Genomic DNA, 47765 nt, shown 5'->3' with positions numbered 1-47765 from the left:
CCTCGGGGCGGCGCTTCTCGCTTAGGGTGAAGCATGGACATGCGGGTAGCCGCGTACGCGATCATCGTCGATCCCGATGACCGGGTGCTCCTCGCCCACTGGATCGAGGGGCGCCGCGCCGCCTGGACGCTGCCCGGCGGCGGACTCGAGAGCGGCGAGAACCCCGAAGACGCCGCGCGCCGCGAAGTCCACGAAGAGACGGGCTATCACGTCGCGCTCGATGGGCTGCTCGGCATCCATTCGCGGGTCATCCCCGCGCGCCGGAGGCTGAGCACCTCGTCGTCGCCGCTGCACACGCTGCGCATCGTCTATCGCGCGCACATCATCGGCGGAGAGCTGCGCAACGAGGTCGGCGGCTCCACGGATCGCGCTGAGTGGTTCCCGCTCGCGGACGTGCCATCGCTGCAACACGTCAAGCTGGTCGACATCGGCCTCGAGATGGCCGGTGTCCTCTGACGGGATGCCGCTACCCGGCCTCGCTCGAGATGTCGGCGATCGTCGCGTCGAACGCGGCGATGAGGGCGTCTGCGTCGACGAACAGGCTGTAGCCGTGGGCGCCGGCACCCATCGCGATTCGGCGGCCGACGATGCTCTCGTCGGCGAAGACGGGCCAGTCGCCCTGGGCGCCGATGGGCACGATGGTGCCGCGCTCGTAGCCCGTCGCTGCGAGTGCGACGTCAGGGTCGGGGAGCGCGAGCTTGTTGACGCCCACGACCGCCCGCAGCTTCGGCCACGAGATCGACCGATCGCCCGGCACGAGGGCGTAGAGGAACTCCGGCGTGTTCCCCGAGCCTGTCGCGGCTTCTGAGCCGGTCGCGCTCCCTGAGCCGGTCGCGTTCCCTGAGCGTGTCGCGTTCCCTGAGCCTGTCGAAGGGCGCTTGACGACGAGCGTCTTGACGATGTCGGCCGGCTTCACACCGAGCAGCGCCGCCGCCTCGGGCAGGCTCTTCGCGGCGGGCCGCTCGCGCAGCTCGATCTCGAGCCCGCGAGCGGATGCCGCCTCTCGAACCCGCGCGAGCGGATCGGTCACGCGTCGGGCGCGCGCAGCGGGTCGTCGGCCACCCACAGTTCGTCGTCGGCGCGCAGCGTCTGCCACGCGGCGTACAGCACGCCTGCCGCCGCGGCGACACCCAGGATGATGGCGATGACGCCGCCGGCGCCCATGCCCTTCTTCTTCGGCTCGAGGGCGCTCACGCCCGCCGAGAGGCGACGCGACACCTTCTTCGCGTACTTGTCGGCCTTCTTCGAGTACTTGCCCGAGTCGGGAAGCGCGAATCCGCGGCCGGCCGCGAGGCGAGCGCGCGTTTCGTTGGCGGCATCCCATGCGGACAGCGCCGAACCCACGACCGCACCCGCGGCGGGGACGACATTGTGCTCGAGCACGTTCTTGGACAGCTTGACGCCGCGGTCGACGTAGGGCGCCGCGTACTTCTCATATCCGGCCTGCACCTGCGGTGCGACCTGCTCACGGCCGAAGTGTCCCAACTGTCGTCCGGCCTCGCGAGCGACGTCGGACGCCTGCCCGACGAGCACCTGCTGCGACTCCCACAGGGCGTTTGCCTGCGACTGAAGCTTTCGTAGTTCCTTCTTGCGCTTGCGGCTGAGGCTCACGGGGATCCTCCCTCTCGACGGGGTCGGTGGTTTCTCCATCTTGCCAGACGGTACCCGGGCAGGGAGAAAGGGCTTGTCAAGTTGTCTGCGAGAATGTACGACATGCCCCAGCACTCCGCCGTTGCCACGATCCACACCAACCACGGCGACATCGTCGTCAACCTGTTCGGCGACCACGCGCCGCGCACGGTCAAGAACTTCGTCGGTCTCGCCGACGGAACCGGTTCGTGGACCGACCCGGCGACGGGCAAGCCCGGTGAGGGGCCGCTGTACAACGGCGTCATCTTCCACCGCATCATCCCGAACTTCATGATCCAGGGCGGCGACCCGCTCGGACAGGGTGTGGGTGGCCCTGGCTACAACTTCGACGACGAGATCAACGGCGAGCTGAACTTCAACGAGCCCTACATCCTCGCGATGGCCAACGCCGGCCTTCGCCGCAACGCCATCACGGGCAAGCCCGAGGGCACCAACGGATCGCAGTTCTTCATCACGACCGACCCGACGCCGTGGCTGCAGGGCAAGCACACGATCTTCGGCGAGGTCGCCGACGCCGACTCGCGCGCGGTCGTCGACGCGATCGCCGCTGTGCCGACGGGTGCGGGCGACCGTCCCGTCGAGCCCGTGGTCATCGAGTCGATCGACATCCAGGCCGTCTGACGCCGCGCACCTCCACCCCGTGACCTCGGCGGACTTCGCGAGCAACCGCGACAACTTCTGCTACCGGCATCCTGACCGGCAGAGCTTCGTGCTCTGCCAGCGATGCCTGCGCACGATCTGTCCCGAGTGCCAGACGCCCGCCGCCGTAGGCGTGGTCTGCCCCGAGTGCATGAAGGCGCAGCAGTCCGCCCAGACGACCGCGCAGCGCAAGGCCGAACGACGCTGGACCCGGTCACGACCGGTCGTCGTCAGCGACACGCGGCCGCTCGCGACCTACGCGATCATCGGGATCACCGCGATCGCGTACATCGTGTCGCTCATCCCCGGGTTCGGTCGCACGGTCGAGAACTTTTTGCTGTTCTGGGCCCCGACGCTGTACCCCCCGCTCACGGGAACGTTCGAGCCGTGGCGCATCCTGACCGTCGCGCTCGTGCACTCGGGCTTCTGGCACATCGGGCTCAATATGCTGGCGCTGTGGCTCATCGGCCGCAGCCTCGAGCCGCTTCTCGGCAGGGGACGGTTCGTCGCCCTCTACCTGTTGAGCACGGCAGGAGGATCGGTCGCCGTCACGCTGCTGTCGTTCGGCACGCCCGTCGTCGGGGCGTCGGGTGCGATCTTCGGCCTGTTCGGGGCGCTGATCGTGATCGGCCGGCATATCGGGCTCAATATCGCCGGGATCGCGGTGATCCTCGGCGTGAACCTCGCGATCGGGTTCATCCCCGGATTCAACGTGTCGTGGCAGGCGCACGTGGGTGGCCTCGTGGTCGGACTGCTCGTGGGGTTCATCTTCACGCGTACTCGAGCGCAGCGGCAGCAGAAGACGCAGCTCTTGCTGCTCGGCGCCGTCGGCGCGGGGCTCGTGCTGCTGCTGGTCGTACCGGTCTTCACGGTGCTGCCGCCGTACATCGGCCTCTGATCCGAGGAACTACACCGGTGTGATTCATCCCCACCTGTGGATGAACCTGTGGATAACTTCCCCGCGGCGCGCAAAAACCACCGGCGCGCGCACATCGCGGGCGCCGGTGGCGGAGAGTGTGAGACGGGCGGCTAGCGCCAGCGCGTCGTCATGAGGAAGCCGAGGAACGCGATGCCGAAGCCGATCACGAGGTTCCAGCCCTGGATACCCGGAATCGGGTACTGCATGCCGCTGAGGTAGAAGACGAGCACCCAGACGAGTCCCGCGAGCATCAGCCCGATCATGATCGGCTTGAACCACACGGGGTTGGGGGCCGCTTCGCCCTCTGCGCGTTCGATCAACGCGTCGTCATCTTTGCCGGATCGTGCCATGTCCGCCAGTCTAGCTGCCAGGCTCGCTTCAGCATGTTCTCACTACACTTCGAGTGTGCAGCAAGCCACACTGACGACATCGGGAGCGCCCCCGACCCGTCGCTCCGCGCGACCGCGCCGACGCGTGTCGGTCGCCGGGGTCATCGGGGAACTGCTCATCACCGCCGGTGTCATCACCCTGCTCTACGTCGTGTGGCAGCTGTGGGTGGGCGACATGATCTACGGCGCGCAGCGCAACGCGACCGGCAACGAGACGATCACGCGGTGGGCGCAGGAGTATGTGCCGCCGGCGGACTGGCCCGATGAGGAGCCGATCGCCGAGACGTTCGAGCCGATCATCCTGCCCGAACCGGCCGACACCGAGGTCTTCGGCGTCATGCGGGTGCCCCGCTTCGGAGCGGACTACGCCGTCGAGATGGCCGGCGGCGTAACGCGCCCCGGCACACTCGACCCGATCGGCATCGGGCACTACCCTGGGTCGCCCATGCCCGGCGAGGTCGGCAACTTCGCCCTGGCCGGTCACCGCACGACGTGGGGCAAGCCCTTCAACCAGGTTGCCGAGCTGCGTATCGACGACCCCATCGTCGTCGAGACCGCCGACGGCTGGTACACGTACCGCTTCCGCACCCTCCAGTACGTCCGCCCGGATGAGGTCGATGTGCTGCTGCCCGTGCCGCAGGAGCTCGACGTCGAAGCGACGACGAGCTACATCACGCTGACGAGCTGCAGCCCCATGTTCTCGATGGCCGAACGTATCGTGGCGTACGGCGTCTTCGATTCGTTCACGCCCCGCGACGCGGGAGCACCCTCCGCCCTGAACGAAGGAGCCTGATGTACGCCGCACTGTGGCGGGCCCTCCCCGGACCCTGGTGGGTGCGCCTGCTCATCCTTCTCGTCGCCGTTGCCGCGATCCTCTACGGCCTGGCGTTCTACGCCTTCCCGTGGATCAGCCAGTTCGTCAACCCGCAAGAGGTCACCGTCCAGTGACGCCGGTGCTCGTCGTGGACAATCACGACAGCTTCGTCCACACCCTCGTCGGCTATCTGCACGAGCTCGGCGCGTCCACCGAGCTGATCGAGGCCGACGAGATCCGGGATGCCGCGGGCACGGTGTCCGCCTTCGCGGGCGTGCTCGTCTCACCCGGCCCGGGCACACCGGCCGCCGCCGGGGCGTCGATCGCCGTCGTGCGGGCGGCGGCACGCCGCGGCATCCCTCTTCTGGGCGTCTGTCTCGGGCACCAGGCGATCGGCGAGGCCTTCGGCGCGCGTGTCGCCGAGGCGCCCGAGCTGATGCACGGCACGACGTCGCTCGTGCACCACGACGGCTCGGCGCTGTACGCCGGTCTGGCCGATCCGTTCGTCGCGACGCGCTACCACTCGCTCGCGATCGTCCCCGAGACGCTGCCCCGCGACCTCGTCGTCACGAGCCGCACCGATTCGGGCGTCATCATGGGCGTCGCGCATCGGACGGCACCGGTGCAGGGCGTGCAGTTCCACCCCGAGAGCGTGCTGACCGAGGGCGGCCACCGGCTCCTGGGCAATTGGCTCGCACAGGTCGGATACGCGGATGCCGCGGCTCGCGGCGCGACGCTGCACCCGCGTCGCTGAGGGCCAGCCGTTCACGATCCCGAGCAGTACACCAGCGTCACGGCGGAGCGCACGGGAACGTCACCGGGCGCGAGTGACTGCGATCGGACGGTGGGCGGCGAGTCGGCGGGACACGTCGTGTCCTCCTGCGACCCGACCTCGAGACCGAGGTCGGCGAGCTGACGGCTCGCGGCATCCACGGTGTATCCCGTCACGTCGATGAGCGTCACGCGCCCCGACGCGACGACGAGGTTGACCGCCGTGCCCTTGGGGATTTCGGTCTCGGCGCTTCGGTCGGCCGACATCACGATCCCGGCCGACAGGGTCGGGTCGTTGCGCTGGGTCACGGTGCCGAGCGTGAGGCCGGCCGCGTCGAGGGCCGCGACGGCGGCGTCTTGCCCGAGCCCTTCGAGCACGGGAACGGTCGACATCTCCTGGCCCGACGAGACGTAGACACGGATCTCCTGCTCGGGCGACACCGACTCGCCCGCTTGCGGATCGGTGCGGATCACGATGCCCTCGGCGACGTCGGGGTTCGGCTCATCGACGCGGAACGAGATGAGGTCCTCATCGCCCAGGTCGCGCGCCGCGCGCTCGTAGGTCACGCCCGTGACATCGGGCACGATGCGCGCGATCGACGGCACATCTCCGCCGTCGGGCTTGATCGTGAGCACCCAGAAGAGCACCGCCGCGAGCAGCACGGCGATGAGGGCGACGCCCGACCAGATCCACGCGACCGGCGGCCCCGCCTGCGTGCGCTTCATCGTCGTGTCCGTGCTCAGCTGCCGCAGCGACCGGGCCGTCTCCGCGGCCTGCCGCGGGTTGGGCCCGTACAGCTCGCTCGTGAGTGCGTTCATCTGGCGCTTCGTGGGGGCGTTTCCGTCGACGGTCGCGTCGAGGGCCTCGCGGAAGCCCGCGGCGTCCTGGTAGCGCTGGAAGGGATCCTTCGCGAGGGCGCGCAGCGCGACGGCGTCGAGCGCGCGCGGCACCGTCTCGTTGAACTCCGACGGCGGAACGGGCGCTTCACTGACGTGCTGGTAGGCGACGGCGACGGGGGATTCGCCGCGGAACGGCGGACGACCCGCGAGCAGCTCGTACAGCACGACGCCGGCCGAGTACAGATCGGCGCGCGCGTCGACGGGCTCGCCCTTCGCCTGCTCGGGGGAGAAGTAGGCAGCCGTTCCGAGGATCGCGGTCGTCTCGGCGACCGTCGATGAGCCGTCGGACACGGCGCGGGCGATGCCGAAGTCCATGACCTTGACCTGCCCGGCATCGGTCACCATGACGTTGCCCGGCTTGATGTCGCGGTGCACGACACCCGCGCGGTGGGAGTACTCGAGCGCTTCGAGGATGCCGTCCATGTAGCGCACGGTGTCGGTCTCGGGCACGGGTCCGCGCGCGATGATGTCTTTCAGCAGGGCGCCTTTGACCAGCTCCATGACGATGAACGGAACGGGCCGGACCGAGCCGTCGGGCTGGGTCTCGGAGTCTTCGCCCGCGTCGAAGACCCGCACGATCGCGGGATGCGCCATGCGCGACGCCGCCTGCGCCTCGAGGCGGAAGCGGGTGCGGAAGGCGTTGTCGTTCGCGAGATCGCGCGCGAGAACTTTGATCGCGACCTCGCGGCCGAGCGTCAGATCGTATCCGCGGTAGACGCTCGCCATGCCGCCGCGCCCGATGAGCTCGTCGATACGGTAGCGTCCCGACAGCACACGCGGCTCAGCAGACACTTGACTCCCTGATTCGGACCTTCAGCCAGAATAGTCGAGCCGGTGCCCTCACTCCTGCTCTTCGTCGGTGGGATCGGGGTCCGGTACGGGCGGCGCCTGGATCGCGGCACTCACTTCTTGCGAGGCGCCGGTCGTGCGCTCACCGGCGGTTCCGCCCGTGCACGTGACGGTGTAGGTCACGAGCAGGGTCGAGCCGGCGGCACCGGTCACCTGCAGGTCGGCGGAACGCTCGTTGGCGCCGAACCACGCGCTGGACTGGCCCGAGGCGGGGAACACTCCCTGCGTCGCGGTGAACTGGTATCCGCTCACGTTGCCCGTGCCCGAGGGGCAGCTGTAGCCGTCCCATCCGATCTGCACCGTGCTGCCCGCTTCGGCCGTTCCCGAGATCCGCGCCGCGGCCGGCGTGCCCATGGGCACCTGACCGGCGTAGCGGGTGAGCGTGATGACCCGGTCGAACGGGACGTTGCCCATGGGGTCGACCTGGTAGACCAGGCCGACGCTCGCTTCGTCGGGCGCGGAGTCGCCGTCGACGCAGCTCACGCCGAAGCCGAGGTCGTCGAGGATCGCCGTCGCCGCTTCGCAGGTCTGGCCCGTGAGGTCAGCCGCAACGACGTTCGCCGACGTCGGCTCGGGGGTCGGCGTGTTCGCCGGAGTCGAGCGCGTCGGCGAGGGCGACGAACTCGTCGGCTCGGGTGCAGGCTCCTGATTCGCGACGAGACCCCAGATCGTGGCGCCGAGCACGAGCACGAGCAGCGCGATGAGCGCGACGAGCGGCCACGTCCACGGGCTGCGCTTGCGCTTCTCGGTGTCTTCGCCCTCGACGGCGTCTTCTTCTGTCGGAGCGGCCAGCAACCGCGTCTCGGCCGAAGTGTCGGTGCCGAGCAGCTGCGTCATGTCGTCGCCGACCGAGGTGCCCGCCGCGATCGCCGGCACGGCCGCGGCCGCGGCGACGACATCACCGCGGCGCAGGGCGGTCGCGGCACGCGCGACGGCGGCCGACGACGCCGGGCGGTCTTCGGGCTTCTTCGCGATCATCGCCATGACGAGGTTCTGCACCGGCACGGCGACGGTCGGCGGCAGCGGGGGCGGCTGCTCGTTGATCTGGGCCATCGCTATCGCGACCTGCGACTCGCCCGTGAAGGGGCGCTTGCCGGCGAGGCATTCGTAGGCGACGATGCCGAGCGAGTACGTGTCGGTCGCGGGGGACGCCGGGTGGCCCGACGCCTGCTCGGGCGAGAGGTACTGCACGGTCCCCATGACCTGGCCGGTCGCCGTCAGCGGCACCTGGTCGGCGATGCGCGCGATGCCGAAGTCGGTGATCTTGACGCGGCCGTCGGGCGTGATGAGCAGGTTGCCGGGCTTGATGTCGCGGTGCACGAGGCCGGCGGCGTGCGCTGCCTGCAGCGCGGCCGAGGTCTGCGCGACGATGTCGAGCGTCTTGTCGGTCGAGAGCGAGCCGTCGCGCTCGATGATCGTCGAGAGCGCCTCGCCGGGCACGAGCTCCATGACGAGGAACGCACTGCCGTTCTCTTCGCCGTAGTCGAAGACGCTCGCGATGCCCTCGTGGTTCACGAGGGCCGCGTGGCGGGCCTCAGCGCGGAAGCGCTCGAGGAAGCCCGGATCCCCCATGTACTCGTCTTTGAGGATCTTGATGGCGACGGTTCGTCCGATGACGTGGTCCGTCGCTTCCCAGACCTCGCCCATGCCGCCGATCGCGATCCGCGAATCGAGCTCGTAACGGCCACCGAACGTCACACCCTGTGTCGGTCTCATCTGCCCAGCACCGCCTCCATGACCTTCTTCGCAATGGGAGCCGCGATCGCGTTCCCGCTGCCCGACTGTCCTTGACCGCCGCCGTCTTCGACGACGACCGCAACGGCCACCCGCGGATCGTCCGCGGGCGCGAAGCCCGTGAACCACAGCGTGTAGGGCCTTGCCCCGTTCTCTGCCGTCCCGGTCTTCCCGGCCACCTCGACCCCGTCTATTCTTGCACCGCTCGCGACACCCTCACTGACATTGGCCACCATCAGCGCGACCATGTCCGCCGCGATGTCCTCGTCGAGAGCGCGTCCGAACTCGGTGTTCTCGAATTCCTGCTGCACCGACAGGTCGGGTCCGATGATCCGATCCACCATGCGCGGGTTCATGACGATCCCCTCGTTGGCGATGCCCGCCGACACCATCGCCATCTGCAGCGGCGTCGCCGTGACGCGGCCCTGTCCGAAGCCCGTGAGCGCCGTCTGCGCGGCGTCGAGGATGCGCGGGTCGTCCTCGTTGGGCGGGTACGACGAGGGGGTCGAGACGAGCGGCATCGCGAACGACGAGTTGAATCCGTACTTCTCAGCTTCGGCGCGCATCGCCTCGTTGCCGAGCTCGACGGCGAGCTCGGCGAACGGGATGTTGCAGCTCAGCCGCAGCGCGTCGGCGATCGTGACCGTCTCGCCGGGACCGCACGTGCCGCCCGAGGCGTTGCGCACGGTGGCGGTGGACTGCGGCAGCTGATAGATCGCGGGGTTCGGCAGCGTCGATTCGGGCGTGTAGTCGCCCGATGCGAAGGCCGCCGAGGCGGTGACGAGCTTGAAGGTGGATGCCGGTGCGTTCAAGTCGCCCGCGATCGCGCGGTTCGACAGCGGCTTGCCCGGATCGGCGACGAGCTCCGCATACACGTCGTCGACCTCGCCGGCGTTGTGCGAGGCCAGCAGGTTCGTGTCGTAGCTGGGGCTCGTGACCATCGCGAGGATGCGGCCGGTCGAGGGCTCGATCGCGATGATCCCGCCCTGCAGGTCGCCGAGCGCTTCGTACGCGGCCGCTTGGACGGCGGCATCCATCGACAGCGCGACGTCGGAGCCGCGGGGCGGCTGTCCCGAGATGATGCGATCCAGGCGCGAGAGGAACTGCGAACCGGCCGTGCCGCTGAGCTCCTGGTTCATTGCGGCCTCGATGCCCGTCGACGAGCCGAGCACGGGGTTGATGTAGCCGGTGACGGGCGCCCACATGGCGGCATCCGTGTAGACGCGCTGCCAGCTGTACAGGTCGCCCGAGGGCACCGATCGGGCGATCGCCGATCCGCTCGCGATGATGGCGCCGCGCTGCACTTCGTACGAGTCGTACAGCGCACGGCGGTTCGCGGCGTTCTCGGCGAGCTCGTCGGCCTGGACGATCTGGATCCAGCTCGTCGAGGCGAACAGCCCCACGAACATGAGCAGCATCAGGATGCTGAGCCGGCGCAGTTCTTTCGTCACAGGTCGCACCCCCTCGGTACACGACGCCCACTGGTGCCTGAGGAGGTCGCGAAGCGACCGTATCGACGGGTCGTCACCCGATCACCACCCTCGGCCGGGAGCGCACGGAGTCCGAGATGCGCAGCAGCAGGGCGACGATGATCCAGTTCGCGATGAGCGAGGACCCGCCCGCCGCGAGGAAGGGCGTCGTGAGGCCCGTGAGCGGAATGAGACGGGTCACGCCGCCGACCATGATGAACACCTGCAGCGCGATCGTGAAGGACAGCCCCGTCGCGAGCAGCTTGCCGAAGTCGTCTTGACCGGCGAGCCCGATGCGGATTCCGCGACTGGTGAAGACCATGTAGAGGCACAGGATCGCGAACACCCCCACGAGACCGAGTTCTTCGCCGAGCGCCGGCAGGATGTAGTCGCTCTCGGCGACGGGCGTGAGGTACGGCCGTCCCTGGCCGAGTCCCGTGCCGACGAGCCCGCCCTGCGCGAGTCCGAAGATGCCCGTGACCAGCTGGAAGCTCGAGTTGTCCATGAGGTCGGGGTTGAAGGCATCCAACCAGATCGTGAAGCGCGTGCCGACGTACGGCAGCAGGCGGGATGCCACGAACGCGCCCGCCGCCGCCAGCACGACGCCGATGATGACCCAGCTCGTCTTGCCGGTTGCGACGTAGAGCATCGCGACGAACATGCCGAAGATGAGCAGGCCCGTGCCGAGGTCGCGCTGCATGACGATGATGCCGAGCGAGATGAGCCACAGCACGATGAGCGGACCGAGCTCGCGCGCGCGCGGCCACGTGACGCCGAGGAACCGCTTGCCGACCGAGGTCAGGCTCTCGCGTGTGCGCACGAGGTAGCCGGCGAAGAAGATCGCGAGGCAGATCTTCGCGAGTTCGCCGGGCTGGAAGGTGAACAGCCCCACGTCGACCCAGACGTCGGCGTTCCCGCCGCCGCTCAGTCCGGGCACGATCGGCAGGATGAGCAGCAGGATCGCGACGAAGCCGAAGATGTACGTGTAGCGGAAGAGCACGCGGTAGTTGCGCAGCAGGATCACGACGGCGATCGCGAGCACGAGCGCGATCGCCGCCCACGCGAGCTGACGCGTCGAGAACGCGCCCCACCCGGTGCGGTCCCAGTGCAGATCGAGTCGATAGATCATGGCGAGCCCGAGGCCCGTCAGCAATGTGGCGATCGGCAGCACGAACGGGTCGGCGTCGCGGGCGCGCAGGCGCAGCACGATGTGGATCGCGAGCACGAGGACCGTCAGCACGCCGCAGTAGACGAGGAACGAGCTGTCGATCGTGCCCTGAGCACCCAGCTGCACGAGCGCGACGGCCGATCCGTTGATGACGAAGGCGAAGACGAGCAGTGCGAGCTCGCGGTTGCGCTGCATCTGCGGCACGCGGATGCGCCGCAGAGCCCGCACGACGGCGGTATCGGCGGTCACCGCCTGCGTGTCGGCGCTCATGGCGCGTCTCCTTCGGAAATCGTGATCGATGAGACGATGCTGCGTGCGCGGTCGAGCGAGTCGGCCGAGATCGTCTGCTCGATCCTTTCGCGCGTGAAGGCCGAGAGCGAGTCGAGCTCGATGCCGGTGTCTTCATAGGGCGTCGAGAGGGTGATCGGACCGATCGTCTGCTGGATGCCCCGGAAGATCACGACCGTGTCCTCGTCGGCCCCGACATAGAACCGCGTCTGCGTCCACTGGTAGGCGCCGAAGGTGCCGGCTGCGAGCAGCCCCAGCACGAGAACGAGGCCGACGATCCAGCCGAGCCGGCGGCGACGCGCACGACGGCGGTCCTCCTCGATGAGCTCTTCGAGGAACTCCGCCGCCGGTTCGAAGTGCGTCGGCTCGTTCGCCGCCTGGCGTCCCACGTGCAGCCAGCTCGTGCGTCCGGGGCGCGCGGCGGGCACCTCGATGCCGATCGGGTTCGACGCCGACCCCACGATCGTGGCGGTTCCCGAGAAGAGCGGATGCTGCCCCCCCACGTCGACGAGCACGATCGTGACGTTGTCGGGCGCTCCGCCGTCGAGGGCCTGCTTGAGCAGCTGATCCGCCGTGCGGCCGGGGGCATGACCGAGACCGAGCACTTTCGCCAGGTGCGCGTCGTCGACGACGCCGGACAGACCGTCCGAGCAGAGCAGCCAGCGGTCGCCCGGCAGCGTCGGCATGACGAAGGTGTCGATCTCCGGCTCGGTGGCCATGTCGCCGAGCACGCGCATGAGTACGGAGCGACGCGGGTGGTAGCGGGCCTCTTCGGGCGTGATGCGCCCCGAGTCCACGAGTCGCTGCACGAACGTGTGGTCGGTCGTGATCTGGGTGAGCGCGCCGTCGCGATACAGGTAGATGCGCGAATCGCCGATGTGCGCGATGACGGCGTAGTCGTCGACCATGACGAGCGCACTCACGGTCGTGCCCATGCCGGCGAGTTCGGGTCGCACGTGCACCGTGTCGATGAGCTCGACCGCGGTGTCGGCGATCGCTTCGCGCAGGGCCTCCTCGGCCTCGGGCGGAGAGGTGAACGGCTGGTCGACGGCCTCGAGCCGGGCGACGGCCAGGCTTGACGCGACGTCTCCTCCGGCGTGACCGCCCATGCCGTCGGCGACGACGAACAGGTTCGGTCCGGCGTAACCGGAGTCCTGGTTGTTGGAGCGCACCTTGCCGGTGTGCGAGATCGCGGTGCTCGAGCCTTGGAAGACCATGCGCTCGGAGACTACTTCCTCAGCTCGAACGTCGTCGCGCCGACCTTGATGGGCGCGCCGAGCGTCACCGGCACCGGGGTCGTGACGCGATTGCCGTCGTGCCAGGTGCCGTTGGTCGAGTCGAGGTCCTGCAGCATCCACTGGTCGCCCCACAGCACGAGACGCGCGTGGTGACTCGACGTGTAGTCGTCGCGCACGACGAGGCCCGATTCGCTCGACCGGCCGATCGTGAGTGGTTCGGACCCGAGGGCGAGCTCGAGGCCGGCCTTGGGTCCGCTCGTGATGACGATGCGTTCCGCCGTTTCGGTCGTGGCGGGGCCGCCCTGGGACGGCCGGCCCTTCGCGGGAGGGGGAACGGGGGCGGTGACCTGTGCCGCGGCCGGCGGGGCACCCGCGGCCATCGCGGCCTCGGGCATCTTCCGCACCTTGACCCCGAAAAGATCGGCCCGCAGCGAGTACACGACGGCGAAGACGAAGAACCAGAGCAGAAGGAGGAAGCCGATGCGCAACAGCAGCAGGGTCAGTTCGCTCACGGCAGCGGTCCCTGTTCTCTCACGTCGAAGGCGCGTGTGACATCGCGCGGGGGCGTCGACGTCGTCGGCGGTGTCGCCTGCGCGACCACGCGGAACACGATATCGGTTCGCCCGATCCGCACGGTCGAGTCCGGCGTCAGCGCGGCTTCGGTCACCTTGTGACCGTTGAGCAGGGTGCCGTTGGTCGACTTCAGATCGCGCACCATCGCGCGCTCGCCGTCCCACAGGATCTCGACGTGCTTGCGGCTCGTCCCCGTGTCGGAGATCGTGATGTCGGCGTCGCTGCCGCGGCCGATGACCGTGCGGGACTTCGTCAGCGGGTGGCGGCGTCCGCCGATGTCGAGCACGCCGCGCCACGCGACCCGCCCCTGCGCCGTCGAAGACTCGACACGCAGGGTTCCGGTCGACTGATGGTCGTCGCGCTCGAGAGTGATCGAGACGGGACCGGCGAAGGAGTATCCCTGCTTCTTCGCGTGCTTCTGCACGAGTGCCTGCAGCTCGTCGTCGAGCGATGCCCCCAGCGCCGCCATCTTGTCTTCGTCGGTCGGCGCGAGGTGCACGGCGAACGTGTTGGGCGCGAGGATGCGGTCGCGACTGACCACGGCCGCCTTCTTGTCGAGCTCGCTGCGCAGTGCGGAGGCGATCTCGACCGGCTGGATGCCGCTGCGGAAGGTCTTCGCGAACGCGCTGTTCACGGCGCGCTCGAGACCCTTCTCGAAGCTGTCAAGTAGTCCCACGGAGCTCCTCGGACGGGGGTGCTTGGTTGCTACATGCTAGTTGCACACGCTGGAGGTTCCCGGATTCGACCGGATTCCGGGGGCGCGTGGTGCGCGTGATATCCTCGCTGAGTTGAGTGCGACGTCTTCGGATGATGCATCTCGCGCGAGTGGCGGAATAGGCAGACGCGCTGGCTTCAGGTGCCAGTGCCCGAAAGGGCGTGGGGGTTCAACTCCCCCCTCGCGCACGAAATGGAATGGCCCCCGAAAGGGGGCTTTTCCATTTCTTCGCCCGGTGTCCCTACATCCACTTCTGTCGTTTGAAGATGAGATACAGCACCAGCGCGAACGCGACCATGCCGCCGATGGCGAGCGGGTAGCCGAAGGTCCAGTGCAGCTCGGGCATGCTGTCGAAGTTCATGCCGTAGACCGCGCCGATCAGCGTCGGTGCGAAGAGGATCGCGGCCCAGCCGGAGATCTTCTTCATGTCCTCGTTCTGTCGCTGTGCGACGAGGGTGCCGTTGACGGTGAGGATCTGCGAGAGCGATTCGCGGAGCTCGCCGACGTGCGCGTCCGCGCGGCTGAGATGGTCTGCGACATCCTGCAGATAGGTCTTCAGTGGTTCGGGGATGCCGTAGTGGTCGAAGCCCCTCTGCAGCGCGGCGAGGACTTCGACGAGTCCGGACGTCGCCTGCTGAAGGTCGATGACCTCCTCGCTCAACCGGTAGATGCGTTCGGTGACGGAGGCGTCTCCGCTGAAGACCTGGCGCTCGATCTGGGCCTTGTCGATGGCGAGACCGCGCAGCACGGGGGTGTAGCCGTCGACGATGGCGTCGAGCAGACGATAGACGACGGCCTCCGGGCCGTGGTGCAGCAGGTGCTCGTCGTCGAGAAGCGCGTGGCCGCCATGCTCAGCGGTTCCCGAGGCGCCGTCGGCATCGAGCCCGTCGATCCAGCGGCCGTCCTGGCAGAACACGGCGACCGCCTTCGGCCGGAGGAGGATGTGGAACTCGGCGAAGTCGACATCCTCCGTCGCGTCGATGTACCACGCTGATCGGACGACGAGGAACAGCGCATCATCGTGCCGCTCGATCTTCGGCCGTTGTCCCGCCTGAAGGAGGTCCTCGACGAGCAGCGGATGGAGCCGCCAGCTGGTCGCGAGCTCCGCGATGTCTTCGGCTGTCGGCTTCGGGTACAGCAGGAGTGCCGTCCGATTCGCGTGCCCGTCGATGTACTCCTGCGCGTCTGCGACGCTCGTGTCGCTCGGGGCCCGCACGAGGTGCCCGTCATCGACATAGCGGGTATGGCGCGTCGTGCTCAGGCCATGCGCGGGCGAAGTGGCGGGGGCTCGGTGTCGGAAGACGCCGGGACGGCGGTGATGCGCTTCATCTTGCCGTGGTTGCACCATTCCTGGCCCCTTCCCTCCTCCCGAGTATGTCGCACGCGGCATCGACCACCCTGGCGGGCGCCGGTCAGACGCCGTCCAGGGTCGGGGGGAGGACGAAGAGGATCTCTTCGGCGTCGCGGTCGAGGGCGGGCGCGCGCGTGATCGTGCGCGAGACCTCGGTGAAGCCGTTGCGCTCCAGCACGGCGACAGCGCCGGCGTTGTGCGCAGCGACGCGGGCGAACAGCGGACGCAGCGGTTCGCGTGAGACGAGGATGCGCAGCGCTTCGGATGCCACCCCTCTTCCCCACGCGTGACGCGCGGTCCAGAAGGTGACCTCGCGCTCGCCGTCGACGGTGAAGGCCGCCACCGTGCCGGCGAAGCCGCCGTTCTCGGTCACGACGGCCAAGAGCACATCGTCGGCGGCGCGTTCGCGAGCGATCCACGCGTCGAACGCGCCGCGGTCCTCCGGGTCCTCCGCGGTGAAGGCCGCGAGGGCGGCACCCTCGGGGTCGCTCATCATCGTGAAGACGGCGTCGAGGTCGTCGTCGTCGAGATCACGCAGCTCGATGTGGTTCACGGCCCCACCGTATCCAGCGTCGCGCCTTACGAGAACCCGTGCAGCTCTCGCACGAGCGATTCGGCGAGAACGCTGTCGCGCGCGGCGATCGCCTCTCGCAGCCTCTCGTACGACGCCGTGCGCTCGACGGGGCATGCGATGAACGGATGCCACGCCGCGAGGTTTCGCCGGATGACCGTCTCCGCCTCGCGCAGCACGGTGAGGAAGACGACGTTCCCGGTGGCCGTGACGACGAACTGGAAGAAAGCCGTCGTGGCGTGCATGACGCCCGCGTGATCGTCGGCCCGCGACGCCGACACGACGTCGCCCACCAGACCGACGGCGCTCGCGAGCGCGTCGTCATCGATCCGGCCGAGCGCGATCCGCAGGCAGTTTCCGAGCATATAGGCGACGAACTCGTCGGTGTCCCCGAGGAACTCCGGATCGGGCACGGAGACGCGTGTGTAGCGGTTCGGTGCGATCTCGACGAGACCGATGCGCTCGAGGCGTTGCAGCGCTTCGCGCACGGGGGTCCGCGAGACACCGAGGCTCCCGGCGAGCTCCTGATCGCGCAACCGTTGACCCGGTCGGAGGGTGCCGTCGAGGATCGCCTCGCTGAGGGTCGCGTAGACCTCATCGCCGAGCACCGTTGCGCGCGGGCGGAGCGGAAGCAGAGGGGTGGCCATCACTGCGCCAAGTGTACGTCCGGTGCGCGGGGAGGGCGCCGCTTCTGCAGCGCCGGTAAATCGGTAGAGTGTGGATGTCGCGCTTCGGCGTGACGTATCCGGGGGGATCCGTCGACGCCCGGGCTTTGAGCTCCGCTCGGCCCGGGCGTCCGATGGCGTCTGCAACATTTGTGTCACGCTAATCCCGCGTGTCGCCGCTCTTCGTTAGCGTGTCAATCGACCCGCGCAGGTCGCGCGAGCACGCAAGGAACGGCATTTCATGAGCACGCAAGGTACTGTCAAGTGGTTCAACTCGGAGAAGGGCTTCGGCTTCATCGCTCCCGACGAGGGCGGCGCTGACGTCTTCGCGCACTACACCGCCATCGAGTCGAGCGGCTACCGTTCGCTCGAGGAGAACCAGCGCGTCGAGTTCGAGATCGCGCAGGGCCCCAAGGGCCTGCAGGCGGAGAACATCCGCCCCGTCTGACTCGCGGATGCGCGGCGCGGCGATGTCGCGCCGCGCATCCTCAGACGATGTTCACGTGCTGCGGTCTCCGCGCACGAGTTCCAGGCCTGCTCCTGCGAACTGGCGCAGTGTCGCGTCGGGGAGGAAGGCGCGGGTCAGGCCCGCGCCGATGCGGGTGAGGTCGCTCTCGTCACGGAACAGCAGGTGCATCGTCTCGTAGCGCGGGTGGAACTTCTCCTTGAACCGGTGCAGCGAGCGAAAACCGTACACCGGCTCGAGTGCCTCAGCGAGACGTTCGGACAGCACGGCGATGGCGCCGGCATCCGGCGGATAGTCGTGAGCGAGCGGCGCTCCCGACAGTGACATGATCTCGGCGCCCTCTTCGGAGAAGAGCTTCGCCGACGCGCCGATCAAGAATTCCATGACGGGACCGAAGCCGCCCTCACGGCGTCGCATGAGGTCGAGCGTCCAGCCGCGCACGCGCCCGTCATCCCCGTATACGGGCAGCCACGAGAGGAACCCGTCGACGTCGCCCTGCGGGGACATCGCGAGCGCGACGCGCACTTCGGGATCCTCGGCCTCGGTGAGGGTTCCGAGCGTGAAGCCCATCTCGGGAAGTCCCTTGTCGCCGACCCACATCTCCGAGATCGCGCGGAGCTGCTGGCGGATGCCCCACGGCTCGTCGACGAGTCGCGTCATCCGGAAGGTGATCTCCTCGCGCTCGGCGCGGTTCAGCGCGCCGCGCACGGCGGCCCAGGCCTTGCCCGTGAACGCGAGACCGGGAAGATCGACGATCGTGTCGTCGGCGACGACGAGGCTGCGCCATCCCTCGGGCACGGCGTCGCGCGTCGCGTCGCTCGCGCTGAAGAAGCAGGGCGCGAGGCCCGCCGCTTCCGCCGCGGCGATGAACTCGCGGACGCTCTCGGGTCGGGATGCCACCGGGCCGAGCGGATCCGCGAGGGCGAGGGCGACGCCGGCGCGGCGCTGGTACGCCACGATTCCGCGCGACGTTCGGGCGTAGGTGTTGCCGTCCCACGTCGTCATCCAGGAGAGGGTCCCCCCGCCGTGTGTGCGGAGCATCTCCTTCACGTCGTCGACGTCGGGCGCCGGTGCCTGTCCGATCCGCGACGTGCGGCGGGAGCGGAAGGCACCGCGCACGGAGATCAGATAGACGAGCAGAAGCAGCCAGAGGATGCCGCTTGCGAGGGCCAGTTCGGTCTCGGCGTCGATGAGGCCTTCGATGTGTGCCTGCGTCGTGATGATGATCGCGACGAGCACGAGGGCGCCGACGAGGATGTTGAACGTCGCCAGAACGAGACTGAGGATCCACGCCCAGCGGCGGCCCTTGCGCAGGAAGTGGGCGATGACGCCGATCACCACGACGTCGATCGCGACGTCGATGAACCCGCCCGACGCGGGTTCCGTGCCGCCGAAGGGCCCGTTCGTGGGCACGAGCAGCGTGATGATCTCGATCGTGCCGAGCACGATGACCGCGATGAAGGCGACGAGCCGCTGCTCGCGCACGGTCTGCCGCTGCAGGCGCAGCGAGCGGTCGGCGAACAGCACGAGAAGAACCGCGAGAGTGTGCTCGAGGTCGGCCAGATTTCCCCAGAACAGCATCGCGACGAAGATGAACGACAGCAGCACGAGCCACCCCCGTACGCGCCACGGCGGTGCGAACAGGCCGATCGCCGCCGCGATGCACGCCATCGTGCCCCCGGATGCACCGACGTCGGTCAGCGCAGCCTCGGTCTGCGCCCATTCCCACTGTGCGAAGGAGAAGAGCCACAGCAGCAGCGCCGAGGCGAAGATGGCGAAGAGCTGACCGACCCAGAAGTACGCGAGCGCGACGACGGACCCGCGCTTGTACTCCAGGTACGCCATGCCCCAGAAGCCGCCGATCGTGAAGAGGTACACCCAGGGCTGATTGACGAAGAACGTGCCCGTCAGCGGCGTCCACCACAGCCCGTCGCTGAAGGCCGGCAGGCCATAGCCGACGCGCTCGAACAGGGCCGTGTCTTCGAACGGCGACCACAGGCCCGCGAAGACCACGCCGACCGCGAGGATCAGCCCGATGAGCGTCAGCGTCGCCGGAATGCGCCGGACGAACGTGAGGACGAGCGTCAGCGGAGTCGTTCTCGTAGCGGCATCCATGCCTTCACGATAGCGAGCGGGGCGCGGACGCCTCGGCGAGCCGATCGTGATCGGCGAGGGCCTTGGCGTCTTCGGCGTCGCGCATCGCGCGGCGCGCGGCGTCGAGCGCTGCGACCGGGTCGGCGGACTGTCGCGCGTTCGCGAGTTCGGCCTGTGCCGACAGCAGTCGTGTGCGGGCCTCCGCCCCGGCGCGGGCGCGCGTGACGGATGCTTCCGCTGCGACGAGCGCGGCGCGCGCGGCCGCGAGCGTCCCGGGCAGGGCGGTGCGGGCGCCGCGCAGCCGCTGCTGCGCCGTCCAGGCGTCGCCGAGGGCGAGGTCGAGCCGACCGCGCAGGCGCGCGATGGCGTCGACCGAACGGGTGGGGTGACGCGCGGCATCCGTCTCGAGGTCCGACAGCGCTGCGTCGATGGCGCGCAGTTCGGCTCCGAGCCGCGCGGCGGCGTCGGGGTCGAGGCGCACCCGCGTCGTCAGCGCACCGCGTACGGCGTTGCGGGCCGACTCGAATTCGCCGGGCAGGGCGAGCGCCGCCTGGTGCACGAGCCGGTGCGATTCTTCGAGGCTGCGCGCGTCCGTCTCGGCTGCGCGCAGCCGGCGCTCGGCGGCGGCCAGATCGGCCAGGGCCGAACGGGTGGGGTCCTGCGCGTCCGCGGCGGCCCGGGCGAGCAGGTGCTCCACCTCGTCAGCGCCCTCGGTCGCCGCTCGGGCGGAGCGGGCCGCCGCCGCCCACTCGCCCTCGGCGAAACGGGCCGACAGGTCCGCGACGAGGGCATCGGGGTCACCCATCGTGGTGCGCAGCTCGCGCAGGCGTGCCCGCGCCGCCTCGACCTGGGTCTCGGCCGACACGTGCGCCTTCGTCCAGGCGGCGTGGTCGGCGCGAGCCGCCTCGACGCCCGCGAGAGCCGCCGTCGCACGGCGCTCGATCCGTGTCGCGGCCCGGCGCATCTCGTCGGGGGCGACCGTGTCGCCGGTGAGCGCGCGGTACTCCTCGAACGATGCGTCGCGCACGTGCTGCGCAGTCATGCGCGCTCGCCGCAGTGAGGCCGGCGCGCCTCCGCCGTACAGCGCGCCCGACAGGCCCACCTCGAGATCGAGCTCGTCGACGGCATCGTCGAGCCGGACCAGCACCGCGCCCGCCCGTCCGCGCACCTGTTCGGCGGCAGCGCGGGCTCGCGGCGACCGCTGCGCGCGCCGCAGGGCCCACGCGGCGGCGACGACGCCGAGCGCCGCGGCCCCGAACACGACGAGGGCGGGGATGATCCAGCCCAGCGGCTCAGTCATCGGCGGAGTCGACCAGAAGCAGGGCGCGCAGTGCCGCGACATCGTGGACGACCTCTGCCGCGCCGTCGGCCTCGTGCGGCCAGCTGAAGCCCCAGCGCACGAAGATGACCGGCACGTCGTGGTCGGCTGCGCCCTCGATGTCGTGGTGCCGATCGCCGATGAGCACGGGACGGCTCGTGTCGACGCCGAGCTCTCGCAGGCGCCGCAGGGCTTCGCCCACGACGTCCGACTTCGTCGCGAGCGTGCGCTCATCGGGCGTCGCGCCGACGAGGGTGCGCACGTGCGAGGCGAGGCCGAAGTGCTCCATGAGCGCGATGACCTGGATCTCGGGCTTGGATGACGCGGTGGCCTGCGGGACGCCGATCGCTGCGAGGTCGGCGATCAGCTCGGCCATGCCGGGGATGAGCGTGGCGCCCGAGGTGTAGCCCTCGCGGTGCGCCAGCTCCCGGTAGAACTCGACGGCCTCTGCGGCTTCGGCGGGGCTCATGCCGACGTTGTCCTGGAACGAGTCGAACTGCGGCGGACCGATCCAATGCGCGAGCTCGTCGCGCGTCGGGGGTGTGCGACCGAAGTGCTCGAGCGTGATCGTGAGCCGGCGCAGGATGCCCTCGGACGCGTCCACGATGGTTCCGTCGACGTCCCACAGGACGCAACTCCACGGTGGTCGGCTCGGCATACGAACCACCCTAGGTGTCAGAACAACCGGGGTGCGCCGGACTCGATGCCCTTCATGCCCTCGTAGTCCAGCGTGACGCAGCGGATGCCGCGGTCGGTGGCGAGCACGCGGGCCTGCGGCTTGATCTCCTGCGCCGCGAAGACGCCCGACACGGGGGCGAGGTGCGGGTCGCGTCCGAGCAGCTCGAGGTAGCGCGTCAGCTGTTCGACCCCGTCGATGTCGCCGCGGCGCTTGACCTCGACCGCGATCGTGCCGCCGGCGGGATCGCGCAGCAGAAGATCGACGGGGCCGATCGCGGTGGGGAACTCGCGCCGCACGAGCGACACGCCGTCGCCGATGACATCGACCTGTTCGGCGAGCAGGCGCTGCAGGTCTGCTTCGACGCCGTCCTTCTGCAGTCCCGGATCGATACCGAGTTCGTGCGACGAGTCGTGCACGATCTCGTAGATGCGCACGAGCAGCGAGTCACCCGACTTGGCGTGCGTGACGCGCCAGTGCTCGAGCACGCCCGCGCTCGCCGAATCCTCGTCGGGGATCTCGACCGTCAGGGCGCACGGCGGCGACATCCAGTTGAGCGGCTTGTACGAGCCGCCGTCCGAGTGCACGAGCAGCGAGCCGTCGCCCTTGTGCACGAGCAGGCGCGTCGCGAGGGGCAGGTGCGCGTTGAGTCGACCGGTGTAATCCACGGAGCAGCGGGCAATGACAAGACGCACCCGACGAGCCTAATGCCGCTGCCGGCGGGGTTCGTCAGATGCCGATCCCGTCGAACAGTCCGAGTTCGACGGCGGCGCTGCGGGCGACGAGAAAGCCGAGGATCCCGATGACCCACGCCGTCGCGCTCGCCGCGGGGGCGGCCGAGGTCTGACCCCGCGGGCACCGGCGGCCGCCGCCGCGCCGACCCGGGGGATGCGCCGTCAGTGCCCGGCGCCGACCCGCGACCCGGCGATGGGCTTGGCGGCACCCGAGGCGAGGCCCGACAGAACGATGAGTCCGACGAGGATCCACAGGGTCGGCAGCAGGCCGACCTGATGACTGATCCAGCCGAGCACGGGCGGCCCGCAGAGGAAGGCCACGTAGCCGATCGTCGCGGCCGCGCTCACCGACGCCGCCGCTCTGGTGGGGTCGTCGGCCGCCGCAGACATGCCGAGGGGGAAGCCGAGCGACGCACCGATGCCCCACAGCGCGACGCCGACGAGGGCGAGCGGCAGGTTCGGGGCGAGGATGAACAGGGTGAGCCCGCCGGCCGCGGCGATGGCGAGGATGCGCAGCGTCCAGACCCGCCCGAAGCGGTCGACGAGCGGACCGCCCACGGCGCGCACGACCGTCATCGCGACCGAGAAAACTGTGAGGGCGATCGCGCCCTGCGCCTCGGTGCCGGCGTGCCCGTCGACGACGGCGAGGGGCAGCCAGTCGTTGGCGCCGCCCTCGGCGAAGGCCATGCCGAGCATGATGAGTCCGATGAAGTAGATGCGCGGCTCGCGCCAGACGGCCAGGGCCGCAGTGAGCCGTTCGCGGCGCGACCCGCGCGCGTCGTCGGCGCCGACGACCTCGCCGCGCGTGCGCCGCGGGACGAATCGCACGGCGACGGCGGCCGTGGCGACGACGATCGCCCCGAGGCTCCACAGGTGCGCGGCGACACCGACCCCCCACGCGGTCATGCCGACGCCGATGCCGGCTCCAGCGACCGTGCCGAGACTGAACAGCGCGTGGAACAGCGGCATCATGGTGCGCCCGAGCCCCTGCTCGTTGGCGGCGCCCTCGACGTTCATCATGATGTCGGTGGCGGCCATGCCGAAGCCCATCACCGCGAGCCCGACCGCCGTGACGGAGTAGGAGGGCACGACGTCGACCCCCACTCCCACGATGGCCAGGCCCACCCCGAAGGTCACGAGACCGGCGAGCAGGCCGCGGCGCGCGCCCCACTGCGCCAGCACGAGGTTGGCGAGCGAGAGTCCGACGAGCGACGCGGCGCCCAGGACGAACAGCAGGATGCCGACCTGGAAGTCGTTGATCGCCAGCCCTGTCTTGACCGACGGGATGCGCGATGCCCACGTGGCGAACCCGAGCCCCGTCGCGAAGAAGATCGCGAAGATCGCGTTGCGCCAGTTGACCAGTTCGCGGCGGGCGGGCGTCATCTTCATCGGAATACTGTATCGAATCGTTTCGACGCGAGGGGGCGTCAGGCTACGATCGGTCGGACATGAGCACGCGTCGCCCGACCATCGCCGACGTCGCGCGCGAGGCAGGCGTCTCGCCGTCGACGGCCTCGGTCGTGTTCAGCGGCAAGACCCCCGTCTCGGACGCCACCCGCCGACGCGTGCTCGATGCGGCAGAGCGACTCGGGTACACGGGACCCGACCCGCGGGCGGCCTCGCTGCGCACGGGGCGCTCGGGCATCGTCGGCGTCGTCTTCGAAGAGCATCTGGGCACGGCGTTCCTCGATCCGGTCAAGACCCTCACGATGGACGGCCTGGCCGACGGCGTGGCGGGGCTCGGCGCGGGCCTGCTGCTGCTGCGAGATCACGCCGATCCCGCTGCCGTCGGACCGTCGCTCACGACGGCGCCGATCGACGCGGCCGTCCTGATCGGCTGCAGCGGGCTGCTGCGGGAATCCCTCGACGTCGTCCGCTCCCGCGGCATCCCGGTCGTCGTGATCGAGGGCGATGCCGGCGCGGGGGTGCCGCGCATCGGGCTCGACGATCGCGAGGCGCAGCGCCACGCCGCGAGCCACGTGCGCGGCCTCGGCCACACCGACGTCCGGATCGTCACGCTCCCCGTCCGACCCGGGTGGACCGGCGGCTGGATCGCGCCCGACATCCGCATCGTGATCGAGGTGACGCGGGACCGTCTCGCCGGCGCGCGCGACGTGTTCCCGGATGCCGCCGCCTACTCGGCAGCAGCGAGCTCGATCGACGAGGGGCTCGTGGCCGGGCGGGCGATCTTCGCCGACGCGCGGCCGACCGCCGTCATCGCGCAGAGCGATCTTCTCGCGGCGGGCATCATCCGTGCCGCTGAGGAAGCGGGGCTGCGCGTGCCGGAGGACGTCAGCGTGACGGGCTTCGACGGGATCGTGGTCGACGGGCTCGCGCCCTACGTGCTCACGACGCTCGTTCAGCCGGCGACCGAGAAGGGGCGCAGCGCCGGACGCGCCGTCGCCGCTCTGCTCGAGGGCCGCGAGGCGGCATCCCTGCGCTTCACCTGCGTGTTCCGCGAAGGGAACACGACCGCGATCGCGCGGGCCTGAATCGCACAATGCGGTTCGGGGACGAATCTCGCGCCGTTAGACTTGACCGACACTTCGATCGCCCCAGCCGCCCGCGGGAACACCCCGCCCGACGACTCTGAGGAGGGCCGCCCTTGCTGCTCATCCTCGGCGCGTTCGCGATCGTCCCGATTCTGCTGCCGTGGCTCGTGCACCGCATCGGTCCCCGCGCGTTCTTCGCTGCGGCGCTGTTGCCGACCGGCGCGTTCGTCCACGCGGCGCTGCAGGCGCCGACAGTGCTCGCCGGAGGAATTCCGTTCGAGGCATACGACTGGATCCCGTCGCTCGGGATCGTCCTGTCGCTGCGGATGGACGCCCTCTCGTGGGTCATGACGCTCATCGTGACGGGCGTCGGCGCGCTCGTGATGTTCTACTGCCGGTGGTACTTCGCGGGCAAGAGCGAGGGCCTCGGCCAGTTCTGCGCCGTCCTGCTCGCGTTCGCCGGAGCGATGTACGGGCTCGTGCTCACGGACGATCTCGTCGTGCTCGTGATGTTCTGGGAGCTCACGAGCGTGCTGTCCTACCTGCTGATCGGCTACTACAACAGGCGCGGTGCGAGCCGTCGAGCCGCCCTGCAGGCGCTGCTGGTGACGACGCTCGGCGGGCTGGTCATGCTGATCGGCGTCGTGCTGCTGGTCGTCCACGCCGGGACCTCGAGCATCTCTCTGATCCTCGCCGAGGCGCCCACCGGCGCCCTCGTGAACACGGCGCTCGTGCTGATCCTCGTCGGCGCGCTGAGCAAGTCCGCGATCTTCCCGTTCCACTTCTGGCTGCCCGGCGCCATGGCCGCCCCGACGCCGGTCAGCGCCTACCTGCACGCGGCGGCGATGGTGAAGGCGGGCATCTACCTCATCGCCCTGTTCGCGCCGATCTTCGCGATGGCTCCGACGTGGCGCCCGATCGTCATCAGTCTGGGCGTGTTCACGATGCTGCTCGGCGGCATCCAGGCGCTGCGCGAGACAGACCTCAAGCGCATCCTCGCGTTCGGCACGGTGAGTCAGCTGGGACTGCTGACGCTCGTGCTCGGCTACGGCACGCGGGATGCGGCGCTGGCAGGCCTCGCTCTGCTCATCAGCCACGCCCTGTTCAAGTCGTCGCTGTTCCTCATCGTCGGCGTGATCGATCGACAGCTGTCGACGCGCGACATCCGCGAACTGAGCGGTGTCGGCCGCCAGGCGCCCGCGCTCGCGACCGCCGCGATCGTCGCGGTCGCGTCGATGGTCGGCATGGTTCCCACGATCGGCTTCGTCTCGAAAGAGGGCGCGCTCGCGGGCCTGCTCTACGAGGCGACGGCGGGAGAGGCGTGGGGCATCGTCGCCCTCGTGGGCATGTCACTGGGCTCCGCCGTCACCGCCGCCTACGGCATCCGCTTCATCTGGGGCGCGTTCTGGACGAAGAAGGAGCCCGTGTCCGTTCCGGCGGACGCCGATGCTCCGCGCGGGGCCTCGCGGAGCGCACGCCGCTCCGACGCCGTCGCGATGCCGCGTACGGAGTGGCCCCATCCGCCGGTCGGCTTCGTGCTCGCTCCAGCTCTCCTTGCCGCGCTGACGCTCGTCACCGGCCTGGCGGCACCGTTCCTCGACCTCGCCCTGTCGGGCTACGCCGATCTGGCGCCACGGGCGACACCGGGGATCACACCGCCCGCGGACGTCGCGCACCTCGCCCTGTGGCACGGCTTCGAACCGGCGCTGTGGATCTCGATCGGCACGCTCGTGTTCGGGTTCCTGCTGTTCTGGGTCACCAAGCGCGGATGGACGCGACGGGTGCTGCCCTTCACGGCGGCCGACGTCTACAACGGCGTGCTGCGCGGTGTCGCACGACTGTCTGTGCTGACGACGAGCCTGACCCAGCGGGGATCCCTTCCCGTGTACGTCGGCACGATCTTCGTCGTGCTCATCGCCGCCGAGACGACGGCGCTCGTCATGGGCGGGGACTGGGTCATCAGCATCGACGGGTGGCACACGCCGATGCAGCTCGTCGTCGCGCCCCTCATGATCATCGCCGGCATCATCGCGGTGCGCGCCCGCAAGCGGTACACGGGCGTCGTTCTCGTCTCGGTCACCGGCTTCGGCATGGTCCTGCTGTTCGGCACGAGCGGTGCTCCCGATCTCGCCCTGACCCAGATCCTCGTCGAGACGGTGACCCTCATCGCCTTCGCCCTCGTGCTGCGACGCATCCCCTCGCGCATGGGCGAGCACAACGCCTCGGTGCAGCCGGTGATCCGTGCGGTCCTGGCCATCGCGGTCGGTCTCACGATGGCCGCGGTCGCACTCATCGCGACCGGCGCGCGCGACTACCTGCCCATCTCGACCGAGTTCCCCGACCTCGCGTACGACATCGGTCACGGTCAGAACGTCGTCAACGTCGCCCTCGTCGATCTGCGCGGGTGGGACACGATGGGCGAACTGTCGGTGCTCATCCTCGCCGCGACCGGTGTGGCATCCCTCGTCTTCGTGACGCACCGCGCCGACACGCTCTCGCTCGTGACGGCGCTGCCCGCGTTCTCGAATCGCACACGCCGCCCGCTCGTCGAGACGGACGAGGGCGTTCGTCCGCGCACGGCGGCGACGTCGGGCCGGCGCCAGGCGTGGCTCGTCGGCGGGCAGCGAGTCAAGCCCGAGGACCGGTCGATGATGCTCGAGGTCATCGTGAGGATCCTCTTCCACACGATCATCATCGTGTCGCTGTACCTGCTGTTCGCCGGTCACAACCTTCCGGGCGGCGGGTTCGCCGGTGGGCTCGTGGCGGGCATGGCGCTCGTCATGCGATACGTCGCCGGCGGGCGCTACGAACTGGGCGCCGCGGCGCCCACCGACGCCGGGCGACTGCTCGGCATCGGGATGACGCTCGCCGTGGGGTGCGCCATCGTGCCGCTGTTCTTCGGTCAGGCGCCCCTGACGAGCACCATCTTCGAAGCCGACGTGGTGCTGTTCGGCCACATCGAGTTCGTCACGTCGACGCTCTTCGACGTCGGGGTCTATCTCGTCGTGATCGGACTCGTACTCGACGTGCTGCGCAGCCTCGGCGCCGAGGTCGACCGCCAGCTGCAGGCCCTTCGACCGGCTCAGGGACCGGGTGGACCGGGTGGACCGGCTCAGGGACCGCGCGCGCAGGGGGTGAACGCCTGATGGGCAACTCCGGTGGCTATGACGTGAGCCTCGTGCTCATCGTCATCATGGCGGCGCTGTTCGCGTGCGGCGTGTACGCGATGCTCGAGCGCAGCCTGACGCGCGTGCTCATCGGATTCCTGCTGCTGGGGAACGCGGCGAACCTGCTGCTTCTCATCGTGATGGGAAGGCCCGGCGCCGCACCGTTTTACGGTGCCGCCGATTCGGCCGACGAGATGTCGGACCCGCTGCCGCAGGCCCTCACGCTGACCGCCATCGTCATCACGTTCGCCGTCTCGGCCTTCCTCCTCGCCCTCATCTACCGGTCGTGGCAGCTCGGCCAGGCCGACACGGTGCAAGACGACGAGGCCGACGTCGAGGTGCGCGAACGCAGCGCCGCTGCCGAGGACGTGCTCGACGACGAGACCGAGATCGAGGACGAAGACGACGACGTGACCACCGACTTCATCGGCACCGATACGGCGCCCATCACGGTGCTCGGCAGTCGCGATGTGCCGGGGCTGAACGACGACGCCCCGCTCAACCGGCCGGGCCGTCGCCCGACGGGAGGTGACGGCGAATGAGCGCCCTCGTCCCCCTCCTGGTGACGCTGCCCCTGCTCGGGGCGGCCGTCGCGCTCATCGCCGGTCGTCATCGCAAGACGCAGGTCGTCGTGTCGATCGTGACGTTCACGCTCGTCTTCGCCATCGCCGCGGTGCTGTTGGTCACCGTCGACCTGACCGACCAGCCGATCGCCGTGTCGGTGGGCGGCTGGCCGATCCCGTTCGGGATCGTGCTCTACGTCGACACGCTCGCCGCCCTGCTCGTGGCCATCTCGAGCCTCGTCCTGCTGGCGGTCCTGCTCTTCTCGGTCGGTCAGGGCGCCGCCGACAACGACGACGACACTCCCGTCTCGATCTTCCACCCGTCGTACCTGATCCTCGGCGCCGGCATCTTCAACGCCTTCATCGCCGGGGACCTGTTCAACCTCTACGTCGGCTTCGAGATCCTGCTCGTCGCGTCGTACGTGCTCATCACGCTCGGCTCGACCGAGTCGCGGATCCGCACGGGCGTCGTCTACATCGTCGTCTCGCTCGTCTCGTCGATCCTCTTCCTCGCCGCGATCGCGATGATCTACGGCGCCCTCGGCACCGTGAACATGGTGCAGATCGCCGAGCGGATGGGGGAGCTCCCACAGGAGACGCAGCTCGTGCTGCACCTGCTGCTGCTCGTGGCGTTCAGCATCAAGGCCGCCGTCTTCCCGCTGTCGTTCTGGCTGCCCGACTCGTATCCGACCGCCCCCGCACCGGTGACGGCCGTCTTCGCGGGTCTGCTCACGAAAGTGGGCGTCTACGCGCTCATCCGCACGGAGACGCTGCTGTTCCGCGACAACGACGTCAATGTGCTGCTGCTGATCGTGGCGCTGCTCACGATGATCATCGGCGTCCTGGGTGCGCTCGCGCAGGCCGAGCTGAAACGCATCCTGTCGTTCACGCTCGTGAGCCATATCGGCTACATGATCTTCGGCCTCGCGATAGCGACGCCACTGGCGATCGGCGCGACGATCTACTACATCGTCCACCACATCGTCGTGCAGACGACCCTGTTCCTCGCGGTCGGACTCATCGAACGCCGGGCGGGGAGCACGTCGATCCTGCGCGTCAAGGGGCTCATGCGCGCGGCACCCGTCATCGCAGTGCTGTACTTCATCCCCGCCGTCAACCTGGGCGGTCTGCCGCCGTTCTCGGGCTTCATCGGCAAGTTCGCCCTCTTCGACGCCGCCGCGCAGGTGGGCACACCCCTCATGATGATGCTGATCGTGAGCGGCGTCGTGACGAGCCTGCTCACGCTCTACGCCCTCATGCGTGCGTGGAACCTCGCCTTCTGGCGCGAAGACGACGAGTTCGCCGAAGCCGAGGTCGAAGCCCGGGTGTCCTACCTCGGCGGTGCGCCGGCCGCGAAGCTGCAGACCGAGCGCCGCGTCATCCCGCGGATCATGACGACGGCAACGGCCGGCATGGTCGCCGTCACGGTCGCGCTGACGGTGTTCGCCGGACCGCTGTACGCGCTGTGCGCCCGCGCGGGAGAGCAGCTGATGGGCACCGTGACGATCGTCGAGCTGAGCGAGGAGGCGCAGCAGTGAGCCCCGACTCCCGTCCCGCCTCCGTGCTCTTCCAGCTCTGGCGCCAACTGCCCTTCTTCATCTGGCTCATCGCCCTGTGGATGCTGCTGTGGGGCCAGTTCACGTGGGTCTCGTTCGTCACCGGGCTCGTGGCGGCGATCGTCGTCACGCGGGCATTCCGCCTGCCGCCGGTCGAGCTGTCCGGACGCATCAACCTCTGGTACGGCCTCGTCTTCGTCGTGTCGTTCGTGATCGCCGTCGTCGCCGGCTCGCTCATCGTCGCGTGGCAGGTGATCGACCCGCGCCGCCAGCCGGGGGCCGCGATCATCGCGGTGCCGATGGTCGTCGACGACGACCTCATCATGACGCACACGGCCGTCACGTGCTCGCTCATTCCGGGGTCGCTCATCATCGACGCCGACCGCGATCGCGGCATCCTCTATCTGCACGTCATCGGGGTCCGCAGCGCCGCCGACGTCGAGAAGCAGCGTCAGGACGTGTACGCCTGGGAGCGCCGCATCGTCAAGGCCGTGGGATCCCGTGCGCAGGTCGAGAAGATCCGGGATGCCGCCCGCCCGACCCCGATCGGAGGCACCGTATGACCGCCCTCCTCATCCTCATCTACGTCATCTTCGCCGTGTCGGCCCTGCTGACGCTGTGGCGCGTCATCGTCGGACCGTCGATCCTCGACCGAGCCGTCGCATCCGACGTGCTCATGACCCTCGTCATGTGCATGCTCGGCGCGGACATGGCGATCAACCAGCACACGCGCACACTTCCCGTGCTGCTCATCATCGCCGCCGTGGGCGTGTTCGGCTCCATCGCGATCGCGCGGTTCGTCGCGAGAAGGGATGGACAGAGCTCATGACCGGCGACCAGTGGCTCGACATCGCGGTGTTCGTGCTGATCCTCATCGGTGCGCTGCTGTGCCTCACCGCGGCGATCGGCATCCTGCGGTTCCGCGATGTGCCCACGCGACTGCACGCCGCGACCAAGCCGCAGGTGCTCGGCCTCATCCTCATCTGCCTCGCGATCGCCCTGTCGCTGCGCTCGTGGCCCGTCGTGGCCTTCCTCGCGCCGATCGTGCTGATCCAGCTCGCGACGGCGCCGCTGTCGGCGCACATGGTCGCGCGCCAGGCCTACCGCAACGGCACGATCGCGCAGCGCTCGCTGTACACCGACGAGCTCGCCGAGTCGCGGCAGACGCCGCCGGCCGCGGGAGGCTGACCGGCGGCATCCGTCACGCGGCAGGTGTCAGCGTGAGGGTGTGCGTCGCTGCGGCGTCGACGGCATCGGGGCTGAAGGCCCACGGCGTCAGGGCGACCTGCTGCCAGGCCGCGGTCTGATCGACGTAGTTCGGGTGGAACGCGTGTCCGCTCGCGCCGGTGAGGTGGTTCCACCGCGAGGCGTCGAAGTCGTCGAGGTCGATCACCATGCGCATCGAGGGCACCGTCACGGTCGCGAAGTCGACGCCGAGATCCCAGCCCGTCGCATTGACGACCGACGCGCCGCCGCCCACGGGGTAGGGCCCGCGGTTGAACAGCATCTCGATCGGCGCGATGCCCGACGAGCCGAACGTCTCGCTGCGCAGCGGGAGCGCGTGCAGGGCTCCCCAGTTCCAGCGTGACGGGTTGTCGGTCTGCAGTTCGACCAGGCGCTCGTACGCGTCCTCGGCCGTGCGCGTGAGCATCGCCGTACGGGTCGAGACGTCGAGGGCGTCGTTCTGCCACCACTCGGACTGCGGATCCCGCAGGATCTCGTCGACGAGAAGGAACAGCCGGCCCTGACCGGCGACGGGAAGGTCGTCGTCGCGCCCGCGCACGAACAGGTTCTGCACGAGTTCGTCCCACAGCACGTTCGCGTAGGCGGCGGCCGCCGAGTCGGCGTCGTTCTGGGCGTCCCACGAGCGCATCAGCTCGAGGGCGGCATCGGGTCCCTGACGGCCCGTCGACAGGTCGTGGAACGCGGCGGCGAGACGCTTGCCCATGAAGAACTCGTTGTCGGCCTGGATGCTGCGCATGTCTTCGAGCGTCAGCTCGCTCTCGGCCGATTTGCGCTCGATGAGGTGTGTGATGCGGGCCGCACGCCAGCCGTAGTCCCAGTCGCGCGTGAGGAAGTACTCGTAGTCGTCGTCGACGACGGCGTTGTTGGCCGTCACGATGTAGCCCTCGGGCGGATTGAAGACGACGGGCAGGTCCTCGAACGGGATGTAACCCTGCCAGTCGTAGGCCGAGTCCCACCCCGGCTGCGGGAGCCAGCCGTCACCCGCGCCGCGGATGGGCAGGCGGCCGGGCGTCTGGTAGCCGATGTTGCCGTCGACGTCGGCGTAGACGAGGTTCTGGGCCGGCACGTCGAAGAGCGATGCCGCGCGGCGGAACTGCTCGAAGTCCTGGGCGAGGTTGAGCTCGAAGATCGCCGTCGCCGTCGTGCCCGGGCTCAGCGCGGTCCACTCCAGCGAGACGGCGTACTCGCCGTCGGGTGCATCCGTCGGTGCCGCGCCGTCGCCGACACGGGGGTCGGTGGCGATGCCGGTGAAGTCGTCGGTCAGGCCCGACACGATCGGTCCGTGCCCCGTAGAGCGGATGACGAGCTCGACGTCGTCGCCGCCGGCGACCTCGATGGTCTCGGTGCGCTCCTCGAGGGGCAGGAGCTCGCCGTCGCGCCAGTACTGATCGCCCTCGATCTTCTCGATGAACAGGTCGGCGACGTCGGTCGTGAGGTTCGTGAAGCCCCACGCGATGCGATCGTTGTGCCCGATGATGACCCCCGGCACGCCGGAGAAGCCGAAGCCCGCGACGTCGAACGGGCAGTCGACGGTGACCGTGTCGCAGCGCAGTGCGATCTGGTGCCACACGCTCGGCAGCGCGGCACCGAGGTGGGGGTCGTTGGCCAGCAGCGGCATGCCGCTCTCGGTGAGTTCGCCGGAGACGACCCACGAGTTCGAGCCGATTCCCTCGCCCGTGTCGCCGACGAGCGCAGCGACGGCCTCGACGACGCCGTCCCCTTCGGTCCACTGCACCGATGCCGTCGCGATCGCGACCTCGTCGTCGGCATCGGCGGTCGGCGCCGGAACCTCGGAGATCGTGGGCACGATCACGGGATTGCGGTCGAACGGATAGCCGGGGTAGAGCTCGACCAGCTGCTCTTCGTCGAGCTCGGTCGCCAGGAGCGCGCGTGTCGTCTCGTCCTCGAGGTTCGAGCGGAGGTCCCAGGCCATGGCCTTGAGCCACGCGACCGAGTCGGCCGGGGTCCACGGCTCGATCTCGTAGTCGGGGTTCTGCAGTCCGAGCACGGCGTACTCGAACGACGCGTCGGCGCCGTCGTTGTCGGCGAGGTAGGCGTTGACGCCCTCGGCATAGGCGTCGTAATAGCTGCGCGTGGTCTCATCGAGCGCGTCGACCTCTTGCTCGGCGATCGCGCGCCAGCCGAGGGTGCGCAGGAATCTGTCGGTGCCCAGCTGCGACTCGCCGAACAGCTCGGCGACGCGTCCGCTCGTGACGTGCCGGCGGAAGTCCATCTCCCAGAAGCGGTCCTGCGCGTGCACGTAGCCCTGCGCGAAGAGCAGGTCGTCGGTGCTCGAGGCGGTGATGACGGGGATACCCAGGTCATCGCGCTGCACCGTGACGTCGGCGGCGATGCCGGGCACCTCGATGACACCGTCGCGCTGGGGGAACGAGCGCTGGATCGTCCACACGAGCGCTCCCGCCGCGATGAGGGCGATGATCGTCACGCCGGCGATGACGCCGAAGACGCTCCTGCCGACGATGCGACCGACGGATCGACGTCGCTTCGCGGGCTCGGGCACGCCGTCGTCGGAAACGACGGGGTCACTGACGGTACTCGTCATCGAAGGCTCTCCACGGCTCGGGCAGCAGGTACGCCGTGTCATCCACGACGAGCCTCGGTGCCACCTTTCGGGTCGGTGTCACCGTCGAGAATCGTAACCCCACCGACGCGAGGCGTCGAATAATCCGGATGAATTGTGCAAAGTGGTGCTCAGCGCACCCGACCCTGTGATTCCTCCGGAGTTATCGACGCCGTCTCGGTGTCAGTCCGTGCCGAAGTCGAACGCGGCGCCCTCCGACACCGCGTCGGTCGCGTCGGCGAGCTCTTCGCTCGCGGCGTCGTGCTCTTCGACGTGCTCGGTGATCTCGCCCGCTTCACCGGCGTGCACGCGGCCCACCAGGGCGCCGGTCGCGCCGCCGATGAGGCCCATGCCGGCGTACTGCTCGAGCCGCGAGCGCGAGTCGGCGATGTCGAGGTTGCGCATCGTGAGCTGGCCGATGCGGTCGGTCGGGCCGAACGCCGCGTCGCCGACGCGCTCCATCGAGAGCTTCTCGGGTCCGTACGACATCATCGGGGCGGTCGTGTCGAGGATCGTCCAGTCGTCGCCGCGGCGCAGGCGCAGCGTCACGGTGCCCGTGATGGTCGACCCGACCCACTTCTGGATCGACTCGCGCAGCATGAGCGACTGCGGCTCGAGCCAGCGGCCCTCGTACATGAGGCGGCCGAGTCGGCGACCCTGCTCGTGGTACGTCGCGAGGGTGTCCTCGTTGAGGATGCTGTTGACCAGGCGCTCGTAGGCGATGAACAGCAGCGCCATGCCCGGGGCCTCGTAGATGCCGCGCGACTTCGCCTCGATGACGCGGTTCTCGATCTGGTCGCTCATGCCGAGGCCGTGGCGGCCGCCGATGCGGTTCGCCTCGAGCACGAGTTCGACGGGGTCGGAGTAGGTCGCGCCGTTGAGTGCGACAGGGCGCCCCTGCTCGAAGGTGACCGTGACGTCTTCCGTCTCGATCTCGACGGCGGGGTCCCAGTAGCGCACGCCCATGATGGGCTCGACGGTCTCGAGCGACACGTCGAGGTGCTCGAGGGTCTTCGCCTCGTGCGTCGCACCCCAGATGTTGGCGTCGGTCGAGTACGCCTTCTCGGCGGAGTCACGGTACGGGAACCCGTGCTCGACGAGCCATTCGCTCATCTCCTGCCGGCCGCCGAGCTCGGTCACGAAGTCGGCGTCGAGCCATGGCTTGTAGATGCGCAGCGCGGGGTTGGCGAGCAGGCCGTAGCGGTAGAAGCGCTCGATGTCGTTGCCCTTGTAGGTCGACCCGTCGCCCCAGATGTCGACGCCGTCCTCTTTCATGGCGCGCACGAGCAGCGTCCCGGTCACGGCGCGACCGAGCGGCGTCGTGTTGAAGTAGGTCTTGCCGCCCGAGCGGATGTGGAACGCGCCGCACGCGAGGGCGACGAAGCCCTCTTCGACGAGTGCGGTCTTGCAGTCGACGATCCGCGCGATCTCGGCGCCGTACTCGAGCGCCCGGCCGGGGATCGCCTCGATGTCGTCTTCGTCGGGCTGGCCGAGGTCACCCGTGTAGGTGCAGGGGACGGCGCCCTTGTCGCGCATCCACGCGACGGCGACGGACGTGTCGAGCCCTCCTGAGAAGGCGATGCCGACGCGCTCGCCGACGGGCAGGGACTGAAGGACCTTCGACATGTCTCTGATTCTAGTGAGCAACCAGGATCCCGCCGTGTCGTGGGCAGGTTCGTTCGTCTGCGGCAGAGTAGGGGCCATGAGCACCAGAGTGAACGTCGACAACTTCGTGCGCGCAGAGACCGCACGCATGTTCCATGACATCCAACGCGATGCCGGTGGTGTCAACATGTTCCGCCACAACCGCGAGCCGGCGCCCATCGACCAGCAGACCGTCGTGCGGCTCAATCGCGACACGCTCTACAGCTTCGCCGTCGTGGACCTGGCAGGCGGCGCAGCGCTGGAGATTCCGGATGCCGCGGGTCGCTACCTGTCGGTCATGGTGCTCGATGAGGGGCACTTCGTGCGGGCCGCGCTGCACGACGCCGGCACATATGACCTCGCCGCCATCGCCCCGAACGCCGAGTACGTGCTCGTCGCGGTGCGCGCGCTCGTCGACCCCCTCGATCCCGATGACGTCGCCGCCGTCGCCGCGCTGCAGGACGAGATCTCGCTGTCGGCGGGCTCGTCGCGTCCGTTCACGCTGCCGGACTACGACACCGCCTCGTTCACCGCGACGCGCGGCGCGCTGCTGCAGCTGGCGGCGGGGCTCCAGGGCTTCGACCGCATGTTCGGCACCGAGGACGAGGTCGACGCCGTCCGCCACCTGATCGGTGCGGCCGCCGGCTGGGGCGGGCTGCCCACGAGCGAAGCGTCCTACATCGGCGTCGACCCGCAGCGCCCCGTCGGTCGCTACGACCTCGTGCTGCGGGACGTCCCGGTCGATGCGTTCTGGTCGGTGTCCGTCTACAACGCCGCGGGCTACTTCGAGCCCAATCCGGAGGGCAAGTACACCGTCAACTCCGTCACGGGCGTGCCCGACGAAGACGGAGCGATCACCGTACGATTCACGCCTCCCGGCGAGGCGGAGGAGCCCAACAGCATCCCCCTGCCCGACGGATGGAACTTCCTGGTGCGCCTCTATCGCCCCCGCGAAGCGTTCGTCGACGGCAGCTGGACGCTCCCGGAACTCGTGGCTCGCTGATCGAGGTCACCGAGCCGGTGCCGTTCCTCGATCCGGCGGCGATCAGCCGAGGGTGACGCCCGTGATCGTCACGGTCGTGGCCGGCGCTCCATCCGGCGCCCCGTCGGCCGTGCCCGCTGCCGCGACGGCCTGCACGACCTCGAGTCCCTCGGGGGAGAGCTCGCCGAAGACCGTGTACGACGGCGGCAGAGCCGTGTCCTCGTAGACGAGGAAGAACTGCGAGCCGTTCGTGTCGGGCCCCGCATTGGCCATGGCGATCGTGCCGGCGGGATAGGTCTCGCTGCCGTCGAGCTCGTCGGCGTAGCTGTAGCCGGGGCCGCCGCGTCCGGTGCCGGAGGGGTCTCCGCACTGCAGCACGAAGATGCCCGTCGTCGTGAGGCGGTGGCACGACGAGTCGTCGTAGTAGCCCTGCTCCGCGAGCGAGACGAAGCTTCCGACGGTGCACGGCGTGCGATCCGCGTCGAGCGTGAGCGGGATGTCGCCCGCCGAGGTCTGCAGGGTGGCGTCGACGATGCCCGCGACAGCGGGTTCGGCATTCGGCGCCGTCACGTCGCGTACGGCGCCGGAGTTCTCGACGTACTCGCAGCCCTGCGCCTCGGCGGGGGCGGGCGCGGAGGGTTCGGTCGTCGCGCCGGGCGAAGCCGGAGTCGAGCAGCCGGCGAGCAGCGCGAGCGTGAGGGCGAGGAGGGGGACAGCGATGAGACGTTTACGCACGCGTCCAGCGTAGGGGGACGGGGCCGCGGCCGCGTGCGATCACGAGACGGCCGCGCGTGGTCCCGCCTCTCGGGAGCGTGCGCGCCGCCGCCCGATCCACACGACGCCGAGCCCGACGATCATGATTCCGATCGCGATGCCGATGATGTAGAGCGTCACACCGACGTAGCCGTTCTCGAAATTGTGCGGATCGAGGAACGGATAGGGGTACCACCACGGGTCGCCCGTCGCGGGCGCCGTGATGAGAGGCCCGCGAACGAGGGTGTAGATGACCCAGACGACCGGGAAAGCGGCAACGGCCCACACGGTGCTCCATGCGAGTGCACGCCGCTTCGGCGCCAGGAAGAGGTCCAGCAGCAGCACGATCGGGATGACGACGTGGAGCACCTCGTTCGACCACGCGACCGTCACGCCCTGGTCGAGGGCGACCCCACGCAGGAGCGTGTTGTAGACGATGCCGGTGATCACCATGTAGGTCGTGGCGCACGCGAGCAGGACCGCGAACCAGCGCGGTTCCGCGGCGGCGGCGCGTCCCCTCCCCAACGCCCACATGCCGCCGATCGCGAGTGCGATCGCCGCGATGAGGTTCGATTCGATCGTGAAGTAGCTCAGGAAGTTCGCGACGACGGTCGGGACATCCCCCGCGTGACCCGACGTCGTCTCGTTCGCCCGCGCGACGGTGCGAGTCAGCTGTGCGACGATCGCCGCGACGCCGAGCGCGGCGGCGAGGATCCGCACGAGCGACCACGACAGAACCCAGGCGGAGGAGCGGAGCATCCGCTCAACATAGCGGGGCCGTGTCCCGTGCCGTCGATAGGATGGGACATCACCGTCCGATAACGGGGGAGTAGCCCATGCCAGGCATCGTGATCGTCGGAGTCCAGTGGGGAGACGAGGGCAAGGGCAAGGCCACCGACCTGCTCGGAGAACGCACCGACTGGGTCGTCAAGTTCAACGGCGGGAACAACGCCGGCCACACGGTCGTGATCGGCGACGAGAAGTACGCGCTGCATCTGCTGCCATCGGGCATCCTCTCTCCCGGTGTCAACGCCGTCATCGGCAACGGCGTCGTCGTCGACCTCGAGGTGCTCTTCGCCGAGCTCGAGGCGCTGCGCGCTCGCGGCGTCGACACGTCGCGCCTCAGGCTGAGCGCCAACGCGCACATCATCACGCAGTACCACCGCACGCTCGACAAGGTCACCGAGCGCTTCCTCGGAAAGCGCCAGATCGGCACGACCGGGCGCGGGATCGGTCCGACCTACGCCGACAAGATCAACCGCGTGGGCATCCGCGTACAGGACCTCTTCGACGAGAACATCCTGCGGCAGAAGGTCGAGGGTGCCCTCGACCAGAAGAACCACCTGCTCGTCAAGGTGTTCAACCGCCGCGCCATCACGGTCGACGAGGTCGTCGACGACCTGCTGTCGTACGCGGATCGCGTGAGGCCCATGGTGGCCGACACGTCGCTCCTGCTCAACGATGCGCTCGACCGCGGAGAGGTCGTCGTCTTCGAGGGCGGCCAGGCGACCATGCTCGACGTCGACCACGGCACGTATCCCTTCGTGACGTCGTCGTCGGCGACGGCGGGCGGCGCCGCGACGGGATCGGGCGTCGGCCCGAACCGCCTGGACCGGATCGTCGGGATCGTGAAGGCCTACACGACCCGTGTCGGCTCAGGTCCGTTCCCGACCGAGCTGTTCGACGAGCAGGGCGACTGGCTGCGTTCGCGCGGCTTCGAGTTCGGCACGACGACGGGCCGACCGCGACGCGTCGGCTGGTACGACGCGCCCATCACCCGCTACGCCGTGCGCATCAACGGGGTCACCGACCTCGTGCTGACGAAGCTCGACATCCTCACGGGACTCGAGCGCATCCCCGTCTGCGTCGCCTATGACGTCGACGGCGAGCGGTTCGATGAGATGCCGGTCAACCAATCCGACGTGCACCACGCGACGCCGATCCTCGAGTACTTCCCCGGCTGGTCGCAGGACATCTCGGGTGCCCGTTCGTTCGATGACCTGCCGATCGAGGCCCAGGACTACGTGCTCACGCTCGAAAAGATGAGCGGCACACGCATCTCGGTCATCGGCGTGGGTCCGGCGCGCGATGCCGTCATCGTGCGTCAGGACCTCGTCGACTGATGACCCCCCGGCCCCTGCGCCTGCCTCCCCGGTCCCTGACGCCGTCTCCCCGGTCCCTGAGCTTGTCGAAGGGTCGCCCGTGAGGTTCCTCATCGGCGGCTACTCACCCGACAAGGACGGCTCTGCCACCGGCATCGGGATGCTGCTCGCCGGCGCCGCCGACGATCACCTGGCGGGCGGGTCGCTCGGATACGCGGGCGAGGTCGCCGCGACGACCTCGCCGTCGTGGGTCACCGCGCACCCGACCCTCGATGTCGTCTACGCGTCGCTGGAGACCAGGGGTCTCGTGCAGGCCTTCCGGCGCACGGGCGACGCGACGTTCGCGCCGCTCGGTGAGCCCGTCGCGGCCGGAGACGCCGTGTGTCACCTCGCTGTCTCTCCCGATGCGCGCTTCGCTCTCGCGAGCTGCTGGGGCGACGGGCGCGTCGTGCGCATCCCGCTCGACGGCGCGGGTCGGCCCGGCACTCCGCGAGTGCTGCCGCCGGCGGTCGGCTCGGGCCCCACCGTCGACGCGGACCCCGACGGCATTGATCTCGCCGCTGCGGGGCGGGCGCTGCGCGCGGCGGCCGGCGAGGAGTTCGCTCACCTGGTGCCCGCGTACGACGATCGCGAGGCGGATGCGACGAGCGAGGCATCCGATGGCCGACCTTCTCGCGCGCACCAGGCCGTGTCGCTGCCGGGCGGTGCGTTCGCCACGACCGACCTGGGGCTCGACCTCGTGCGGTTCTGGCAGACCGACGGTTCGCGGCTCGTGCCGACGCAGCAGGTCGAACTGCCGCGGGGGAGCGGACCGCGTCACGCCGTCTGGCATCCGAGCGGTCACCTGTACGTCAACACCGAACTGTCGAACGAGGTGTACGTGTTGGCGTGGGACCCCTCGCTCGCGCAGGGTCGCGGCCGTTGGCGGATCGCGGCGGGAACGCCGCTCGGTCCGACCCTCGAGACCGACACGGGCGCCGAGCTCGCGATGTCGCACGACGGTGGATTCCTCTATGCCGGGGTGCGGGGAAGCGACACGATCGCGACGCTGCGCGTGCGCGGCGCGGGCGAATCCCTCGATCCCGTCGCGCTCGTCGAAGCAGGAGTCGTCTGGCCGAGGCATCACCTCGTCGTGCGGGACACGCTGCTCGTCGCCGGGGAGCGCTCGAACGACGTCGCCTCGCTCACCCTGGACACGCGCACGGGCGTGCCGGGCCGCGCACGTCACCGCACCGCGGCGCCCAGCCCCACGTGCATCCTCCCGATCGCCGGCTGAACAGTCGCTGAGCTTTGGGTCTCCGCGTGACGACGGTGGCGCGCTCGCGGTCATCGAGTAGCGCCGCAGGCGCGCTCGCGGTCATCGAGTAGCGCCGCAGGCGCGTATCGAGATGCGCGGGGGATCTCGATACGCGGCCTGCGGCCGGCGCGGGGGATCTCGATACGCGGCCTGCGGCCGGCGGAGGAGATCTCGATACGCGGCCTGCGGCCGCTACTCGATCTTGTAGCGAGTCGCCTCAACGCTGCTGCGCAGCATTGACCCGACTCGCTACAACTTTGCGTCCTGCCGGGGGATCAGGATCTGCTTGATGATGAGCAGGATCGATGCGGTCACCGGGATGGCGACGAGCGCACCGAGCAGCCCGAGCAGAGTGCCGCCGACGAGCGCGCCGATCACGACGAGCGAGCCCGGTACCGAGATCGTCCGGTTCATGACGCGCGGCGTGAGGACGTACGCCTCGAGCTGCATGTACACGAGGTAGATCGCCGCGAACAGCAGCGCCGGCAGCCATCCCGTGAACAGGGCGATGACCGTCGCGAGCGCCCAGTAGAGGACCGAGCCCACGAGCGGGATGAGCGTGATGCAGAAGGCGACGACCGCCATCAGCGCGGGGAACGGCAGTCCCAGCACGAGATGCAGGACGAGTGCGAGGATCGAGTTGCAGAACGCGAGGATCACCATCCCCATCAGATATCCGCCGATCGAGTCGGTGATCTCCTCGGTGAGGCCCGCGGCCTTCGGCCGGTTGCGGGCGGCGAAGACCCGGTTGAACGCCTTCTTCATCGTCGGGAGCGACGCGAGGAAATACAGGCTCAGAACGAGCACGATCACCAGGCCCGAGATCGTCGTGGCGATCGAGGCGCCGACCTGCAGCAGCCCGCCGCCGATCGTCGCGATGTTGGAGGGGTTGGTGATGAACGACTGGACCTGGTTGAGGATCGTGCCGACCTGGTCGCCGAAGTTGTCCTGCAGCGAGTGGTAGAAGTCGGACTTCTGGAAGTCGGCGATGAGCGACGGAACGTCACTGACGAACTGCGCGATCTGCCGGATGACGGTCGGGACGATGAGCAGCAGCACTCCGGCCATGAGGATCGCGAAGCCCGTGTAGACGATGACGATGCCCCACGAGCGCTTCACCGAGTGCTTCTCGAGCCACCGCACGATCGGGTCGAGCCCGAGTGCGGCGAACAGCGCGAACACGATGTAGATGAGGACGGTGGAGAGGTTCGTGAAAGCCACCCCGACGGCGAATGCCGCCAGTGCGCCGAGAGCGAGGAAGAACCCCGCGATGAAGGGTCGGTTGAGTGTCGTCCAGTAGCTGCGCGACGCCGGTGCCTCACCGGACGCGGTGAGGATCGCCTCTGCCGGCACATCTGCCGCGGGCGGTGCTGCGACCGACCCTGCGGGCGTCGGTGACGCGGGTGGTGGGGTGGCGGCATCCGAAGCATCGGTCATGTGTCACACTCTAGGGCCGAGCGGTCGGGTGGCACGGGTAATCTCGACCCATGACCGACGAGGACCCGACGACGACCCTCCTGCGCCTGCGCAGCAGCATCGACAACGTCGACGCTGCGCTGATCTTCCTGCTCGCGGAGCGGTTCAAGTGCACGAAGCAGGTCGGTCAGCTGAAGGCCGAGTTCGGGATGCCGCCCTCCGACCCCGCCCGCGAGGAGCAGCAGCTCGAGCGACTGCGTCGCCTGGCCGAAGACGCCGACCTCGATCCGGCGTTCGCCGAGAAGTGGTTCAACTTCGTCGTGGCCGAAGTCATCCGCCACCACACGGAAGCGGCCGACGGGCGCTGACGCCCGCCGGCCGCCACGCGGCATCCGTGTCTATGGAGTCGCGCGCCGCAGCGTGAGGTAGGACGTTCCCGAGAGAAGGACGATCAGTGCGAGTCCCCACAGTGTGAGTCCGAGCGCGCCCGTCGTCATGATCCACGAGAAGAGATCCGACCACGCGTTCTGCTGGCTCACGATCCACAGGAGCCCGACCAGGATCAGCGCGATTCCGAGGATGACGATCGTCAGGACGGCCGTGCCGAACCGCTTGAAGATCGTCGCGCCCCAGAAGCCCACGACGAAGAACAGCATCGCGAGAGCGAAGAAGCACAGACCGGCAGCGGCCGGACCGGCCTCCCAGACCCACGGCAGGTAGAAGAAGTACCCGTTCATGCCCCAGCCGTTCGAGGCCTGCTCGAACAGGCCGCCGAGCACGAAGATGAGGGCGAGGATCGCCGAGGTGAGCGCCGCCGTGAGGAGGGTGCCGAGGTAGAACTCCCGCCGCGTGACGCTCATCGCCTGCGAGAACGGGAAGGTCAGCGTCAGCGCCTGCGCGCCGACGACGGCGAAGTACCACAGCGGAGCCTGCGCCCCGCCCCCGTACAGGGCGCCGTCGACACCGGCGCTGGAGATGATCCCGTAGATCGCCAGGGTGATGATCAGCGAGCCGACCAGCACGATCACGGGAACCCAGATGTAGGTCTGACGGTTCACCAGCTGCATGCGGACGACATTGAGGGTGCGGCTCATCGGAGGGCTCCTTCGTCGAGGGCGGACGGGTCGGACTTCTGCTGCGCGTGCTGCGTCGTGCGCACGATCAGCTGCTGCAGTGAGACGGGCGCGACATCCAGGCCCGCTGCGGTGAGGCGCGCGCGGTCATCCTGGCTGAGCGCGCCGAGCACGGTCACCGACGAGACGCGGCCGAGGCTCTCGCGGTGGATCACCTCACGGCCATCGACGAAGGCATCGACAGCGGCCGAGTCGCCGACGATGTTCGCCGCCCGGTCGCGCACCGAGTCGGTGTCCTCGTCCATCACGATGCGGCCGCGATCGATCACGAGCACGCGCTCGATGAGGTTGGACACTTCGTCGATGAGGTGGCTCGAGAGGATGATCGTGCGCGGGTGTTCGCTGTAGTCCTCGAGCAGCCGATCGTAGAAAATCTGACGCGCGACGGCGTCGAGGCCGAGGTAGGGCTCGTCGAAGAAGGTGATCTCGGCGCGGGCGGCGAGCCCGATCACGACGCCGACGGCGGACAGCTGGCCGCGCGAGAGCTTCTTGATCGTCTTCTTCAGCGGCAGCTGGAAGTCGTCGATCAGGCGGTCTGCGAGCTCCTGATTCCAGTTCGGGAAGAACAGGCGGGCCGCGCGGAACGCGTGACGCGGTGTCGCATCATCCGGGTACTTCTGGCTCTCGCGCACGAAACACATGCGCTGCAGGACGTGCGCGTTCTCGTAGGGGTTCGCGCCGAAGACGCGGACATCACCCGACGTGGCGAAGTTCTGCGCCGTGAGGATCGACATGACGGTCGTCTTGCCTGCACCGTTGCGGCCGAGGAGGCCGTAGATCCGATCCTTCTCGATCGTGAAGCTGACGTCGTCGACGGCCAGCGTGTCGCGATAGCGCTTGGTGAGGTTCTTCACCTCGATCACATGGGTCATCGTGCGGGTCCTTCCGTGGTGGTCGTTCGTGCGGCGCGGTCGCGCAGCAGCGCGGCGAGGTCCTCGGCGTCGAGCCCGATCGTGCGGGCCTCGTCGAGGAGCGGATCGAGGTACCGCTCGGCGAACGTGGCGCGTCGCTCCGAGAGGAGCAGGTTGCGCGCCCCGCCGGCGACGAACATGCCGATGCCGCGGCGCTTGTAGAGCACCCCCTTGTCGACGAGCATGTTGATCCCTTTCGCTGCTGTCGCGGGGTTGATGCGGTAAAACGCGGCCAGCTCGTTCGTCGACGGCGCTCGGCTCTCTTCCGCCAGGCTGCCGTCGACGATCGAATCCTCGACACTCTCTGCGATCTGCAGGAAGAGTGCTCTGCCGTCTTCGATCACATCGACCTCACTGAGTTGGTTACTTACTTGACTAACTAACCATGCAACGGATGCTGCGCGCTTGTCAAGCCCCACGGGGTTTGGCAACGCGCAGTGGAGGGGACTAGGGTCGGTCGGGGCCTTTCCGAGGCCACGCACGACCAGTCCGCGACCGCCATGCCGCACCTTCTGGGGAGCCGGTGCGGGGGGCGTACGGTCGGCGGTCCAGGCGACGGACCCGATGTGTGTCGCCGCGCGCAGTCATCTGAACTCTCATCTCAGGGCAGGCGCACCCAGGATCGTCACCCGGGCGTAACCGATGCCGCACCGAAGCCGGGTGCGGTCGAGGCCAAGCACGTGACCACAGCACCAGTCGTTCCCGCCATCGAGGCGCGGAACATCTACAAAGTCTTCGGACGCAACCCGAAGGACGCCGTCAAACGGCTCCGTGCCGGTGAGACCCGCGCCGAGGTGAGCGATGTCGGGACCGCGGCCGTCATCGATGCCGGCTTCGCCGTCGCGCCGGGCGAGATCTTCGTCATCATGGGACTGTCCGGATCGGGCAAGTCCACCATCATCCGCATGCTCAACGGGCTGCACGACGCCACCGCCGGAACCATCTCGGTCTACGGCGACCCCATCACCGACATCCCGGCGAATCGCCTGCGCGAGCTGCGCCGGGATCGGATCTCGATGGTCTTCCAGCACTTCGCGCTGCTTCCGCACCGCACCGTCGCCGCGAACGTCGCGTACCCCCTCGAGCTGCGCGGCGTCTCGAAGGCCGAGCGACGCGCGAAGGCGGACGAGATGCTCGCCCTGGTCGGGCTCACGGGATGGGGCGACAAGCTGCCGTCGGAGCTGTCGGGAGGCATGAAGCAGCGCGTCGGCATCGCTCGCGCGCTCGCCGCCGACACCGACATCCTGCTCATGGACGAAGCCTTCAGCGCGCTCGACCCGCTCATTCGTCGGGAGATGCAGGAGCAGCTGCTCGATCTGCAGCAGAAGCTCAAGAAGACGATCGTCTTCATCACCCACGACCTCAACGAGGCGATGTTCCTGGGCGATCGGATCGCCGTCATGCGCGACGGCCGCATCGTGCAGACGGGCACTCCCGAGGACATCCTCACCGACCCCGCGAACGATTACGTCGAGCAGTTCGTGCAGGACGTGGACCGTGCGCGCGTGCTGACGGCGGCGAACGTCATGGAGCGCTCCCGGCCGGTCGTCACCGACACGGCGGGTCCGCGCACGGCCCTTCGGCAGATGCGCGACGCCTACATGTCGGCCGTCTACGTCGTGGGCCGCGACCGTCGTCTGCTCGGCGTCGTCTCCGACCGTGACGCGGTCAAGCTCGTCCGGCAGGGCGCCACGACCCTCACTTCGGTCATCAAGCCCGCACCGCAGACCGTTCGCGAAGACGAGACGCTGATGAACCTGTTCGTCCCCGCGGTCGAGTCGCCGCTGCCGCTCGCCGTGACGGACGCCGAAGGCCGTCTCGTCGGCGTCATCCCGCGAGTGACGCTCCTCGCGGCACTCGGACCAGGGCCCAACGCCACGGAAGAGATCGCCCTGCCGCTTCCCCCTGTGCCGCAGGCCGAGATCGACGCGGTCCTGGACGCGGCCGACGCCGTCGCCCGAGGGGCCGGCGACGGCGAGGGGGTGCGCTGATGGATGGGTTCCGCATTCCGATCGGCAGCTGGGCGAAAGCCGTCATCGACTGGATCAAGGCGAACCTCGAGTGGCTTCTCGACGGCGTCGCCGACGTCACGCGCTGGCTCGTCACGTCGCTCACCGATGTGCTGATCGCGACGCCGATTCCGCTCGCGATCCTCATCTTCGCCCTGATCGGGTGGCTCGTCCGCTCGTGGCAGCTGGCCGTGGGCACCGTGATCACCTTCGTGCTGATCGTCGGCATGAACATGTGGGTCGCTTCGATGCAGACGCTGGCCCTCGTGCTCGTCGCGACGCTCGTGGCCGTGGCGATCGCCGTGCCGCTGGGAATCTGGGCCGCGCGCAACGTCACCGTGAGCACGATCATCAAACCGGTCCTCGACTTCATGCAGACGATGCCGGCCTTCGTGTACCTGATCCCGGCGATCGTCTTCTTCAGCATCGGCATCGTGCCCGGCATGGTCGCGACGGTCATCTTCGCGCTTCCGGCCGGTGTGCGCTTGACCGAGCTCGGCATCCGCGGCGTCGATTCCGAGACCGTCGAGGCGGGGTACGCGTTCGGCGCGAAGCCGGGGCAGATCCTGCGCGGCATCCAGTTGCCCCTCGCGATGCCGACCATCATGGCCGGCGTCAATCAGGTCATCATGCTCGCGCTGTCGATGGTCGTCATCGCCGGCATCGCCGGCGCGGACGGCCTCGGTAAAGAGGTCGTGGCGGCGGTATCCACACTCAACGTGCCCCAGGGCGTCGAGGCAGGGCTCAGCGTCGTCTTCGTCGCGATCTTCCTCGACCGCGTCACGGCGGCACTGGGCAACCCCAATGACTACCGCACCTCGCTGCTGGGCATTCTCGCCCGACGCCGCGAGGCGCGGCAGAAGGCCTCGACAGAGGCACCCGCGATCGAGACGATCCCTGCAACCGTCTCGTGAGCACATACGGAACGCATGAACGTATACGGAAAGAAAGAGATCACATGAAAAAGCGCAACATCACAGCACTCCTGGCGCTGGGCGCCGCAACGAGCCTCGTGCTCGCCGGCTGCAGCACCGACAACGGCGACAATGGAGCCGACGGCGGCGACGCCGGCGCGGGCGCTGCCGACGAATGCAGCACGATCACCCTCGGCTTCCTGCCCGGATGGACGGACGGCCTGAGCACCGCGTACCTGCTTGAGAACCAGCTCGAGAAGCTCGGCTACACGGTCGAGATGAACACCCTCACCGAGGCGGGCCCGCTGTACACCGGCCTCGCCAACGGCGACGTCGACATCTACCCCTCGGCGTGGCCCGAGCTGACCCACGCGTCGTACATGGACGAGTACGGCGACAGCATCGAAGACCTCGGTGCGTACTACGACAACGCCAAGCTCACGCTCGCGGTGCCGACCTACATGGACATCGACTCGATCGAAGACCTCGTCGGCAACGCCGACCGCTTCAACGGCACGATCTACGGCATCGAGCCGGGTGCCGGCCTCACGCGTCAGACGCAGGAGGAGATGATGCCCGCCTACGGCCTCGACAGCGAGTACGAGCTGCTGACGTCGTCGACCGCGGCCATGCTCACCGAGCTCGGCAGCAAGATCGATGCGCAGGAGGACATCGTCGTGACGCTATGGCGTCCGTTCTGGGCCAACGACGCGTTCGACATCAAGGACCTCGAAGACCCGAAGGGCGCCATGGGCGACCCCGAGGCCCTGCACTTCCTCGGCACGGAGGGCTTCTCGGAGCGCTGCTCCGAGGCCGCCGACTACATCGCCGGCATCCAGCTCGATGACGCCGAGTACAACTCGCTCGAAGACCTCGTCGTGAACGAGTACGGCGAGGGCCAGGAGCGCGAGGCGATCGTCGCATGGCTCGAGCAGAACCCCGACGCCTTCGAGACGATCATCACGGACTGATATCCCACGCAGAACGGCCCCGGCGCTCGCGCCGGGGC

The 47765-nt window shown here is 69.0% G+C and carries 47 protein-coding genes and 1 tRNA gene; 22 read left to right on the top strand and 26 right to left on the bottom strand.

Annotated elements, in window-relative coordinates; translation table 11 throughout:
• Nucleotides 1–33 precede the first annotated feature (33 nt).
• Nucleotides 34–456, top strand: coding sequence for an NUDIX hydrolase (locus tag ACFC3F_RS11075; protein WP_376129366.1), 423 nt, complete (start codon nucleotides 34–36; stop codon nucleotides 454–456).
• Between the two features lie 10 nt (nucleotides 457–466).
• Here the strand turns inward: ACFC3F_RS11075 and ACFC3F_RS11070 are convergent, their stop codons facing one another.
• Entirely contained in the window at nucleotides 467–1030 is a 564-nt protein-coding gene (locus tag ACFC3F_RS11070) for an aminoacyl-tRNA deacylase (protein ID WP_376129364.1), read from the bottom strand.
• A complete protein-coding gene (locus tag ACFC3F_RS11065) occupies nucleotides 1027–1611 on the bottom strand; it encodes a DNA helicase (RefSeq protein ID WP_376129363.1) in 585 nt (194 codons plus the stop codon). Before ACFC3F_RS11065 ends, ACFC3F_RS11070 begins: the two co-directional genes overlap by 4 nt.
• Before the next feature lie 102 nt (nucleotides 1612–1713).
• On the opposite strand from ACFC3F_RS11065, the gene ACFC3F_RS11060 reads away from it, so the two are divergent.
• The gene (locus ACFC3F_RS11060; protein ID WP_376129361.1) at nucleotides 1714–2271 is read left to right on the top strand and encodes a peptidylprolyl isomerase; all 558 of its coding nucleotides are present in this window, start codon (nucleotides 1714–1716) and stop codon (nucleotides 2269–2271) included.
• Nucleotides 2272–2290: 19 nt separating this feature from the next.
• The gene (locus ACFC3F_RS11055; protein WP_376129360.1) at nucleotides 2291–3187 is read left to right on the top strand and encodes a rhomboid family intramembrane serine protease; all 897 of its coding nucleotides are present in this window, start codon (nucleotides 2291–2293) and stop codon (nucleotides 3185–3187) included.
• A 131-nt stretch (nucleotides 3188–3318) separates the two neighbouring features.
• Here ACFC3F_RS11055 and ACFC3F_RS11050 read toward each other — a convergent pair whose 3' ends face one another.
• Nucleotides 3319–3558 (bottom strand): cell division protein CrgA, encoded by a 240-nt coding sequence (locus ACFC3F_RS11050; protein ID WP_376129358.1) that lies wholly within the window; start codon nucleotides 3556–3558, stop codon nucleotides 3319–3321.
• A gap of 55 nt (nucleotides 3559–3613) precedes the next feature.
• On the opposite strand from ACFC3F_RS11050, the gene ACFC3F_RS11045 reads away from it, so the two are divergent.
• From ACFC3F_RS11045 to ACFC3F_RS11035, 3 genes are read left to right on the top strand one after another with little or no spacing between them, the layout of a single operon-like run.
• Nucleotides 3614–4390 (top strand): class E sortase, encoded by a 777-nt coding sequence (locus ACFC3F_RS11045; protein WP_376129356.1) that lies wholly within the window; start codon nucleotides 3614–3616, stop codon nucleotides 4388–4390.
• The gene (locus ACFC3F_RS11040; RefSeq protein ID WP_376129354.1) at nucleotides 4390–4545 is read left to right on the top strand and encodes a hypothetical protein; all 156 of its coding nucleotides are present in this window, start codon (nucleotides 4390–4392) and stop codon (nucleotides 4543–4545) included. The genes ACFC3F_RS11045 and ACFC3F_RS11040 overlap by 1 nt, the downstream gene beginning before the upstream one ends.
• Nucleotides 4542–5165 (top strand): anthranilate synthase component II, encoded by a 624-nt coding sequence (locus ACFC3F_RS11035; RefSeq protein WP_376129352.1) that lies wholly within the window; start codon nucleotides 4542–4544, stop codon nucleotides 5163–5165. The genes ACFC3F_RS11040 and ACFC3F_RS11035 overlap by 4 nt, the downstream gene beginning before the upstream one ends.
• Nucleotides 5166–5176: 11 nt before the next feature.
• Here ACFC3F_RS11035 and pknB read toward each other — a convergent pair whose 3' ends face one another.
• The 7 genes from pknB to ACFC3F_RS11000 form a co-directional block, all read right to left on the bottom strand.
• Entirely contained in the window at nucleotides 5177–6874 is a 1698-nt protein-coding gene (gene pknB, locus ACFC3F_RS11030) for a Stk1 family PASTA domain-containing Ser/Thr kinase (protein WP_376129350.1), read from the bottom strand.
• Between the two features lie 48 nt (nucleotides 6875–6922).
• Nucleotides 6923–8647, bottom strand: coding sequence for a serine/threonine protein kinase (locus ACFC3F_RS11025; RefSeq protein WP_376129348.1), 1725 nt, complete (start codon nucleotides 8645–8647; stop codon nucleotides 6923–6925).
• Nucleotides 8644–10116, bottom strand: coding sequence for a peptidoglycan D,D-transpeptidase FtsI family protein (locus ACFC3F_RS11020; RefSeq protein WP_376129346.1), 1473 nt, complete (start codon nucleotides 10114–10116; stop codon nucleotides 8644–8646). Before ACFC3F_RS11020 ends, ACFC3F_RS11025 begins: the two co-directional genes overlap by 4 nt.
• 73 nt (nucleotides 10117–10189) lie before the next feature.
• Entirely contained in the window at nucleotides 10190–11572 is a 1383-nt protein-coding gene (locus ACFC3F_RS11015) for an FtsW/RodA/SpoVE family cell cycle protein (protein ID WP_376129344.1), read from the bottom strand.
• Nucleotides 11569–12807: a PP2C family protein-serine/threonine phosphatase gene (locus ACFC3F_RS11010; protein WP_376129343.1), complete on the bottom strand. Its 1239-nt coding sequence runs from the start codon at nucleotides 12805–12807 to the stop codon at nucleotides 11569–11571. The genes ACFC3F_RS11015 and ACFC3F_RS11010 overlap by 4 nt, the downstream gene beginning before the upstream one ends.
• 11 nt (nucleotides 12808–12818) lie before the next feature.
• Nucleotides 12819–13340 carry an FHA domain-containing protein gene (locus tag ACFC3F_RS11005; RefSeq protein WP_376129342.1) on the bottom strand — a complete coding sequence of 174 codons (522 nt, stop codon included), beginning with the start codon at nucleotides 13338–13340 and terminating at the stop codon, nucleotides 12819–12821.
• Entirely contained in the window at nucleotides 13337–14077 is a 741-nt protein-coding gene (locus ACFC3F_RS11000; protein ID WP_376129340.1) for an FhaA domain-containing protein, read from the bottom strand. The genes ACFC3F_RS11005 and ACFC3F_RS11000 overlap by 4 nt, the downstream gene beginning before the upstream one ends.
• A gap of 143 nt (nucleotides 14078–14220) precedes the next feature.
• Here ACFC3F_RS11000 and ACFC3F_RS10995 point away from each other — a divergent pair.
• Nucleotides 14221–14304, top strand: a tRNA-Leu gene (locus tag ACFC3F_RS10995).
• A gap of 53 nt (nucleotides 14305–14357) precedes the next feature.
• Here the strand turns inward: ACFC3F_RS10995 and ACFC3F_RS10990 are convergent.
• The 3 genes from ACFC3F_RS10990 to ACFC3F_RS10980 form a co-directional block, all read right to left on the bottom strand.
• Nucleotides 14358–15332: a magnesium and cobalt transport protein CorA gene (locus ACFC3F_RS10990; RefSeq protein WP_376129339.1), complete on the bottom strand. Its 975-nt coding sequence runs from the start codon at nucleotides 15330–15332 to the stop codon at nucleotides 14358–14360.
• A 196-nt stretch (nucleotides 15333–15528) separates the two neighbouring features.
• Nucleotides 15529–16020 (bottom strand): GNAT family N-acetyltransferase, encoded by a 492-nt coding sequence (locus ACFC3F_RS10985; RefSeq protein WP_376129337.1) that lies wholly within the window; start codon nucleotides 16018–16020, stop codon nucleotides 15529–15531.
• A 26-nt stretch (nucleotides 16021–16046) separates the two neighbouring features.
• Nucleotides 16047–16685, bottom strand: a complete 639-nt coding sequence (locus tag ACFC3F_RS10980; protein ID WP_376129368.1) for a GntR family transcriptional regulator — start codon at nucleotides 16683–16685, stop codon at nucleotides 16047–16049.
• 259 nt (nucleotides 16686–16944) lie between these two features.
• On the opposite strand from ACFC3F_RS10980, the gene ACFC3F_RS10975 reads away from it, so the two are divergent.
• Nucleotides 16945–17151 (top strand): cold-shock protein, encoded by a 207-nt coding sequence (locus tag ACFC3F_RS10975; RefSeq protein ID WP_376129336.1) that lies wholly within the window; start codon nucleotides 16945–16947, stop codon nucleotides 17149–17151.
• 51 nt (nucleotides 17152–17202) lie between these two features.
• Here ACFC3F_RS10975 and ACFC3F_RS10970 read toward each other — a convergent pair whose 3' ends face one another.
• The 5 genes from ACFC3F_RS10970 to ACFC3F_RS10950 all read right to left on the bottom strand — a co-directional run bounded on the left by ACFC3F_RS10970 (nucleotide 17203) and on the right by ACFC3F_RS10950 (nucleotide 23380).
• Entirely contained in the window at nucleotides 17203–19284 is a 2082-nt protein-coding gene (locus ACFC3F_RS10970; protein WP_376129335.1) for a bifunctional lysylphosphatidylglycerol flippase/synthetase MprF, read from the bottom strand.
• Between the two features lie 4 nt (nucleotides 19285–19288).
• The gene (locus ACFC3F_RS10965) at nucleotides 19289–20563 is read right to left on the bottom strand and encodes a hypothetical protein (RefSeq protein WP_376129334.1); all 1275 of its coding nucleotides are present in this window, start codon (nucleotides 20561–20563) and stop codon (nucleotides 19289–19291) included.
• Nucleotides 20556–21239 (bottom strand): HAD hydrolase-like protein, encoded by a 684-nt coding sequence (locus tag ACFC3F_RS10960; RefSeq protein WP_376129332.1) that lies wholly within the window; start codon nucleotides 21237–21239, stop codon nucleotides 20556–20558. The genes ACFC3F_RS10965 and ACFC3F_RS10960 overlap by 8 nt, the downstream gene beginning before the upstream one ends.
• 17 nt (nucleotides 21240–21256) lie before the next feature.
• Nucleotides 21257–21952: an endonuclease NucS gene (nucS, locus tag ACFC3F_RS10955; RefSeq protein ID WP_376129331.1), complete on the bottom strand. Its 696-nt coding sequence runs from the start codon at nucleotides 21950–21952 to the stop codon at nucleotides 21257–21259.
• A 201-nt stretch (nucleotides 21953–22153) separates the two neighbouring features.
• Nucleotides 22154–23380 carry an MFS transporter gene (locus ACFC3F_RS10950; protein WP_376129329.1) on the bottom strand — a complete coding sequence of 409 codons (1227 nt, stop codon included), beginning with the start codon at nucleotides 23378–23380 and terminating at the stop codon, nucleotides 22154–22156.
• 59 nt (nucleotides 23381–23439) lie between these two features.
• Here ACFC3F_RS10950 and ACFC3F_RS10945 point away from each other — a divergent pair, with 59 nt between their 5' ends.
• The 7 genes from ACFC3F_RS10945 (at nucleotide 23440) to mnhG (ending at nucleotide 30957) form a co-directional block, all read left to right on the top strand.
• Nucleotides 23440–24483 carry a LacI family DNA-binding transcriptional regulator gene (locus tag ACFC3F_RS10945; RefSeq protein ID WP_376129327.1) on the top strand — a complete coding sequence of 348 codons (1044 nt, stop codon included), beginning with the start codon at nucleotides 23440–23442 and terminating at the stop codon, nucleotides 24481–24483.
• A gap of 113 nt (nucleotides 24484–24596) precedes the next feature.
• Nucleotides 24597–27629 carry a Na+/H+ antiporter subunit A gene (locus ACFC3F_RS10940; RefSeq protein ID WP_376129325.1) on the top strand — a complete coding sequence of 1011 codons (3033 nt, stop codon included), beginning with the start codon at nucleotides 24597–24599 and terminating at the stop codon, nucleotides 27627–27629.
• Nucleotides 27629–28192: a Na(+)/H(+) antiporter subunit C gene (locus tag ACFC3F_RS10935; RefSeq protein WP_376129323.1), complete on the top strand. Its 564-nt coding sequence runs from the start codon at nucleotides 27629–27631 to the stop codon at nucleotides 28190–28192. The genes ACFC3F_RS10940 and ACFC3F_RS10935 overlap by 1 nt, the downstream gene beginning before the upstream one ends.
• A complete protein-coding gene (locus ACFC3F_RS10930) occupies nucleotides 28189–29751 on the top strand; it encodes a Na+/H+ antiporter subunit D (protein ID WP_376129322.1) in 1563 nt (520 codons plus the stop codon). The genes ACFC3F_RS10935 and ACFC3F_RS10930 overlap by 4 nt, the downstream gene beginning before the upstream one ends.
• The gene (locus tag ACFC3F_RS10925; protein WP_376129320.1) at nucleotides 29748–30332 is read left to right on the top strand and encodes a Na+/H+ antiporter subunit E; all 585 of its coding nucleotides are present in this window, start codon (nucleotides 29748–29750) and stop codon (nucleotides 30330–30332) included. Before ACFC3F_RS10930 ends, ACFC3F_RS10925 begins: the two co-directional genes overlap by 4 nt.
• Nucleotides 30329–30598, top strand: a complete 270-nt coding sequence (locus ACFC3F_RS10920) for a monovalent cation/H+ antiporter complex subunit F (protein WP_376129319.1) — start codon at nucleotides 30329–30331, stop codon at nucleotides 30596–30598. The genes ACFC3F_RS10925 and ACFC3F_RS10920 overlap by 4 nt, the downstream gene beginning before the upstream one ends.
• Nucleotides 30595–30957, top strand: a complete 363-nt coding sequence (gene mnhG / locus ACFC3F_RS10915; protein ID WP_376129317.1) for a monovalent cation/H(+) antiporter subunit G — start codon at nucleotides 30595–30597, stop codon at nucleotides 30955–30957. Before ACFC3F_RS10920 ends, mnhG begins: the two co-directional genes overlap by 4 nt.
• Nucleotides 30958–30970: 13 nt before the next feature.
• Here mnhG and ACFC3F_RS10910 read toward each other — a convergent pair whose 3' ends face one another.
• Nucleotides 30971–33577 (bottom strand): penicillin acylase family protein, encoded by a 2607-nt coding sequence (locus ACFC3F_RS10910; RefSeq protein ID WP_376129315.1) that lies wholly within the window; start codon nucleotides 33575–33577, stop codon nucleotides 30971–30973.
• 201 nt (nucleotides 33578–33778) lie between these two features.
• Nucleotides 33779–35221 (bottom strand): argininosuccinate synthase, encoded by a 1443-nt coding sequence (gene argG / locus ACFC3F_RS10905; protein WP_376129314.1) that lies wholly within the window; start codon nucleotides 35219–35221, stop codon nucleotides 33779–33781.
• 76 nt (nucleotides 35222–35297) lie between these two features.
• Here argG and ACFC3F_RS10900 point away from each other — a divergent pair, with 76 nt between their 5' ends.
• Nucleotides 35298–36242, top strand: coding sequence for a DUF1254 domain-containing protein (locus tag ACFC3F_RS10900; RefSeq protein WP_376129312.1), 945 nt, complete (start codon nucleotides 35298–35300; stop codon nucleotides 36240–36242).
• A gap of 42 nt (nucleotides 36243–36284) precedes the next feature.
• On the opposite strand, the gene ACFC3F_RS10895 is transcribed toward ACFC3F_RS10900, so the two are convergent.
• Together ACFC3F_RS10895 and ACFC3F_RS10890 are read right to left on the bottom strand one after the other, a co-directional pair.
• The gene (locus ACFC3F_RS10895; protein ID WP_376129310.1) at nucleotides 36285–36956 is read right to left on the bottom strand and encodes a peptidylprolyl isomerase; all 672 of its coding nucleotides are present in this window, start codon (nucleotides 36954–36956) and stop codon (nucleotides 36285–36287) included.
• Between the two features lie 39 nt (nucleotides 36957–36995).
• Nucleotides 36996–37733, bottom strand: coding sequence for a Pr6Pr family membrane protein (locus ACFC3F_RS10890; protein WP_376129308.1), 738 nt, complete (start codon nucleotides 37731–37733; stop codon nucleotides 36996–36998).
• Nucleotides 37734–37810: 77 nt separating this feature from the next.
• On the opposite strand from ACFC3F_RS10890, the gene ACFC3F_RS10885 reads away from it, so the two are divergent.
• Together ACFC3F_RS10885 and ACFC3F_RS10880 are read left to right on the top strand one after the other, a co-directional pair.
• Nucleotides 37811–39097, top strand: a complete 1287-nt coding sequence (locus tag ACFC3F_RS10885) for an adenylosuccinate synthase (protein ID WP_376129307.1) — start codon at nucleotides 37811–37813, stop codon at nucleotides 39095–39097.
• 79 nt (nucleotides 39098–39176) lie between these two features.
• A complete protein-coding gene (locus ACFC3F_RS10880) occupies nucleotides 39177–40352 on the top strand; it encodes a lactonase family protein (RefSeq protein WP_376129305.1) in 1176 nt (391 codons plus the stop codon).
• A gap of 270 nt (nucleotides 40353–40622) precedes the next feature.
• Here ACFC3F_RS10880 and ACFC3F_RS10875 read toward each other — a convergent pair whose 3' ends face one another.
• Nucleotides 40623–41810, bottom strand: a complete 1188-nt coding sequence (locus ACFC3F_RS10875; protein ID WP_376129303.1) for an AI-2E family transporter — start codon at nucleotides 41808–41810, stop codon at nucleotides 40623–40625.
• A 50-nt stretch (nucleotides 41811–41860) separates the two neighbouring features.
• Here ACFC3F_RS10875 and ACFC3F_RS10870 point away from each other — a divergent pair, with 50 nt between their 5' ends.
• Complete coding sequence (locus ACFC3F_RS10870; protein ID WP_376129302.1) at nucleotides 41861–42157, top strand: chorismate mutase; 297 nt, start codon at nucleotides 41861–41863, stop codon at nucleotides 42155–42157.
• Nucleotides 42158–42187: 30 nt separating this feature from the next.
• Here ACFC3F_RS10870 and ACFC3F_RS10865 read toward each other — a convergent pair whose 3' ends face one another.
• The 3 genes from ACFC3F_RS10865 to ACFC3F_RS10855 are packed head-to-tail and all read right to left on the bottom strand — an operon-like array spanning nucleotide 42188 to nucleotide 44177.
• Nucleotides 42188–42883, bottom strand: coding sequence for a hypothetical protein (locus ACFC3F_RS10865; protein ID WP_376129300.1), 696 nt, complete (start codon nucleotides 42881–42883; stop codon nucleotides 42188–42190).
• Nucleotides 42880–43794 (bottom strand): ABC transporter ATP-binding protein, encoded by a 915-nt coding sequence (locus ACFC3F_RS10860; protein ID WP_376129298.1) that lies wholly within the window; start codon nucleotides 43792–43794, stop codon nucleotides 42880–42882. The genes ACFC3F_RS10865 and ACFC3F_RS10860 overlap by 4 nt, the downstream gene beginning before the upstream one ends.
• The gene (locus ACFC3F_RS10855) at nucleotides 43791–44177 is read right to left on the bottom strand and encodes a GntR family transcriptional regulator (RefSeq protein ID WP_376129296.1); all 387 of its coding nucleotides are present in this window, start codon (nucleotides 44175–44177) and stop codon (nucleotides 43791–43793) included. The genes ACFC3F_RS10860 and ACFC3F_RS10855 overlap by 4 nt, the downstream gene beginning before the upstream one ends.
• Nucleotides 44178–44513: 336 nt before the next feature.
• Between ACFC3F_RS10855 and ACFC3F_RS10850 the strand changes: the two genes are divergently transcribed.
• From ACFC3F_RS10850 to ACFC3F_RS10840, 3 genes are read left to right on the top strand one after another with little or no spacing between them, the layout of a single operon-like run.
• Nucleotides 44514–45824: a glycine betaine/L-proline ABC transporter ATP-binding protein gene (locus tag ACFC3F_RS10850; RefSeq protein WP_376129294.1), complete on the top strand. Its 1311-nt coding sequence runs from the start codon at nucleotides 44514–44516 to the stop codon at nucleotides 45822–45824.
• Entirely contained in the window at nucleotides 45824–46756 is a 933-nt protein-coding gene (locus tag ACFC3F_RS10845) for an ABC transporter permease (protein WP_376129292.1), read from the top strand. The genes ACFC3F_RS10850 and ACFC3F_RS10845 overlap by 1 nt, the downstream gene beginning before the upstream one ends.
• A gap of 44 nt (nucleotides 46757–46800) precedes the next feature.
• A complete protein-coding gene (locus ACFC3F_RS10840; RefSeq protein WP_376129290.1) occupies nucleotides 46801–47727 on the top strand; it encodes a glycine betaine ABC transporter substrate-binding protein in 927 nt (308 codons plus the stop codon).
• Nucleotides 47728–47765 lie beyond the last annotated feature (38 nt).

Origin of the sequence: Microbacterium sp. NPDC055910 (assembly GCF_042271185.1) — a bacterium.
Lineage (GTDB): Bacteria > Actinomycetota > Actinomycetes > Actinomycetales > Microbacteriaceae > Microbacterium.
Note: the sequence above shows the minus strand (reverse complement) of the source record. Positions and strands in the feature narration are given on the sequence as shown.

Bases quoted from the DNA above. Each gene is read 5' to 3' on its own strand.
- ACFC3F_RS11075 (WP_376129366.1), top strand. From the start codon at position 34: ATGGACATGCGGGTAGCCGCGTACGCGATCATCGTCGATCCCGATGAC.
- ACFC3F_RS11060 (WP_376129361.1), top strand. From the start codon at position 1,714: ATGCCCCAGCACTCCGCCGTTGCCACGATCCACACCAACCACGGCGAC.
- ACFC3F_RS11050 (WP_376129358.1), bottom strand. From the start codon at position 3,558: ATGGCACGATCCGGCAAAGATGACGACGCGTTGATCGAACGCGCAGAG.
- ACFC3F_RS11040 (WP_376129354.1), top strand. From the start codon at position 4,390: ATGTACGCCGCACTGTGGCGGGCCCTCCCCGGACCCTGGTGGGTGCGC.
- ACFC3F_RS11025 (WP_376129348.1), bottom strand. From the start codon at position 8,647: ATGAGACCGACACAGGGTGTGACGTTCGGTGGCCGTTACGAGCTCGAT.
- ACFC3F_RS11015 (WP_376129344.1), bottom strand. From the start codon at position 11,572: ATGAGCGCCGACACGCAGGCGGTGACCGCCGATACCGCCGTCGTGCGG.
- ACFC3F_RS11010 (WP_376129343.1), bottom strand. From the start codon at position 12,807: ATGGTCTTCCAAGGCTCGAGCACCGCGATCTCGCACACCGGCAAGGTG.
- ACFC3F_RS10980 (WP_376129368.1), bottom strand. From the start codon at position 16,685: ATGGCCACCCCTCTGCTTCCGCTCCGCCCGCGCGCAACGGTGCTCGGC.
- ACFC3F_RS10975 (WP_376129336.1), top strand. From the start codon at position 16,945: ATGAGCACGCAAGGTACTGTCAAGTGGTTCAACTCGGAGAAGGGCTTC.
- ACFC3F_RS10970 (WP_376129335.1), bottom strand. From the start codon at position 19,284: ATGGATGCCGCTACGAGAACGACTCCGCTGACGCTCGTCCTCACGTTC.
- ACFC3F_RS10965 (WP_376129334.1), bottom strand. From the start codon at position 20,563: ATGACTGAGCCGCTGGGCTGGATCATCCCCGCCCTCGTCGTGTTCGGG.
- ACFC3F_RS10960 (WP_376129332.1), bottom strand. From the start codon at position 21,239: ATGCCGAGCCGACCACCGTGGAGTTGCGTCCTGTGGGACGTCGACGGA.
- ACFC3F_RS10950 (WP_376129329.1), bottom strand. From the start codon at position 23,380: ATGAAGATGACGCCCGCCCGCCGCGAACTGGTCAACTGGCGCAACGCG.
- ACFC3F_RS10945 (WP_376129327.1), top strand. From the start codon at position 23,440: ATGAGCACGCGTCGCCCGACCATCGCCGACGTCGCGCGCGAGGCAGGC.
- ACFC3F_RS10935 (WP_376129323.1), top strand. From the start codon at position 27,629: ATGGGCAACTCCGGTGGCTATGACGTGAGCCTCGTGCTCATCGTCATC.
- ACFC3F_RS10930 (WP_376129322.1), top strand. From the start codon at position 28,189: ATGAGCGCCCTCGTCCCCCTCCTGGTGACGCTGCCCCTGCTCGGGGCG.
- ACFC3F_RS10920 (WP_376129319.1), top strand. From the start codon at position 30,329: ATGACCGCCCTCCTCATCCTCATCTACGTCATCTTCGCCGTGTCGGCC.
- mnhG (WP_376129317.1), top strand. From the start codon at position 30,595: ATGACCGGCGACCAGTGGCTCGACATCGCGGTGTTCGTGCTGATCCTC.
- ACFC3F_RS10910 (WP_376129315.1), bottom strand. From the start codon at position 33,577: ATGACGAGTACCGTCAGTGACCCCGTCGTTTCCGACGACGGCGTGCCC.
- argG (WP_376129314.1), bottom strand. From the start codon at position 35,221: ATGTCGAAGGTCCTTCAGTCCCTGCCCGTCGGCGAGCGCGTCGGCATC.
- ACFC3F_RS10900 (WP_376129312.1), top strand. From the start codon at position 35,298: ATGAGCACCAGAGTGAACGTCGACAACTTCGTGCGCGCAGAGACCGCA.
- ACFC3F_RS10890 (WP_376129308.1), bottom strand. From the start codon at position 37,733: ATGCTCCGCTCCTCCGCCTGGGTTCTGTCGTGGTCGCTCGTGCGGATC.
- ACFC3F_RS10885 (WP_376129307.1), top strand. From the start codon at position 37,811: ATGCCAGGCATCGTGATCGTCGGAGTCCAGTGGGGAGACGAGGGCAAG.
- ACFC3F_RS10875 (WP_376129303.1), bottom strand. From the start codon at position 41,810: ATGACCGATGCTTCGGATGCCGCCACCCCACCACCCGCGTCACCGACG.
- ACFC3F_RS10870 (WP_376129302.1), top strand. From the start codon at position 41,861: ATGACCGACGAGGACCCGACGACGACCCTCCTGCGCCTGCGCAGCAGC.
- ACFC3F_RS10865 (WP_376129300.1), bottom strand. From the start codon at position 42,883: ATGAGCCGCACCCTCAATGTCGTCCGCATGCAGCTGGTGAACCGTCAG.
- ACFC3F_RS10860 (WP_376129298.1), bottom strand. From the start codon at position 43,794: ATGACCCATGTGATCGAGGTGAAGAACCTCACCAAGCGCTATCGCGAC.
- ACFC3F_RS10845 (WP_376129292.1), top strand. From the start codon at position 45,824: ATGGATGGGTTCCGCATTCCGATCGGCAGCTGGGCGAAAGCCGTCATC.
- ACFC3F_RS10840 (WP_376129290.1), top strand. From the start codon at position 46,801: ATGAAAAAGCGCAACATCACAGCACTCCTGGCGCTGGGCGCCGCAACG.